The 57,334-nt window shown below is 49.8% G+C and carries 58 protein-coding genes, 1 tRNA gene, 1 pseudogene and 1 riboswitch (2 of these 61 cut by a window edge); of the genes and pseudogenes, 33 read left to right on the top strand and 27 right to left on the bottom strand.

All coding sequences use genetic code 11. From position 1 onward, the window contains the following. From LG200_RS14150 to LG200_RS08640, 12 genes and pseudogenes are all read left to right on the top strand, one after another. Positions 1-651, top strand: the 3' portion of a protein-coding gene (locus LG200_RS14150) for a glycosyltransferase family 4 protein (protein WP_226757166.1). Its footprint begins 567 nt before the window's first position; the window shows 651 of its 1,218 coding nt (coding positions 568-1,218); its start codon lies off the left edge, out of view; its stop codon occupies positions 649-651. Between the two features lie 2 nt (positions 652-653). Then, positions 654-2,177, top strand: a complete 1,524-nt coding sequence (locus LG200_RS08690) for a hypothetical protein (protein WP_226757165.1) — start codon at positions 654-656, stop codon at positions 2,175-2,177. Between the two features lie 10 nt (positions 2,178-2,187). Beyond that, entirely contained in the window at positions 2,188-3,405 is a 1,218-nt protein-coding gene (locus tag LG200_RS08685; protein ID WP_226757164.1) for a glycosyltransferase family 4 protein, read from the top strand. Further along, complete coding sequence (locus LG200_RS08680; RefSeq protein ID WP_226757163.1) at positions 3,406-4,911, top strand: lipopolysaccharide biosynthesis protein; 1,506 nt, start codon at positions 3,406-3,408, stop codon at positions 4,909-4,911. Continuing rightward, the gene (locus tag LG200_RS08675) at positions 4,908-6,041 is read left to right on the top strand and encodes a polysaccharide pyruvyl transferase family protein (RefSeq protein ID WP_226757162.1); all 1,134 of its coding nucleotides are present in this window, start codon (positions 4,908-4,910) and stop codon (positions 6,039-6,041) included. Before LG200_RS08680 ends, LG200_RS08675 begins: the two co-directional genes overlap by 4 nt. Continuing rightward, a complete protein-coding gene (locus tag LG200_RS08670) occupies positions 6,041-7,069 on the top strand; it encodes a nitroreductase family protein (RefSeq protein ID WP_226757161.1) in 1,029 nt (342 codons plus the stop codon). The genes LG200_RS08675 and LG200_RS08670 overlap by 1 nt, the downstream gene beginning before the upstream one ends. Before the next feature lies 1 nt (position 7,070). Further along, positions 7,071-7,583, top strand: a complete 513-nt coding sequence (locus LG200_RS08665; protein WP_226757160.1) for a serine O-acetyltransferase — start codon at positions 7,071-7,073, stop codon at positions 7,581-7,583. A 6-nt stretch (positions 7,584-7,589) separates the two neighbouring features. Further along, positions 7,590-8,816 (top strand): glycosyltransferase family 4 protein, encoded by a 1,227-nt coding sequence (locus LG200_RS08660; RefSeq protein ID WP_264193820.1) that lies wholly within the window; start codon positions 7,590-7,592, stop codon positions 8,814-8,816. Beyond that, positions 8,816-9,916 (top strand): DUF1972 domain-containing protein, encoded by a 1,101-nt coding sequence (locus LG200_RS08655; protein ID WP_226757158.1) that lies wholly within the window; start codon positions 8,816-8,818, stop codon positions 9,914-9,916. The genes LG200_RS08660 and LG200_RS08655 overlap by 1 nt, the downstream gene beginning before the upstream one ends. Before the next feature lie 54 nt (positions 9,917-9,970). Beyond that, positions 9,971-10,105 (top strand): annotated as a pseudogene (locus LG200_RS14205) (DUF4124 domain-containing protein); the annotation flags it as partial. A 220-nt stretch (positions 10,106-10,325) separates the two neighbouring features. Continuing rightward, the gene (locus tag LG200_RS14200) at positions 10,326-10,640 is read left to right on the top strand and encodes a pentapeptide repeat-containing protein (protein WP_404809799.1); all 315 of its coding nucleotides are present in this window, start codon (positions 10,326-10,328) and stop codon (positions 10,638-10,640) included. Further along, positions 10,625-11,377: a hypothetical protein gene (locus tag LG200_RS08640; RefSeq protein WP_226757340.1), complete on the top strand. Its 753-nt coding sequence runs from the start codon at positions 10,625-10,627 to the stop codon at positions 11,375-11,377. The genes LG200_RS14200 and LG200_RS08640 overlap by 16 nt, the downstream gene beginning before the upstream one ends. A gap of 3 nt (positions 11,378-11,380) precedes the next feature. Here LG200_RS08640 and rfbD read toward each other — a convergent pair whose 3' ends face one another. The 4 genes from rfbD to rfbB are packed head-to-tail and all read right to left on the bottom strand — an operon-like array spanning position 11,381 to position 14,794. Further along, positions 11,381-12,277: a dTDP-4-dehydrorhamnose reductase gene (gene rfbD / locus LG200_RS08635; protein ID WP_226757157.1), complete on the bottom strand. Its 897-nt coding sequence runs from the start codon at positions 12,275-12,277 to the stop codon at positions 11,381-11,383. Further along, a complete protein-coding gene (rfbC, locus tag LG200_RS08630) occupies positions 12,277-12,825 on the bottom strand; it encodes a dTDP-4-dehydrorhamnose 3,5-epimerase (RefSeq protein WP_226757156.1) in 549 nt (182 codons plus the stop codon). The genes rfbD and rfbC overlap by 1 nt, the downstream gene beginning before the upstream one ends. Further along, positions 12,825-13,703 (bottom strand): glucose-1-phosphate thymidylyltransferase RfbA, encoded by an 879-nt coding sequence (gene rfbA, locus LG200_RS08625; RefSeq protein ID WP_226757155.1) that lies wholly within the window; start codon positions 13,701-13,703, stop codon positions 12,825-12,827. The genes rfbC and rfbA overlap by 1 nt, the downstream gene beginning before the upstream one ends. Beyond that, positions 13,700-14,794, bottom strand: a complete 1,095-nt coding sequence (gene rfbB / locus LG200_RS08620) for a dTDP-glucose 4,6-dehydratase (protein ID WP_226757154.1) — start codon at positions 14,792-14,794, stop codon at positions 13,700-13,702. The genes rfbA and rfbB overlap by 4 nt, the downstream gene beginning before the upstream one ends. Before the next feature lie 193 nt (positions 14,795-14,987). On the opposite strand from rfbB, the gene galE reads away from it, so the two are divergent. The 14 genes from galE to LG200_RS08550 all read left to right on the top strand — a co-directional run bounded on the left by galE (position 14,988) and on the right by LG200_RS08550 (position 26,829). Further along, a complete protein-coding gene (galE, locus tag LG200_RS08615) occupies positions 14,988-15,992 on the top strand; it encodes a UDP-glucose 4-epimerase GalE (RefSeq protein ID WP_226757153.1) in 1,005 nt (334 codons plus the stop codon). Between the two features lie 192 nt (positions 15,993-16,184). Next, positions 16,185-16,661, top strand: coding sequence for a PEP-CTERM sorting domain-containing protein (locus LG200_RS08610; RefSeq protein ID WP_226757152.1), 477 nt, complete (start codon positions 16,185-16,187; stop codon positions 16,659-16,661). Between the two features lie 10 nt (positions 16,662-16,671). Beyond that, entirely contained in the window at positions 16,672-17,115 is a 444-nt protein-coding gene (locus LG200_RS08605; protein WP_226757151.1) for a PEP-CTERM sorting domain-containing protein, read from the top strand. 119 nt (positions 17,116-17,234) lie between these two features. After that, a complete protein-coding gene (locus tag LG200_RS08600; RefSeq protein WP_226757150.1) occupies positions 17,235-18,245 on the top strand; it encodes a TIGR03790 family protein in 1,011 nt (336 codons plus the stop codon). A gap of 128 nt (positions 18,246-18,373) precedes the next feature. Continuing rightward, positions 18,374-20,281, top strand: a complete 1,908-nt coding sequence (gene thrS / locus LG200_RS08595; RefSeq protein ID WP_226757149.1) for a threonine--tRNA ligase — start codon at positions 18,374-18,376, stop codon at positions 20,279-20,281. Positions 20,282-20,326: 45 nt separating this feature from the next. Further along, a complete protein-coding gene (infC, locus tag LG200_RS08590; RefSeq protein ID WP_449812130.1) occupies positions 20,327-20,872 on the top strand; it encodes a translation initiation factor IF-3 in 546 nt (181 codons plus the stop codon). A gap of 104 nt (positions 20,873-20,976) precedes the next feature. Beyond that, on the top strand, positions 20,977-21,174 hold the full coding sequence (rpmI, locus tag LG200_RS08585) for a 50S ribosomal protein L35 (protein WP_025872951.1): 198 nt from the start codon (positions 20,977-20,979) through the stop codon (positions 21,172-21,174). Between the two features lie 11 nt (positions 21,175-21,185). After that, on the top strand, positions 21,186-21,548 hold the full coding sequence (gene rplT / locus LG200_RS08580; protein ID WP_011480221.1) for a 50S ribosomal protein L20: 363 nt from the start codon (positions 21,186-21,188) through the stop codon (positions 21,546-21,548). A gap of 166 nt (positions 21,549-21,714) precedes the next feature. After that, positions 21,715-22,698 (top strand): phenylalanine--tRNA ligase subunit alpha, encoded by a 984-nt coding sequence (gene pheS / locus LG200_RS08575; RefSeq protein WP_226757148.1) that lies wholly within the window; start codon positions 21,715-21,717, stop codon positions 22,696-22,698. 25 nt (positions 22,699-22,723) lie between these two features. Next, complete coding sequence (gene pheT / locus LG200_RS08570; protein WP_226757147.1) at positions 22,724-25,078, top strand: phenylalanine--tRNA ligase subunit beta; 2,355 nt, start codon at positions 22,724-22,726, stop codon at positions 25,076-25,078. 25 nt (positions 25,079-25,103) lie between these two features. Then, on the top strand, positions 25,104-25,406 hold the full coding sequence (locus tag LG200_RS08565; RefSeq protein ID WP_226757146.1) for an integration host factor subunit alpha: 303 nt from the start codon (positions 25,104-25,106) through the stop codon (positions 25,404-25,406). Further along, positions 25,387-25,812, top strand: a complete 426-nt coding sequence (locus tag LG200_RS08560) for a MerR family transcriptional regulator (RefSeq protein WP_226757145.1) — start codon at positions 25,387-25,389, stop codon at positions 25,810-25,812. The genes LG200_RS08565 and LG200_RS08560 overlap by 20 nt, the downstream gene beginning before the upstream one ends. Positions 25,813-25,899: 87 nt before the next feature. Then, positions 25,900-25,976, top strand: a tRNA-Pro gene (locus LG200_RS08555). 148 nt (positions 25,977-26,124) lie between these two features. Then, positions 26,125-26,829, top strand: coding sequence for a class I SAM-dependent methyltransferase (locus LG200_RS08550; RefSeq protein WP_226757144.1), 705 nt, complete (start codon positions 26,125-26,127; stop codon positions 26,827-26,829). Positions 26,830-26,873: 44 nt separating this feature from the next. Here the strand turns inward: LG200_RS08550 and LG200_RS08545 are convergent, their stop codons facing one another. The 20 genes from LG200_RS08545 to LG200_RS08450 form a co-directional block, all read right to left on the bottom strand. After that, complete coding sequence (locus LG200_RS08545; protein WP_226757143.1) at positions 26,874-27,314, bottom strand: excinuclease ABC subunit A; 441 nt, start codon at positions 27,312-27,314, stop codon at positions 26,874-26,876. 51 nt (positions 27,315-27,365) lie between these two features. Then, on the bottom strand, positions 27,366-28,574 hold the full coding sequence (locus tag LG200_RS08540) for a beta-ketoacyl synthase N-terminal-like domain-containing protein (protein ID WP_226757142.1): 1,209 nt from the start codon (positions 28,572-28,574) through the stop codon (positions 27,366-27,368). Between the two features lie 23 nt (positions 28,575-28,597). After that, a complete protein-coding gene (locus tag LG200_RS08535) occupies positions 28,598-29,017 on the bottom strand; it encodes a hypothetical protein (RefSeq protein ID WP_226757141.1) in 420 nt (139 codons plus the stop codon). Between the two features lie 55 nt (positions 29,018-29,072). Next, complete coding sequence (locus LG200_RS08530; RefSeq protein WP_226757140.1) at positions 29,073-30,299, bottom strand: beta-ketoacyl-ACP synthase; 1,227 nt, start codon at positions 30,297-30,299, stop codon at positions 29,073-29,075. Further along, the gene (locus tag LG200_RS08525; protein WP_226757139.1) at positions 30,299-31,030 is read right to left on the bottom strand and encodes a 3-ketoacyl-ACP reductase FabG2; all 732 of its coding nucleotides are present in this window, start codon (positions 31,028-31,030) and stop codon (positions 30,299-30,301) included. The genes LG200_RS08530 and LG200_RS08525 overlap by 1 nt, the downstream gene beginning before the upstream one ends. Continuing rightward, positions 31,027-31,500 (bottom strand): hotdog family protein, encoded by a 474-nt coding sequence (locus tag LG200_RS08520; protein ID WP_226757138.1) that lies wholly within the window; start codon positions 31,498-31,500, stop codon positions 31,027-31,029. Before LG200_RS08520 ends, LG200_RS08525 begins: the two co-directional genes overlap by 4 nt. Before the next feature lie 7 nt (positions 31,501-31,507). Then, on the bottom strand, positions 31,508-32,686 hold the full coding sequence (locus LG200_RS08515; RefSeq protein WP_226757137.1) for a beta-ketoacyl-[acyl-carrier-protein] synthase family protein: 1,179 nt from the start codon (positions 32,684-32,686) through the stop codon (positions 31,508-31,510). Further along, the gene (locus tag LG200_RS08510; protein ID WP_226757136.1) at positions 32,683-33,144 is read right to left on the bottom strand and encodes a DUF3261 domain-containing protein; all 462 of its coding nucleotides are present in this window, start codon (positions 33,142-33,144) and stop codon (positions 32,683-32,685) included. The genes LG200_RS08515 and LG200_RS08510 overlap by 4 nt, the downstream gene beginning before the upstream one ends. 125 nt (positions 33,145-33,269) lie before the next feature. After that, positions 33,270-35,654, bottom strand: a complete 2,385-nt coding sequence (locus LG200_RS08505; RefSeq protein WP_226757135.1) for an MMPL family transporter — start codon at positions 35,652-35,654, stop codon at positions 33,270-33,272. Beyond that, on the bottom strand, positions 35,651-36,346 hold the full coding sequence (locus LG200_RS08500) for a LolA family protein (protein ID WP_226757134.1): 696 nt from the start codon (positions 36,344-36,346) through the stop codon (positions 35,651-35,653). Before LG200_RS08500 ends, LG200_RS08505 begins: the two co-directional genes overlap by 4 nt. Beyond that, positions 36,328-36,753 (bottom strand): acyl-CoA thioesterase, encoded by a 426-nt coding sequence (locus tag LG200_RS08495; RefSeq protein WP_226757133.1) that lies wholly within the window; start codon positions 36,751-36,753, stop codon positions 36,328-36,330. The genes LG200_RS08500 and LG200_RS08495 overlap by 19 nt, the downstream gene beginning before the upstream one ends. Beyond that, positions 36,746-38,314 carry an HAL/PAL/TAL family ammonia-lyase gene (locus tag LG200_RS08490; RefSeq protein ID WP_226757132.1) on the bottom strand — a complete coding sequence of 523 codons (1,569 nt, stop codon included), beginning with the start codon at positions 38,312-38,314 and terminating at the stop codon, positions 36,746-36,748. Before LG200_RS08490 ends, LG200_RS08495 begins: the two co-directional genes overlap by 8 nt. Positions 38,315-38,317: 3 nt before the next feature. Beyond that, positions 38,318-40,024: a glycosyltransferase family 2 protein gene (locus LG200_RS08485; RefSeq protein ID WP_226757131.1), complete on the bottom strand. Its 1,707-nt coding sequence runs from the start codon at positions 40,022-40,024 to the stop codon at positions 38,318-38,320. Then, positions 40,021-40,374 (bottom strand): ApeI family dehydratase, encoded by a 354-nt coding sequence (locus LG200_RS08480; RefSeq protein WP_226757130.1) that lies wholly within the window; start codon positions 40,372-40,374, stop codon positions 40,021-40,023. The genes LG200_RS08485 and LG200_RS08480 overlap by 4 nt, the downstream gene beginning before the upstream one ends. After that, positions 40,358-41,710 carry an AMP-binding protein gene (locus LG200_RS08475; RefSeq protein ID WP_226757129.1) on the bottom strand — a complete coding sequence of 451 codons (1,353 nt, stop codon included), beginning with the start codon at positions 41,708-41,710 and terminating at the stop codon, positions 40,358-40,360. The genes LG200_RS08480 and LG200_RS08475 overlap by 17 nt, the downstream gene beginning before the upstream one ends. Beyond that, positions 41,711-42,286: a COG4648 family protein gene (locus LG200_RS08470; RefSeq protein WP_226757128.1), complete on the bottom strand. Its 576-nt coding sequence runs from the start codon at positions 42,284-42,286 to the stop codon at positions 41,711-41,713. Between the two features lie 3 nt (positions 42,287-42,289). Further along, a complete protein-coding gene (locus LG200_RS08465; protein ID WP_226757127.1) occupies positions 42,290-42,535 on the bottom strand; it encodes an acyl carrier protein in 246 nt (81 codons plus the stop codon). A gap of 82 nt (positions 42,536-42,617) precedes the next feature. Further along, complete coding sequence (locus LG200_RS08460) at positions 42,618-42,878, bottom strand: phosphopantetheine-binding protein (RefSeq protein WP_226757126.1); 261 nt, start codon at positions 42,876-42,878, stop codon at positions 42,618-42,620. Further along, positions 42,829-43,638 carry a lysophospholipid acyltransferase family protein gene (locus tag LG200_RS08455; protein ID WP_226757125.1) on the bottom strand — a complete coding sequence of 270 codons (810 nt, stop codon included), beginning with the start codon at positions 43,636-43,638 and terminating at the stop codon, positions 42,829-42,831. Before LG200_RS08455 ends, LG200_RS08460 begins: the two co-directional genes overlap by 50 nt. Next, positions 43,631-44,341, bottom strand: a complete 711-nt coding sequence (locus LG200_RS08450) for a beta-ketoacyl synthase chain length factor (RefSeq protein WP_226757333.1) — start codon at positions 44,339-44,341, stop codon at positions 43,631-43,633. The genes LG200_RS08455 and LG200_RS08450 overlap by 8 nt, the downstream gene beginning before the upstream one ends. A gap of 510 nt (positions 44,342-44,851) precedes the next feature. Between LG200_RS08450 and LG200_RS08445 the strand changes: the two genes are divergently transcribed. From LG200_RS08445 to LG200_RS08415, 7 genes are all read left to right on the top strand, one after another. After that, complete coding sequence (locus LG200_RS08445; RefSeq protein WP_226757124.1) at positions 44,852-46,465, top strand: OmpA family protein; 1,614 nt, start codon at positions 44,852-44,854, stop codon at positions 46,463-46,465. Positions 46,466-46,514: 49 nt separating this feature from the next. Continuing rightward, positions 46,515-48,020, top strand: a complete 1,506-nt coding sequence (locus LG200_RS08440) for a hypothetical protein (RefSeq protein WP_226757123.1) — start codon at positions 46,515-46,517, stop codon at positions 48,018-48,020. Next, a complete protein-coding gene (locus LG200_RS08435; RefSeq protein WP_226757122.1) occupies positions 48,017-48,847 on the top strand; it encodes a hypothetical protein in 831 nt (276 codons plus the stop codon). The genes LG200_RS08440 and LG200_RS08435 overlap by 4 nt, the downstream gene beginning before the upstream one ends. Before the next feature lie 158 nt (positions 48,848-49,005). Beyond that, positions 49,006-50,526, top strand: coding sequence for an aldehyde dehydrogenase (gene adh, locus LG200_RS08430; protein ID WP_226757121.1), 1,521 nt, complete (start codon positions 49,006-49,008; stop codon positions 50,524-50,526). Positions 50,527-50,639: 113 nt separating this feature from the next. Next, entirely contained in the window at positions 50,640-51,011 is a 372-nt protein-coding gene (locus LG200_RS08425; protein WP_226757120.1) for a DUF779 domain-containing protein, read from the top strand. Between the two features lie 390 nt (positions 51,012-51,401). Then, complete coding sequence (gene pnuC, locus LG200_RS08420; protein ID WP_226757119.1) at positions 51,402-52,010, top strand: nicotinamide riboside transporter PnuC; 609 nt, start codon at positions 51,402-51,404, stop codon at positions 52,008-52,010. Then, on the top strand, positions 52,007-52,549 hold the full coding sequence (locus LG200_RS08415; RefSeq protein ID WP_226757118.1) for an AAA family ATPase: 543 nt from the start codon (positions 52,007-52,009) through the stop codon (positions 52,547-52,549). The genes pnuC and LG200_RS08415 overlap by 4 nt, the downstream gene beginning before the upstream one ends. A 40-nt stretch (positions 52,550-52,589) precedes the next feature. Here LG200_RS08415 and LG200_RS08410 read toward each other — a convergent pair whose 3' ends face one another. From LG200_RS08410 to LG200_RS08400, 3 genes are all read right to left on the bottom strand, one after another. Then, complete coding sequence (locus LG200_RS08410) at positions 52,590-54,758, bottom strand: TonB-dependent siderophore receptor (RefSeq protein WP_226757117.1); 2,169 nt, start codon at positions 54,756-54,758, stop codon at positions 52,590-52,592. 65 nt (positions 54,759-54,823) lie between these two features. Then, positions 54,824-54,922: riboswitch (TPP riboswitch) on the bottom strand. A gap of 122 nt (positions 54,923-55,044) precedes the next feature. After that, positions 55,045-56,691 carry a SulP family inorganic anion transporter gene (locus tag LG200_RS08405; RefSeq protein ID WP_226757116.1) on the bottom strand — a complete coding sequence of 549 codons (1,647 nt, stop codon included), beginning with the start codon at positions 56,689-56,691 and terminating at the stop codon, positions 55,045-55,047. A gap of 73 nt (positions 56,692-56,764) precedes the next feature. Further along, positions 56,765-57,334: the 3' end of a di-heme oxidoreductase family protein gene (locus LG200_RS08400; RefSeq protein ID WP_226757115.1), read on the bottom strand. 783 nt of this gene lie beyond the right edge of the window; 570 of the gene's 1,353 nt are visible here — the last part of the coding sequence; its start codon lies off the right edge, out of view — the gene reads right to left on this strand; the stop codon is at positions 56,765-56,767.

Below are 57,334 nucleotides of genomic sequence, written 5' to 3'. Positions count from 1 at the left end.
CACTTGAAGTCTGTTCCTGCATTTGTTATCCCCAAGGCCAGAGTCGAATTAGCCATAGGAAGCAGTGGTACAGATATTGCTGCACCTAGCACAGTAAGAAAACAACAAGCAGGCCCACGCCTACTTTATGCAGGGAGATGCCTTGGTTGGAAGGGCATGGATCTTGGATTAAGAGTATTTGCCGAAATTTATCAAGCTAGGCCAGATGTTACTCTGACGATTATTGGTGATGGTGTTGATCGTAAGCGTTGGGAAAAAACGGCGCATGAACTAGGAGTAGGCCACGCTGTAAATTGGATGGGGTGGCTATCCAAGGCTGACGTAATCAAAATGTATAGTGAATACGATATTTTATTCTATCCAAGCTTGCGAGATTCGGGTGGGTTTGTGGTGCTAGAAGCTTTGCAGCAGGGATTACCTGTTGCCTGCTTGAAACTTGGTGGTCCAGGTGTTGTAGTGGATGAGTCTTGTGGTGTTGCCGTGGAGGCAGCGTACGATATCGGTAAAACAATTATTGATTATCGAGATTCAGTGCTAACTCTTATGGATCGTATCAGCCAAGAACATAATTTATCTCAGCAATGTCAACGTCGAGTAAGAAACTTTACTTGGAGCGCATTGATTGAACGGATATATGGAAGTGAATATTAATTATGGTTAAGCCATTAACACGAGTAAAAAGTAATATAAATCTCACCAGTGTCTTATTGCTGTGGCTTGGAGCAATTGTCCTTTCAGGTATTTTTGGACTAACTTTAGCTTTTGGTATTTATCCATTAACTATAGGTTTTTTCGTGTTAATTGCTGGTGGAATTTTGGTTTTAAAGCCACTGGCTGGTACCTGGATAGTAATAATAGGATCCTTGGTTTTTGCTGGATTAATTGATTTGTATTTGCCAGCATTACAACCTATAAAATGGGCGCTTGCTGGGTTAGCTATGGGTGTTTCCTTTGTAGCATATGTTTTTAATGGAAATGTAAAAAGAAAAATATTAGCTAAATTTAAAATAAAATCTTCCTTATTAATAATATTATGGTTGTTTTTTGGATATGTTATTTTAATATCCATGTTTAGTTGGCATGGTGTTAGTGCATTTTTAACAAGTTTTAAAGCGTATTTCCAAGTGTGGGGAATATTAATCGCTGTTTATTATGTAATGGATAAAGAAATTGATGCGCAAAGATTAATTAAGTTTTTATTAGTTTTAGGTGTTATCCAGCTACCATTTGTATTCCATCAATTCTTTTTCTTGATTCCTCAGAGAAGTACCGAGGAATTTGCTATGAGAGGAATGGTAGCTGCAGATGTAGTGGCTGGTACCTTTGGTGGAACGATGATGGGCGGAGGTAGAAGTTCATCATTGGCTATTTTGTGTGTGCTAGGCATTACGATTGTCCTTGCTCAATTTAAAAGCGGCTTAATTAGCACTGTGCGAGCTTTGGTATTGCTTTGTGCATTTATGCTGCCGATGTTTTTAAGTGAAGCCAAGTTATTCATGGTTTTGTTACCGATTGCATTATTTATCTTGTACAAAGATAAATTAGTTAAAGACCCCCTAAAATTTATTGCTGGATCTATAGCAGTATTATTGTTGCTTGGAGCAATATTTTTTGCTTACTCTCTAATTCCTGGCGCTGAATCACAACATAATATGAGTCTGAAAGAGATGTGGGATAGCAACATCTCTTACAATTTCGGTGATCGTGGATATGGAAATGCATTGCTGAACAGAACGACGGTATATACATTTTGGCTACATGAACATTTGAGTTGGCCTGAAATGCTTCATATGTTTTTTGGCCATGGGCCTGGTGAAACCCAAGGTGGTGTTTTTGTAAGTCCAGATCTTACCTTGTTGAAAAAATACCCTGGATATGGAATTGGGTTAACTGGATTTTCCACATTGTTATGGGAATTAGGCCTAATCGGAACTATATTGGCTGTCTCAATATTTGTATCTGGATATAAGTTGGGTACGAATCTACTGCAAAAGTGGAGTGGTACTGTGCACGAACCATTAATTAGATCTGCGCAGATCGGAATCGTACTTTTTGCTACAAGCTTGCTTCATAATAATTATTTCTCTTTTGATATTAGCTATCAAGCACTATTTATCGTGATATTAGGTTATTTGGTTATTATGTTTAAACTTACCAAATTTTCTACTGGAAAATAAAGATTTAATAATGTTGAAAAAAATAAGTGTTTATTATTCTATTCCTGAATATTTTCCTCCTTTCAGAGTCGATCTATCAGAGTTAGTGGCTAAATCGTTAAGTCAAAGAGGCGTTGATACTGTTTGGTATATGGGAACAGATGAGGATGGTCTCAAGTTAAGAGATAAAACTTTTTTTGAGCAACATTGCAGTATTCCTCCTAAGCTTGCAGGTAATAATTTTTTCACTAAGTTATTAAATAAGCTTTTATACTGGGTAGTTGATGTGATATTAATTGCTAAATCAGTATTTTCTAAATATGACATTATTCAGGTAAGAGATAAATATATTGCAGCGTTTATAGGTTTGCTGGTAGCAAAAATAGTTAAAAAACCGTTTATTTACTGGTGTTCTTACCCTTATCCAGAACACAGTATTGAAATGGCAAAAAAATCCAAAGGCATCAAAAAGTTCGCATCAATCATGCAAGGGTATCTGGCAGTTTTTTTACTGTATAAATGTGTAATTAGATTTGCTGACCATACATTTGTTCAAAGTGAGCAAATGCTGCGTGACATTGTGGATTATGGAGTTGATAAAAACAAACTTACACCTGTACCCATGGGTGTACCAGAAAGACTATTAACATGGGTAGAGTCTAATGCTACAAGGAAAAGCCCTAAAACGGTTGTATATTTAGGAACGTTAGCCAGTATTCGTCAACTTGATACTATTATTGAGGCATTCTCGCTGGTCTTGTTAAAGCATAGTGATGCAAAATTAATTATGGTTGGAGATGGAAATAAGCCCGAGGAACGTTTTGCCTTAGAGAAGTTAGCTTCAAAACTAAATATCTTACACGCGATTGAATTTACTGGTTTTGTACCAATTGAGCGAGCATGGGGAATTGCTGCTGCCGCGGAAGTGTGCTTGTCACCATTTTTCCCCACAAAAACTTTAGCTTCAGCCTCTCCAACAAAATTAGTTGAGTACCTAGCATTAGGTAGGCCCGTCGTTTGTAATAACCATCCTGAACAGTCTGATGTAATTACCGCAAGTGGAGCTGGTATCTGTGTTGACTGGTCTGCTAAGGCATTTGCAGATGCTATTGTTAGTATGCTAGATGAGCCTGAGAAGACTGAAGAAATGGCTGCTAAAGGTCCTTTGTGGGTTAAGCAAAATAGAACCTATAATCGCATCGCTGATAAAGTGTTTATGCGTTATCAGATATTGTTAGAGATTGCATAAATGAGCGCACGTTATGGTAATGAAAGAGTTAAACGGGGAATACAGCATTTTTTCTTAGGCAAGGGAGTTTCAGCATTAGCCGGATTTGGGGCCATGCTGCTTGTTGTAAGAGGCCTTTCCATTGCAGATTTTGCTAAATATTCTGTATTGATCGCATTGGTGGAGGTGTTTACTGCAATTGCAGGATTTGGGTTAACTCATCTTATTCTAAGATATGTTCCTGAGTTATATTCTAAATATCAAACTAAGCTTCTCAAAAAACTAGTTGTTACTGCTACTAGCTTACGTACGTTTTTATTATCCTTATTATTGGGCGCCGGATGGTATTTTTCCGACATCATCAGTGGGTGGATTGGTTTAAGTGAGGCGGTACTAGCATTTGAGATTTTTTTGCTTGTTGTAGCGTTCAGGTCAACATCACATTTTCTATCCCAAATTTTAGAATCTACATTACACCAAGGGATTGCTCAGACAGCATTTTCGATTACAGCAATTGGGAGGTATCTAGGTCTTCTTTGGTTATCTCATCATCACACAATTAATCTAATTGACGTCATTATTCTTGAAGCAATCTGCGATGCATTTTCTTGCTTATTTTTGTTCATAGGAGTTGTTTCTACTTTAATGGAAAAGCGGACCGATGAAGAGCTTACTGGTGGTGAGTACGGTAAGAAGAAAAATGAACACATGGTTCGCTTTGCTATTACTGCATATCTGCAGCACGTGGCCACTCTACCATTCGGAGGTAATACGAATCGACTGATAGGTGGTGCAATGTTTGGTGAGAAAGTAATGGCCAACTTTGGTTTCGCACAATCTTTGTATGAATTTGCGAAAAGATATTTGCCAACTCAGCTATTGATTGGAGTGATACGACCCATTGTAGTAGCGAGGTACTCAAACACAAGGGATTTCTCAGTTGCTGCCAAACTTTGTGAACAATCTTTACAGTTTAATCTTGCATTGTTATCAGGAGTTTTATCTATACTTTTTGTTTGTGGGGCTGAGCTACTTTTCTTTATTTCAAAGGGTAAATATGCTGGAGAAAGCCTTATTATTTTAGCAGTTCTGATTTTATTTCTTGCTTTGGAGACTCAGCGACTTATCTTAGAAGTAATGGCGCAGACGGTAGAGCGGTACGACATTATGATTCCTAGTAATATTTTTCTTTCTGTATCAATTGTTTTTGGAATTTTAGGTTATAAATTTATCGGCGCAATTGCATTTCCTTTAGCTAATGCTGGCGCTTTGGTGCTATCCAATTTTTGGATAATAAAAAAACTTGCATCTTTGGGCTACCAATATGAGCATGATTGGGCAGGTACTATCAGTTCTTTAGTTATTCTCTTAATTTCAACTTCAATTGGCTGGATTCTGAAAATTGCAGGCTTACATTGGGTTCTCGTTATCGTTCTTACAGGCCTTGTATATAGCGCTCTTCTTTATAAATTTAAATTGAAGTTTTTGATAATTTTCGTTAAAGATCTAATAGGACGTAAAGTATGAAACCAATTCAAAATGTAGGAATACTGACAATGCATCGAGTGATCAATCATGGATCATTTATGCAAGCGTATGCTTTGAAAAGTATTATTGAGTCTTATGGATATGAAGTAAGTTTTCGGGATTTTAAAGCTGGCACAGCCAAACATAAAGGTGAAAAGGTCGTTTTGCCAAGTTTAATGCAAAAGATTAAAAAAATTCCTCGTACTATTTTGAATATTAATCATGCAATATTAAAGCGTTCTTTTTCAAAAAAAATGGAACATCAGTTTAAAAATCAATATTGGCCATTGCTGGGTGTTGGAATTGACCATAACTATGATTTAAGTGCTGATAAAATGTTTATTGGTAGCGACGAGGTTTTTAATTACACACAGAACCATGGATTTGCATATGTTCCTTGTTTGTTTGGTCATCAAATCGTTGCTAAGGATATTGTCAGTTATGCCGCATCAGCAGGCTATGCAAATTGGACCGATGTAGTTAATGATGATATGAAAGAGGAGATAGGGAGTGGTTTTAATAAAATTAATTTTTTGTCAGTAAGAGATCAGAATACATCTGATATCGTTACGAACTGTACTGGCAACGCTCCAACCTTGGTGATTGATCCAACCTTGTTATATGATTTTCATAAAGAAATGCCAAAACAAAGACTGATAGAAGGCAAGTATCTTTTGATATATGCATACGGTGGGCGAATGGATTCCCCGGAAGAAATTTCTGCCATCAAAAATTATGCGGCGAGCAAAAAATTAAAAATAGTCTCTGCAGGTTTTTATCATGATTGGTGTGATGAGAATATCCTGGTTTCACCTTTTGAACTTTTGAAAGTATTTAAGGATGCAGAGTTTGTGGTTACAGATACCTTCCACGGCAGTATATTTGCGATGAAAAATGCAAAGCAATTTGCAACTTTTGTTCGTAAGAAAAGTGTCTGGGGCAGTAATTCTAATAAGGTTGTATATTTGTTAAAGCAGTTTGGGATGGAATCTAGGATTGTGGATGATTTAGATATGATCCCTGGAGTTCTTGAAGCGCCTGCTCCATATGACATCTTTAATAAGCAACTAGAAGAGTGGCAAGAAAAATCAAAGAGTTTCTTGGCTAGTGTTTTGGAAAATAGAGTGTAATGATGAGTTTTAAACAATTGATACTGCGAATCACTCCCAATTTTGCACATGTGCTTTTGAGAGATATCTTTTTTGGATTGAAGATGGTTCCAAATTATATCTATGATTTTAATAGGTATCTTAAGTATTCTGGGTTAAATAAAAGTCGAAAGTATCCTTCTGAGCGTGCAGCAAGAATTGTACTTTTTTATCATCAAATTGAAAAAGGATTGAGTCTTGCGGAACCTAGGCCAGGTTTTGGTATGCGTGTAATTCCTAGACTGCTTAAAGATGTAGATTTATATATCGAAGAATTTGGCATTCGTGCTCCAGCTACTACTGCTCTTGCAGCATTAGATGCGTATGTGCGATATCACGATGCAATTGGAAAGCCGAATGAGTTTGTTAGTAATGCACGTGCAAAAATAATAAGTAAATACGGTATTGCTCCTGAAGTGGAAAATTCTTGGTTTGGCGGTAGCTTCAGTGTTACAAAATATGAGCTTGAATTACAGAAAAACAAAGATTTTAGAAGTTTCTTTGAGTCTCGGCATAGCATACGTAACTTTACTGGAGAAGTAGTTACGCTCGACTCATTGACTACGGCTGTTGAAATCGCTCAGAAAACACCATCAGTATGTAATAGACAATCATGGCGCGTTCACTTGTATAGAAGTAAAGATAAAATCAATGAGCTCCTAGAAATTCAAAGTGGTAGTCGCGGTTTCGGGGATAATTCTGCGGCAGTTTTAGTTGTTACTAGCGATCTTGGATTCTTCGTTGATGTAGGTGAGCGTTATCAGTCCTGGGTTGATGGGGGGATGTTTTCTATGTCTTTGTGCTTAGCTTTACATGATCAAGGTTTAGGTAGTTGTTGTCTAAATTGGTCTAAGGAAAAGAGTACAGATATTGAAATGAGAAGAGCTGCAAACATACCTCCAGAAGATCAAATTATTATGTTGATTGCTGTGGGTGTTATGCCTGATAAGTTTAATGTTGCTCGCTCTTTTAGACCTTCTGTGGAACATTGTTTGATTGAGCATAGTTAATATGAATTTTTTTCAACAATTTTTAGATGATAAAAAAGTCTATAGAGAAGGTTTTTTAGCTCAAGGTTTTTGGGCACTACAAATCTACCGCTTTGGACATTTACGGTATCAATATAAATCAAAGTTGATTCGAGTCTTGTTAGGCGTAATTCATCTTTTTCTACATAAAATGTGCGAAATTTTTTTTGGTATAAGCATTGGTGTAAATGCCGATATTGGACAGCGATTTAATATTGAGCATTTCGGTGCGATTATCATTCACGGAAATTGTATTATTGGTCACGATTGTATTGTTAGGCAGGGGGTTACTCTTGGTAATAGACATCACGAAAAACCCTATGATGCTCCTAAAATTGGTAACAATGTTTCCATTGGTGCGGGTGCTAAGTTATTAGGGGCAATAACAATTGGTGATAATGTTTCTATTGGTGCGAATGCTGTTGTTTTAATTGATGTTCCTGACAATGCTATTGCCGTAGGTATTCCTGCGAAAATTATTACTAAGAACTTTTAGTCATCTATGCCAAATTTGTTAAGTATCAATAATTATCACTATAGAAGAGGTGGTTCAGATGTCGTGTATTTAGATCACGCGGCATTGATGGAAAATCTTGGCTGGCATAATGCTTTCTTCTCTATGCACCATCCCCAAAATTTTTCTACCCCATGGGAAACCTATTTTGTTGATGAGCTAGAGTTTGGTAACTCCTATGGGGTTGTTGATAAGGCAATTATGGCTTCAAAAGTTATTTATTCATTTGAAGCTCAGAATAAACTCAAACGATTATTGCAGGATTATCCTGCCGATGTAGCCCACCTCCATTGTATTTATCATCACCTCTCTCCTGCAATTTTACCTACGCTACATGAGCACGGTGTCCCCATTATTATGACGGCTCATGATCTTAAGATTGCGTGCCCAGCCTATAAAATGCTTAATGAGACGGGGATATGTGAGAAGTGCAAGGATGGAAATTTTTTCAATGTGATTAAGCATAAATGTTTGCGTAACTCCTTAGGGCCTAGTGTGATTGTTGCTTTGGAAAGCACGCTGCATCATAAGCTGAATACTTACAAGAAGTACCTAACTAAAGTTGCTGTACCTAGCCGGTTTTTTATGAATAAGTTTGTGGAGTGGGGTTGGCCTGAAGATAAGTTTTCCTATATTCCCAATTACGTTGACTCATTATTATTCACTCCTGAGTATGCTCCCGGTGATTATTTTCTTTATTTTGGACGCTTGGCACCGGAAAAGGGCGTGACTACCTTGCTTAAAGCAGTGAAAAAATCAGGTGTGAAACTCAAGGTGGCAGGCACCGGCCCTGAGGAAGCGAAATTACACGCCCTGCAAAATGAGCTGCAAGCTGATGTTGAATTCTTAGGCTATCAGTCTGGCGATGCTTTACACACGCTTATCAAGCAATCTAAAGCCATAGTCTTACCTTCGGAGTGGTATGAAAATGCTCCTATGAGCTTGTTGGAGAGTATGGCTTTTGGTAAACCTCTTGTGGTGGCCAATATTGGCGGTATCCCGGAAATGATTGAGTCTGGTGAAACTGGTTGGATGTTTACCAGCTGTGATATTGATGAGTTGGCAGATTTGCTGACAAGCATAGAAGGTACTTCAGACGATAAGTTGCTGACCTATGGCAAAGCTAGCAGGGCATTGGTTGAAGAAAGATTCAACCGCGATAACTACGTCAGTGCAATTCAGAATTTATACGCAAGCGTGGGAGTCAGGGTGTAATGAAAAAAAATACGGTAAGAATTTTGGGCACCCGTGGAGTGCCAGCCGCCCATGGTGGCTTTGAAACATTTGCTGAGCACCTGGCTTTGTACTTGGTGAATAAGGGTTGGGAGGTAATTGTCTATTGTCAAGTTGATGGCGAAGGACCTATTTTTGAGGATAGCTGGCAAGGTGTTAAGCGGGTTAATATTCCGGTTAAGACTTCCGGTGCAGCAGGAACAATTATTTTTGATTTGAAGTCCACCTTACATACAGCAAGATCCAAAGATCTTGTGTTAACTTTAGGGTATAACACAGCTATTTTCTGCCTGATTTATCGCCTGCGTGGTATCACCAATCTAATTAATATGGATGGGATTGAGTGGCATAGGCAAAAATGGGGCAAAGTAGCCAAATTCTGGTTCTGGTTGAATGATTGGGCTGGTTCTTGGCTAGGCAATCACCTGATTGCTGATCATCCGGAAATTGCACGTCATTTAGAGTCTAGAGTGCGTGCGGAAAAAATCACTACTATTCCCTATGGGGCAGACAAAGTAACAGCAGCTAAGCTTGACTACCTAGAAAAGTATGATTTGCAAGCTGGAAAATATGCAATCTTGATTGCACGGGCTGAGCCAGAGAATTCTATTCTTGAAGTGGTGAAGGCGTGGTCCAGAACACGGCGTAATGCAAAGCTGGTAGTTCTAGGTAAATATGCAGCGGAGCATGCTTATCAGCAACGCGTCAAAGCAGCTGCCTCTGACGAGGTAATATTCCTTGGTGCAATTTATGAGAAGCCTGTGGTGGAGTCTTTACGCTATTTTTCCATGGCGTACATCCATGGGCATCAGGTGGGTGGCACTAACCCTTCATTGGTTGAAGCCTTGGCTGCAGGCAATCCTGTGCTTGCACATGACAACAAATTCAATCGTTGGGTTGCCGGTGATGGTGCGGCTTATTTTGCGAATGAAGATGAGTGTGCACAAAAAGTTACTGAGATTCTGCCAGTTAGCTCAACCTTGGAAACAATGGAGACTGCTAGTTATAAACGTCATGATGAAAGTTTTACTTGGACAGCTGTGCTTGGCGATTACGAAAAATTATTGCTAAAGTTCCTTTAAGTTTCTAAGGAACTTGCCGTTAAAGATTGATAGCAATAGTTCTTTGTCTTGGAGATGCCAGTTATGAAAAATTTATCATTGTTGTTTCCTATAGGATTATTCTTTTGCACTGCAATCACAGTTAATGCTGAAGTCTATAAAACAACAAATGCTGATGGATCGGTAAGCTATTCTGATAGCCCAAGTCAAAATTCGACTAAAATCAATGTGTTGCCTTCAGCGGTGGGCAATACAAGCAAGCAAGCATCTACAAGCAAATCTTCACCGGCAGCCAGCACTAATGCTGGTGAAGTTAACATGCCATCTGCAAATGACGTAAAGCCAGTGACATCTCCTCAGCCTGCCAAGGCTGCGGGAAGCAATCAGTCCAAGGCTACAAGTACTAGCGGCAGTAGTTCTTCCGGCGGAGGTGGTGCTAGTGCTAAGGGTGGCGGGGGTAGCGGTTCATCTTCAGGTTCTACAGCTAGGGCGAGTACAACAACTGTTGCACCTAAGGCCGCAGCCAGTGCTTCAGCCGCTAACACTACTACAGGGAACACTACTACAGGGAACACTACTACAGGGAACACTACTACAGGGAACACTACTACAGGGAACACTACTACAGGGAACACTACTACAGGGAACACTACTACAGGGAACACTACTACAGGGAACACTACTACAGGGAACACTACTACAGGGAACACTACAAACTCTCTGGCCAAATTGCTTTCTGCCCTGACCATATTGCAAAAAGATATGGTGGTTGAAAATGAAGGGATTCCAGAAGGAAGTGATAAGTTTGCTTGGGCTTACAAACCAACATTAATCATGGGGTATAACCCAACCGCATCTGGCATTCCATCCTGGTATCCAGGTAAGCGTTTCGCAGTTTGGGATCGCGCTTTAGGATGGGTGACTGCCTACAGGGAGAAAGGTGCTGCCAATCCTGTTAATACGAGATTGGCTTTGAAAGATTTTTATCTCTATTATTTCTCAAAATCCAAAAAGCAGTGGGTTCTTTTGGAGTATTTGCCAAATATCAAAGAGGATTATCGCGGTGAAGCCAATATGGAGGTAACTAATGCTCCAAGTACTTTTGATGTCCGCACAGAAAGCGATGGAATTAAGTCATATAAGATGGCACCTGGCTCTTGGTTCCATACATATGGATATTTGAAGAACTTTGAGCTAAGTGATTTTGGCGGGCTATATTATAGATTTGACTTTAAGCTGGTGCTGGATAATCCCAAGGGGCCTAACACATTGAATTCCGATAAGTGGCTCGTGCAATCAGGTGCTGACTACTATCCCGTGGAATATCCCAAGGAATCACTAGGTGCTCCATACAATCCTGGCGTGGGAACCGGTAGATTCTTGCGTGCAGGTCCGCAGTGGCGTACCAGCACCTTCCTAGTTATGACGCCACCTTATACTCTAAGTCAATATCCTCCAAATCTGGATAATTTTTATGAGTAGCATTTATAGCGTTGTAATAACTTGGCTCAGTGCTTGATTCCATGCATTGCTGGTGTGATTGAAAGTTTTTTCGAGCTTATGGGCACTCATCATTGAATTGGCTGGACGATGTGCTTGGGTTGGATATTCCGCAGTCGTGATGCTTCTAACATCAGCAGATTTAATCTTCAATGGGGGCCATTTCCTTACTTCTTGCAAACTTTCATACTGGCTGAGAATTTCCTTGGCGAAACCCAGCCAGCTAGTTTTGCCAGAATTGATGAGATGATATATACCATCTTTGCCAGTCTCCCATTGCTGTAAGGCTGAGATTGTGGCGTCTGCAATTGACTCGCTGGATGTGGGCGCACCAAACTGATCTGCCACTATGCTCAAAGTGTCGCGTTCTGCGGCCAATCTTAATATGGTACGCAGGAAATTCTTACCATACGCACCATAAACCCAGCTAGTCCTGAAAATCAAATGAGCTGCACCCACGGCTTGGATAGCTTTTTCCCCCGCCAATTTGCTAGCCCCATACACGCTGAGCGGATTGGTCTCATCAGATTCTATATAAGCGGTGGTTTTTTTGCCATCGAATACATAATCTGTAGAGTAATGCACCAACAAGGCACCTAGCTTGGCGGCTTCTTCTGCAAATACTCCAGGCGCTATGCCATTGATGGCATGTGCCAATTCAGGCTCTGATTCTGCCTTGTCAACAGCGGTATATGCGGCTGGATTGGTGATCAAGTCTGGCTTAATCCGCTGTACTACCTCACGGATGGCATCTGGATTAGCAAGGTCGAGCTGCCCACGGTCTAAAGCAAACACTTCTCCTAATGTTTGTAGTTTGGGATAAAGGGCATGCCCGACTTGACCGTTGATGCCTGTGAGCAGGATTTTGTTGAATTTTGCCATTATGCGAACAGTTCTGCCTGGTTGATGCTGAGCCCTTGCTGATCCTTGGCCGAAAGTAGTGGTTCATTGCCTATATCAGGCCATTGAATGCCAATGTCTGGATCATTCCAGGCGATGCAACGTTCATGAACTGGTGCGTAGAAGTCAGTAGTTTTATAAAGAAATTCTGCTGTTTCAGAAAGCACTAAAAATCCATGTGCGAATCCTGGTGGTACCCACATTTGCTTATTGTTTTCACTAGATAGATGTTCACCTACCCATTGGCCGAAAGTGGGGGAGGAGCGCCGGACATCAACGGCGACATCAAATACCTCACCAGCGACAACGCGCACTAATTTGCCCTGCGTTTGCTGGATCTGGTAATGCAAACCGCGTAACACACCTTGGGCAGACTTGGAGTGGTTGTCTTGTACAAACTCCACTTTGCTTCCTGTAGCTTCTTCGAATATCTTCTGGTTAAAGCTCTCAAAGAAAAATCCGCGAGCATCACCAAATACCTTGGGTTCAAATACGATGACATCGGGGAGAGAGGTTGTTATTACATTCATCAAAATACCTTTTCTTTCAGCATGCGTAACAGATATTGTCCATATCCATTCTTGAGGTATGGCTGTGCGATTTTTTCAACCTGTTCGGCGCTGATATAGCCTTTGCGATAAGCGATTTCTTCTGGGCATGCTATTTTCAGGCCTTGACGCTTTTCTATAGTTTCAATAAAGAGTGATGCCTCTAGCAAAGATTCATGTGTACCTGTGTCTAACCAGGCATGTCCACGCCCCATGAGTTCAACATTCAGTTCACCTGCTTCTAGATAGGCTTTATTGACATCGGTAATTTCCAATTCACCACGTGCTGAGGGTTTTAGATTGGTAGCGATATCAACTACCTGGTTATCGTAGAAGTACAGCCCTGTGACAGCGTAACGTGACTTTGGCTCTTTAGGTTTTTCTTCCAGGCTGATTGCTTGCCCAGCGTCGTTGAACTCCACTACGCCATAGCGCTCGGGGTCGTGCACGGGGTAGGCAAATACGGTGGCACCTTTTTCCTGCTTGTCGGCATGAGCTAGGTCATGAGCCAGGTCATGACCATAGAAAATATTGTCTCCCAATACCAAGGCGCTGGACGAATTGCCAATGAATTCCTTGCCAATAATGAAGGCCTGGGCAAGACCATCTGGGGATGGTTGCACAGCGTAAGTGATGTTGAGGCCCCATTGATGACCATTGCCGAGTAGTTGCTCAAATCGTGGAGTATCTTGTGGGGTGGAAATCAGAAGGATATCTGTGATGCCAGCCAACATTAAGGTGGATAGTGGGTAATAGATCATGGGTTTGTCATAAACCGGCAGCAGTTGTTTGGACACTGCTTGTGTTACTGGGTAGAGCCTAGTGCCAGACCCGCCAGCAAGAATGATGCCTTTTCTCATGCTGTTCTCCCGGCATAATTTTGGTTGACCCAATTGCGATATTCACCAGTGGTGACATTGTGTACCCATGCTTGGTTGTTCAAATACCACTCCACGGTTTTGCGAATGCCGGTTTCAAAGGTTTCAGCTGGTTTCCAGCTAAGCTCACGTTCAAGCTTGGTTGCATCAATGGCATAGCGGCGATCATGTCCTGGTCTGTCTTTGACGAATGTGATCTGCTCTTCATAGCGCTTGCCATCTGATCTGGGCTGTAGCTCATTGAGGATTTGACAAAGGATGTTGATTACATCCAGATTAGCTTTTTCATTCCAGCCACCTACATTATAGGTTTCACCCAGTTTGCCAGCTTCCAGCACACGGCGGATGGCGCTGCAGTGATCTTTGACAAACAGCCAATCACGGATTTGCTGACCATCACCATAAATTGGTAGTGGCTTGCCCGCTAGTGCATTCAGTAAGCACAAAGGAATCAGTTTTTCTGGGAAGTGGTAAGGGCCGTAGTTGTTTGAGCAGTTGGTCGTCAGCACTGGCAAGCCATAAGTGTGGTGATAAGCTCTTACCAAATGATCTGACGCTGCTTTAGTAGCAGAATAGGGGCTGTTGGGAGCATACGAGGTAGTTTCTGTGAATGCTGGATCGGTAGCGCTTAATGTGCCATAGACTTCGTCAGTGGAGACATGTAAAAATCGGAACTGAGGATTTTCTTTTTCTGCAGGATTTGCAGCAACTAGACTATTCCAGTATGACCGTACCTCTTCCAGTAGATGGAAAGTGCCTACGACATTGGTTTGGATAAAGTCTTCTGGACCATGAATAGATCGGTCTACATGGCTTTCAGCGGCAAAGTTGATCACGGCTCTAGGTTTGTATTCGGCTAGCAGTTTTGCTAGCAGTGCACGGTTGCCGATGTCACCGCGTATAAAAATATGGTGTGGATTATCTTGAATATCGACTAGGTTTTCCAAGTTGCCTGCATAAGTCAGTTTGTCCAAATTTACTACGGTGCCTAGGTCGGCGTTGACCCAGTCCAGTACAAAGTTGGCGCCAATGAAGCCTGCACCACCAGTCACGATTATGGTGTTATTTAACATCGTCAATTGAGTAACTCACTTTTGATTTTTTTGCTGAGAGTGCAATTTCTACTATTATGCACTGGGGACATCGCATAAACGTATCATAAAAATAGCACATAAAATATTCTAAATTATTGTATTACCCTCAATTCAATCACTGAATGAATAATAATCAAATAGGATTTTCGGACTAACAAGGACAGTTTTGCAAATGATATTAGTCACAGGCGGCACAGGTTATATAGGTTCACATGCATGTGTAGAGCTGATTCAGGCGGGGTATGATGTGTTGGTGCTGGATAATTTCAGCAATAGCCAATCTCGGGTGGCAGACAGGATTAAGCAGATCACTGGCACATCACCGCTGCTGGTTGAGGGAGATGTGCGAGATGAGTCCTTGCTCGACTCGCTGTTTACCAAGCATCAGTTTCAGGCAGTGATGCATTTTGCCGGACTCAAGGCGGTGGGGGAGTCGGTCGCTCAGCCGTTGCGTTATTACGATAACAATGTGGCGGGCAGTGTGACATTGCTGCGCGTGATGAAGAAGTTCAACGTGCGGAAGTTTGTCTTCAGCTCATCTGCCACGGTGTATGGCGATCCTACTAGTGTGCCTATCCGTGAGAGTTTCCCTTTGTCGGCTACTAATCCCTATGGCGCCAGTAAGTTGATGGTGGAGGATATCCTGCGCGATCTGGCCGCATCAGATTCAGAGTGGCGAATTGCCATCTTGCGTTATTTCAATCCTGTGGGTGCCCATGAAAGTGGCTTGATCGGCGAAAATCCTAACGGCATTCCCAACAACCTGATGCCCTTTATTACGCAAGTGGCGCAAGGGCAGCGGGAATACCTGTCGATATTCGGCAGTGACTATCCTACGCTGGATGGTACAGGCGTACGCGACTACATTCATGTGGTTGACCTCGTGGTAGGTCATTTGCGTGCACTGGAAAAGCTGGAGAGAGACGTTGGTGTCTTTACCTGCAATCTTGGTACTGGGCAGGGTTATAGCGTGCTGGAGATGGTCAAGGCTTTTGAACAGGCCAGTGGTCGCAATGTGCCTTACAAACTGGTGGACAGACGTCCTGGAGATGTGGCTGCGAGCTACACCGATCCAGCATATGCAGAGCATTCGCTTAACTGGAAGGCAACTCGCGGCATAGAGCAGATGTGCATTGATAGCTGGAGATGGCAAAGCTCGCTCGCGGCGGATGCTTGAACATTGTACCGCTTTGGTGCCGGGACAATGCAAAGCTGCTGATTTCGGTGCACGGAAAGCGGTATGGTTGGTTGCGTAGATGTAATTTTATTTTATAACTTATTGATTTTTAATTTAATTTATTAACTTCCTATAACTGGCCCAAATGTTGCTAATCCTTCAAGTGTCTTAACCTTGATGGGAGATGTAGCAATGAAAAACCTTCTGATGAAGTGGGTAGTGGGTGTGTTGATGCTGATTGCTACAACGGCATCTAATGCAGCCACGGGGTTTGATGAGGTTGGCTATATTTATGCCGACGACAGTTTGCCTAGTGATTCTGTCTTTTCTCACAGCCTTGATGCAGGTGTTTATGAGTTGGCATTGCTTGATTATCAATTTCCTGCGGCATTTTTGCCGGGGACATTTGGAATTGAGGTATTCAAGGGTGCCACGCTGATCAGCACTTTCTATGGTTCCGGCACGTTCGTCTTGCCACAGTTGACTGCCGGTTCTTATCTTTTTAGCGTTTTTGGCAATGCCGATAATGGAGTGGGTGTAGGGTCTTTCGGCTTTACCGTCTCCCTGGTGCCTGAAGCTGATACCTGGGCGTTATTGATAGTTGGTATTGGTTTGTTGGTGGCATATACCTCGCGCAGAAAATCCCCTTTGATTGCTGATAACGTTTAAGGATCAGATCATGAAAAAAATGCTGATGATGACCAAACTCTTTCTGGTTGCTTTGATGTTTTCGGGCAGTTTGACAGCCCAGGCTGCAACAGTGTTCGAGGTGGATGCTGCTACTGTCATTCCCGGGATATACAAATATAACTTTGCGTTGTTGGCTGGTGATTATTCGCTGACACTGGAAGATGTTGACAGTTCTTTCAGTTGGCTTGGCGTGACTGTGGGCAAGGGAGCAACAAACTATGGGCAGTTAAGCCTGTTGGGGCCAATTGATGAAGGTGTGCTTAACTTCTCGGTAGGGGCGACGGGTATCTATACTGCACTGGTGTATGCACAAGGGGGAATTGGGCCAATCAACCTGATTATTTCCAGTGTGCCTGAGCCTGAAGCTGCTGCCATGTTGATGGTGGGGCTGGGCTTGCTGGCCTTCAGGGCGCGTCGCAGACGTCTTGGCTGATGACGAGTTTATAAAGACATTGTAATATCTATGGGAGCTTAGGCTCCCATTTTTATGGCTGACGAATCCTATAAAAAAATACGAAAGCATTTGTGCGATATCTGATTATTTTGGTTGTAATGTTGGTAAGCTTGGGAGTGCAGGCTGGCGAGGCAATTTCCCTCCGAGTGCCAACCAAAGGAGGGTACAGCCTGCAGCCGGAAAATGTCGCGGTGATCGTCAATACTGATAATGAGGAAAGTGTTAAGGCTGGAGAGTATTATTTGCAGGTGCGCCGTATTCCTGCTGCCAATCTTATACGCGTAAGCATTCCTGGGAGCCCTAAAAAACTGTCAGCCCAGTATTTCAGTCAGTTAAAGCAAGAGGTGGATGCCCAGCTTGAGGCCAGGCATCAGGTGATTGTCATGATGTGGACTGCTCCGTATGCTGTAGAGTGCAACTCCATTACTTCTGCCATGACCATGGGGTTTGATCCCGAGCAATGTGCCAATAGTTGTGCACCAGCAAAGCATCCTAACCGCTATTTCAATTCCAGTTCGCTCAGGCCATATGCGGATTTGGGGTATCGCTTGTCCATGCTGTTGCCTGTTCAGAGTTTTGAGGAGGCAAAAACCTTGATCGACAGGGGGCTGGCCAGTGATTACAGTGCGCCAGCTGCTACTGCCTATTTCCTGACGACATCAGACAAGAACCGTAGCAGCCGTGCCATGTTCTTTCCTCCATCTGGCAGGGTTGCGCAACGGTTCCTGGAAATAAAAAACCTCAAGGCCGATAGTATTCGGGATGTGCAGGATGTCATGATCTATCAAACGGGGCTGGTGACTGTGCCGTATCTTGATACGATTAAATTCTTTCCCGGAGCATTGGCTGACCATTTGACTTCAGCGGGCGGGGATTTGCTGGGCAGTGGGCAAATGAGCAGTTTGCGCTGGCTAGAAGCTGGCGCAACAGCCAGCTATGGAGCTGTATCCGAGCCTTGTAACTATTGGCAGAAATTCCCTAATTCCGCAGTGTTGCTCAAGCATTACCTGATGGGCGCTAGCGCAGTCGAGGCCTACTGGAAAAGTGTGGCATGGCCGGTGCAGGGAGTGTTTGTCGGCGAGCCATTGGCATCGCCATACAAACGTTGACCAGACTTTGTTGTGGTGAAACTTGGCTCTATGCGATAATCATATGATTAATTAGTTCGCGCATTGCGCGAATATCGTCTTGATAAAAGCCGTCATGCGGCTTTTGCTGTTTTATTGGATAGGGATATATGCCAGTCATTCGTTTGCCAGATGGTTCCGAACGTACATTTGAGGGGCCGGTTACCGTTGCAGAGGTTGCCATGAATATAGGAGCAGGCCTAGCGCGTGCTGCTTTAGGTGGCAAGGTGAACGGCAAGGCTGTGGATACCTCCTATCAGATCAACGATGACGCTGAGCTTGCGATTATCACCGACAGGGATGCTGATGGGCTGGAGATCATCCGTCACTCCACGGCCCATCTGCTGGCGCAGGCAGTGAAGCAGCTATTCCCTGAAGCTCAGGTAACAATAGGGCCTGTCATAGAAAATGGGTTTTTCTATGATTTTTCCTACAAGCGTCCATTTACCCCTGAAGACCTGCAAAAAATTGAAGCGCGCATGCAAGAACTTGCAAAGCGCGATATTCCCATAGTGCGTAGCGTGATGGAACGCGACCAGGCGGTTGAATACTTCAAGTCCATAGGCGAGGCGTACAAGGCCGAGATTATCGCTTCCATTCCGCCTGAGCAGGAAATCTCGCTTTATACTCAGGACGATTTCACTGATCTTTGCCGTGGTACCCATGTGCCGTCCACCGGAAAACTCAAGGCATTTAAGCTCATGAAGGTAGCGGGCGCGTACTGGCGCGGCGATTCCAACAACGAAATGCTGCAGCGTATCTACGGCACTGCCTGGGCAAAGAAGGATGACCTGGATGCCTACCTGCATATGCTGGAAGAGGCGGAAAAACGCGATCACCGCAAGCTTGGCCGTCAACTGGACTTCTTCCATATGCAGGATGAGGCGCCTGGCATGGTGTTCTGGCACCCGCGCGGCTGGAGTATTTGGCAGGAGATTGAGCAGTATATGCGCAACATGTTCCGTGAGTTTGGTTATCAGGAAGTGCGCACGCCGACCATTATGGATAGAACCCTGTGGGAAAAGTCGGGCCACTGGCAGAACTACCACGACAATATGTTCACCACTGCTTCTGAAAACCGGGATTATGCGGTAAAGCCCATGAATTGCCCTGGGCATGTGCAGATTTTCAACAATAGTTTGCATAGCTATCGCGACCTGCCGCTACGTCTGGCTGAATTCGGTTCCTGTCATCGTAACGAACCCTCTGGGGCATTGCACGGCCTGATGCGTGTACGCGGTTTTACCCAGGATGATGCGCATATCTTCTGTACCGAGGATCAGGTCAAGGATGAGGTTGCCGATTTTATTGTGATGCTTTACAAGGCTTATCAGGATTTTGGCTTCACCGATGTACTGGTCAAGCTCTCGACCCGCCCTGAAAAGCGTGTCGGCTCTGATGAGGCTTGGGACAAGGCGGAGGAGTCGCTGGCGGCTGCCTTGCGCCAGAATGACCTGGAATATGAAATCCAGCCGGGCGAAGGAGCTTTCTACGGCCCCAAAATTGAGTTTACGCTGAAAGACAGTCTGGGCCGTCTCTGGCAATGTGGAACCATTCAGCTCGATCCAAATTTGCCGGAACGGCTGGGGGCCGAGTATGTTGACGAAGACAATACCCGCAAGCATCCCGTAATGCTGCATCGTGCAATTGTTGGCTCCATGGAGCGCTTCATTGGTATTCTCATTGAAAATTTTGCCGGGGCCATGCCAGCATGGCTCGCTCCAGTGCAGGTTATGGTGTTGAATATCAGTGACGGACAAGCAGCTTATGTCAGTCAAGTAGTGGAAGAATTGCGGAAAAATGGCTTCAGAGTCGATTCGGACTTGAGAAATGAGAAGATAACCTATAAAATCCGCGAGCATAGCTTGCAGAAGCTCCCCTATCTTTTGGTTGCGGGTGAGCGAGAAATGCAAGCTGGTCAAGTGGCCGTGCGTACCCGCAAGGGCGAAGACCTAGGTTCTATGCCTGTCAGCGCGTTTATTGAACGCCTGAAATCCGACATAGCCAACAAGGTCTGATTACCTAGCGAGTAGCGCGGTCTATTATTTTGGCCATTTAAATTAATAACGGGAGATTTTGCGATAGCTCAAGATAAGGAAGTACGAATCAACGGTGACATTACTGCACAACAGATTCGTTTGGTTGGGGTGGATGGCGAGCCATTAGGCATTGTCAGTCTGAATGAGGCATTTGCCAAGGCAGAGGAGGCTGATATCGACCTAGTCGAAATCGCGCCTCAGGCAGTCCCGCCGGTGTGTCGGTTGATGGACTACGGCAAATTCAAATATGCTGAAAGCAAGCGCCAACACGAAGCCCGCCTCAAACAAAAGCAGGTCCAGGTTAAGGAAGTAAAATTCCGCCCTGGTACTGATGATGGCGATTACCAAGTCAAGCTGCGCAATCTTATCCGGTTCTTGCAGGAAGGCGACAAGGCCAAAGTGACCTTACGCTTCCGTGGCCGTGAAATCACGCATCAGGAGCTGGGCCTTGCCTTGCTGAAACGTGTAGAGGCCGATCTCGTAGAACATGCAGTGGTGGAGCAGTTTCCCAAGATGGAAGGCCGCCAGATGGTGATGGTATTATCACCGCAAAAGAAAGCAAAGCCTTAAGATCCACGGGTTTTTTGGTTTGTGAGTAGTAGCAGTAAAGAGGTAGCGACGTGGCCTAAAGGCATGCCCGATCGCTCTTTTCAATGTTCCTTTAGGAGAAAAAAATGCCAAAGATGAAGACCAAGAGCAGCGCCAAAAAGCGCTTCAAATTCTTGGGTAATGGCAAGGTGAAGCGTACTCACTCTCACCTGCGTCATATCCTGACCAAGAAGACCACCAAGCAGAAGCGTAACCTGCGTGGTACAGCGATTATTTCCCCAACTGACGTCAAGCGCGTACGCGCCATGATGCCAACACAATAAGGAGATAAGAGATGCCTAGAGTAAAACGTGGTGTTATCGCTCGTGCCCGCCATAAAAAGGTTCTGAACGCTGCCAAGGGTTATCGTGGCCGTCGCAAGAATGTCTACCGCATTGCCAAACAGGCGGTGATGAAGGCTGGTCAATATGCTTACCGTGACCGCCGTCAGAGAAAGCGTCAATTCCGTGCTTTGTGGATTGCGCGTATCAATGCTGGCGCACGCGAGTATGGTTTGACATACAGCCGTTTCATCAACGGTCTGAAGAAGTCTGCGGTTGAAGTTGACCGCAAGGTGCTGGCCGATCTGGCTGTATTCGACAAGCAGGCTTTTGCCAAGTTTGCCGAACTGGCTAAATCAGGTCTCGCCGCTGCCTAAGCAACAGCAATAGAAAAAGGAGGCCTCGTGCCTCCTTTTTTTTCCGGGTTTTTCCACAAAATGCCGGTGATAAATCTCAGTTTTCTTATATGTTTGATATATAAGGATTTATTGGGTAGTGTGACAGGCCGTTTGTGAAAGTATCCTGAGAGTCCAACTGAATAACATGCAAAATCTCGATCACATCATTTCCGAAGCCCGGTGCGATTTTTCCGCCTGCGGCAATATTGCCGACCTCGAGCAGGCCAAGGCTCGCTATTTGGGAAAAAGTGGCAGCCTCACCGAAGCGCTTAAAGGCCTGGGCAAGCTCTCGGCGGAGGAACGCCCTGCAGCGGGGGCAGCTATTAATGTCGTCAAGCAGCAGGTGGAAGCTGCACTCAAGGAAAAGCGTGATGCGATTCTGCTGGCAGAGCAGGAGCGCCAGCTTGCCAGCGAATCCCTGGATGTCACGCTGCCAGCTCGTCAAGCAGGGGAGGGTGGCCTGCATCCGGTTTCACTGACATTGAGGCGGATTGAAGAGTTGTTCCGTTCCATAGGCTTTGAAGTGGCTGAAGGGCCAGAAATAGAATCCGATTTCTATAACTTCACTGCGCTGAATATTCCTGAAGATCATCCTGCACGCGCGATGCATGACACGTTCTATGTGGATGAGCAGCATGTGTTGCGCACGCATACCTCTCCTGTGCAGGTTCACTATATGCAGGACAAGGAGCCACCACTCAAGATCATCGCACCTGGCCGTGTTTACCGTGTGGATTCAGATGCCACCCACTCCCCGATGTTCCATCAGGTTGAGGGTTTGTGGGTTGATGAAAACATCAGTTTTGCCAATCTCAAGGGAGTCGTGCAGGATTTCCTGCAGCGTTTCTTTGAGCGTGATGATCTTCAGGTGCGATTCCGTCCTTCTTTTTTCCCTTTTACGGAACCATCGGCTGAAATGGATATGAGCTGGGGCGATGGCTGGCTCGAGATCGGCGGTTGCGGCATGGTGCACCCTGAAGTGTTCGGGCATGTCGGCATAGACAGTGAAAAATACCGTGGCTTTGCATTTGGACTGGGTGTCGAACGCCTGACCATGTTGCGTTACGGCGTGAATGACTTGCGCTTGTTCTTTGAGAACGACCTGCGCTTTCTTAAGCAATTTGCCTAGCCCTTATTCTGGATAGACTAACAATATGCAATTTTCTGAACAATGGCTACGCCAATACGTTAATCCAGCACTAGATAGCGAAGGTCTGGGCCATGCCTTGACCATGGCCGGACTTGAAGTCGAAGCGATGGAGCCGGTGGCTGCAGGTTTCAGCAAAGTGGTAGTGGCTGAGATTGTCAGCGTTGAAAAACATCCCGATGCCGACCGTCTGCAAATCTGCAAGGTCAATGTGGGAACCGGTGAGCTACTGCAGATTGTCTGTGGAGCTCCTAATGCGCGTGCAGGCCTCAAGGCTCCATGTGCGTTGGTTGGCGCTGAGCTTCCTGGCTTCAAGATCAAGCAGGCCAAGGTGCGCGGCGTGGAGTCCTTTGGCATGATGTGTTCCGCCAAGGAGCTGGGATTGGCAGAGGAAAGCAATGGTTTGCTGGAGCTGGCGGCAGAGGCAGAAATCGGCCAGGACATTCGGGCCTTATTCGAGCTGGACGACAAGCTGTTCACGCTCAAGCTGACGCCCAACCGTACTGATTGCCTCAGTATTGTCGGTATTGCTCGGGATGTGACGGCACTGACTGGCGCTACACTTTCCCTGCCAACCATATCGCCAGTAGCCGCAGGGATTGATGCAAAGCAGACCGTCACGGTTTCAGAGCCTGCTGCCTGCCCCCGTTACACAGGTCGCGTTATTCAGGGCGTAAATGCGGCGGCGGCGACTCCTGACTGGATGGTACGCAGGCTTGAGCGTAGTGGTGTCCGTAGTATCAGTGCGATCGTGGACATCACCAATTACGTATTATTGGAGCAGGGCCAGCCCTTGCATGCATTTGATGCAGACAAGCTGCAAGGCGGTATAGAAATCCGCTATGCGCGTGCGGGCGAGACACTGGTGTTGCTGAACGAGCAAACAATAGAATTGCAGCCTGATATGCTGGTGATCGCTGACAATGCTGGTGCGCTTGCACTTGCTGGCATCATGGGCGGTGATAGCAGTGCTGTCAGTAATGATACAAGCAATATCTTCCTTGAGAGTGCCTTCTTTGCTCCTGGTGTGATTGTAGGCAAGGCTAGGCGCCTGAATTTCTCCACTGATTCTTCCTATCGCTTTGAGCGTGGCGTGGATTTTGCCAATACTTTGCCCGCTTTGGAGCGCGCTACCAGCCTGGTGCTGGAAATCTGCGGTGGTGAACCGGGCCCTGTCATCGAGATCTTGGGCAGTTTGCCTGCAAGGCCGCCTGTACGCTTGCGCATCGCACGTCTGACATCGGTGTTAGGAATTTCATTGACAGCAGAGGATGTCATTGATGTCCTGAAAAAACTGGATTTCAGTTATCAGCGCAATGACGATGAGTTCGAAGTGACGCCGCCCAGCTATCGTTTTGATATCGAAATTGAAGAAGACTTGATAGAAGAAGTGGCCCGTCTTTATGGATACGACAATATTCCCGCTACACCGCCACAAGCTGAATTGCGTATGTTGCCTTCTGCCGAGGCGAATTTGAATCGCAACTGGTTGCGCGATAGCTTGGCAGCAAGCGGCTATCAGGAAATTGTCAGTTACAGCTTTGTGGATGAAAGTTGGGAGCGGGAGCTGCTCGGCAACGCCGCTCCAATCGCCTTGAAGAATCCGATTGCCAGTAATTTGAGCGTTATGCGCACTGGTTTATGGGGAGGGCTGCTGGAGACCTTGATGTATAACCTCAACCGCAAGCAAGAGCGTGTACGCTTGTTTGAAATAGGCGCCACTTATTTCTCCCATGCTGACGGATATAGCGAGGTTACCCGAATTTCCGGGCTTGCTTATGGAGATGCAGCACCTGAGCAATGGGCCCAGCCAGCGCGGGAAGTTGACTTCTTTGACGTCAAGGCCGAGGTTGAACGCCTTGCTGGCGGTGATGCGCTATATGTGGCTGCGCAGCATCCAGCCTTGCATCCAGGCCAGACTGCCCAGGTTGTGTTGAATGGCAAGGCCATCGGGTGGATAGGCAAGCTGCATCCAAAATGGCAACAGCAATACCAATTGCCACGCAGCGCCATATTGTTTGAGCTGGAAGTTGAGCCCTTATTGAAGCGTAAGGTTGCCCAATATACCCAGGTACCAAAATTCCCGCCTGTGCGTCGCGATATGGCGGTGGTGGTTGATGAAAATATCACTATCCAGGCATTAATGGATACTATGCGGTCTGCTAAAAATCCGCTGATAAACGATATTGCATTGTTCGATGTTTACCGTGGCAAGGGCATTGCCGAAGGCAAGAAAAGCCTTGCATTTCTTGTGCTTATACAAGATACTCAAAAAACTCTGACCGATATAGAAGCCGATGCAGTGATGGCATCGTTGCTGGATTTATTAGTCCAGCAACATGGTGCCACGTTAAGAAATTAGAAAAAGTAGTAGGGAAAGGTTTTGCATGACATTAACAAAAGCTGATTTGGCTGATTTGTTGTTTGAGCAAGTAGGTTTGAACAAACGTGAGGCCAAAGACATGGTTGAAGCATTCTTTGAAGAAATCCGTACTGCACTGGAAGCGGGAGACAGCGTTAAGCTTTCGGGTTTTGGTAATTTCGAGTTGCGTCAAAAATCAGAGCGTCCTGGCCGTAATCCTAAAACTGGTGAAGAAATTCCCATCACCGCACGTCGCGTTGTGACATTCCATGCCAGCCAGAAGCTCAAGAGCAAGGTAGAGGAGGCATATGCCGGAGCAAGCGCCTAAGGTTCAGCTCCCTCCAATTCCCGCCAAGCGCTATTTTACGATTGGTGAAGTCAGCGAATTGTGCGGCGTGAAGCCTCATGTCTTGCGGTATTGGGAGCAGGAGTTTACCCAGCTCAAGCCGGTCAAGCGCAGGGGAAACCGCCGCTATTACCAACACCATGAAGTATTGCTGATTCGGCGTATCCGTGAATTGTTGTATGAACAGGGTTTTACCATTAGCGGTGCGCGTAATCGCCTTGATGATCATGCTGCAAGTGGGATGGTTGCCTCTAATGTGATTGAAAAACTGCCAGTGGATTCTCAGCGAGATGAAGCCGCAGTCATTCCCAAAGTGGAAGTGGGGTACGACTTCATCACTTTGCGTGCCGAATTGCGTGAAGTGCTCGATTTACTGCGCGCTCATTGAAGTAAATCCTCATTTACGGCTGTCCGAAATCCGGCTTTTTCGATATAATCTCTTTCTTGCTGTTTGGCATGCCGAGCAGCATCGGTTCGGGGCGTAGCGCAGCCTGGTAGCGTACTTGCATGGGGTGCAAGGGGTCGTGTGTTCGAATCACACCGTCCCGACCAAATCAACTCAGTAATCCGGCTTTCCCGGTTGCTGTAGTTGCAGGAATATTAGCAGTGGCTAATTTCTTGTGGATATCAAAAGCCAGAGACTCTGGCTTTTTTCATTTGTGGACAGGCTTCAAAAAATAAATAAAGGGCTGCCTAGGTCATGAGCTTGAATCTGCCTTTCGTGAAGGAAACACGCTTCGGCAATTGGTTCCTGAAAACCAATATGTGGAAAATCAGGGTGTTGGATAGAGCCCTGGATGATCTTCAGCGGTTAATGCCGGCAAGGGTGACGCAATATTCCAGAATTCTTGATGTAGGTTGTGGTTTCGGCCATTCATTTTTTGCCCTTTCCAAGCGCTTCAATCCCCAACAGATTACCGGGCTGGATGCTGATCCTGATCTGCAGGCTCGTGCCAGTGAGAGCTCCAGGAATTGTCCTGCCGAGGTCAGGCTGTTTGCTGGTAATGCTTCGCTTATGCAGGGCATTCCTGATAATGAGTTTGACATGGTGTTCTGCCACCAGACTTTCCATCATATCGTGGACCAGGAAGAGGCGATGGCGGAGTTCTTCCGTGTGTTGAAACCCGGAGGTGTCCTGTTGTTTGCCGAATCGACCAAACGATATATCCATTCATTGCAGATACGCGTGTTGTTTCGCCATCCCATGCATGTCCAGAAAACTGCGGAGGAATATATCGCGATTATTCGCAACGCAGGTTTCAGTTTGCCGGATTCACAAATCTCACTGCCATTTCTCTGGTGGAGCAGGCCGGATGCAGGGTTCTGGGAATGGATAGGCTTTCCAGTGCCTAAGAAGCGTGAGGAAACGCTGGTCAATGCAGTGGCTGTTAAACCATTGCATTGACGCATGAGGCAACAAGCCTTGCTTGCTGCCCACAGATTTTATGATTATTTCAGTTTGACTACGTCGCCTTTGAGTGCCACGCCTGACATCAGCGCACCGCTACCACACATGTATTCTGTCTCGCTGCTGGCTTCCTTATTCTTGTAATTGCTTTTGATGTTGATGATAGCGTTGCCGCCTTCCTTGCTGGCTCGCTCCTGCAACTCAAGCAGTGCGCTCAGCAATGTCCACTCACAGGCTTCCTTGTCTGATTTATTGAAGCCATTGGTTTTTTTATTGGTTTTCCATTCGCCCAAGGTTTTCTCTACGGCAGGATGCGGCTGGTTTCCAAAAAAAAGCTTGATTTGAGGATCCAGTTTTTCCTTGGCGGCCGCTGTGTTCAGGGCATCCTCCAGTGGATGCATTTTCTGGTCATCACGTGCCATGACCTGGCTGCTGGCGAGCAGGATGGAGATTAACGCGGCAGTGTTCAGGATGTTTTTCATTATTGCAGGCTCCCTTGGTTTTGATATGGTTGGATAATATTATCAAGTTTGCTACATGCGCTGGAATACCAGGCTGACATTGGTGCCGCCAAAGCCGAAGCTGTTGGACATGGCACTATTTAATTGATGCTTTAAGTTGGCCCTTAATATGGGCATATCGCCAATTTGCCGATCTGGTTTGTCAAGGTTGGCACAGCCTGCCACGAAGCCGTCCCTCATCATCAGCAGGCTATAGATGGCTTCATGCGCTGCGGCTGCACCTATAGGGTGGCCACTGAGCCCCTTGGTGGAGGAAATGAGCGGTAGCTTTTCACCAAATACCTCACGTATGGCATTCAGCTCACAGATATCTCCTAGTGGGGTAGAAGTGGCATGGGTGTTGATATAGTCTATGGAGGAGGTATTTTCTATGGCACCAAGTGCCAGCCGCATGGCCCTGGCAGCACCTTCTGCGGAAGGGGTGACCATATCCTGGCCATCCGAACATGCGCCATAGCCAGTCACTTCTGCGTAAATACGGGCTCCACGTTGGCGGGCATGTTCAAGCTCTTCCAATATGAGAATACCTGCACCACCGGCGATCACAAACCCATCCCGGTCTTCATTATAGGGCCGGGATGCAGTGGCATCATTGTAATGCGTGGATAAAGCACCCATCGCGTCAAATGGGGCAGTGGTGGCCCAACTGGTTTCCTCGCTGCCACCGACAATCATGATGTCCTGCTTACCAAACTGGATCAGTTCAGTACCATAGCCTATGCAATGTCCTGAGCTGGCGCAGGCGGAACTGATGGAGCAGCTAATGCCCTGGATGGAAAAGGCCGTGGCCAGGGTGGCAGATGCAGTGCTGCCCATGATGCGCGGTACCGCATAGGGCAGTACTTTGCTCAGGCCTTGATTGCGCAAGGTATCCATGGCCTGGACGTGCTCCCAGGGAGAGCCTACCCCTGAGCCTATGACCATGCCGGTCCTTGGCGAGCTGAGCAGTGATTCTGACAACAAGCTGTCAGTAATGGCCTGCTGTGCGGCATGATAGGCATATAGCGCTGTATCAGCCATGAAGCGCCTGTGCTTGCGGTTAACAGGTGGCAGGCTGCTAATGTCAGGCACGCCCGCAACCTGGCTACGTAGGCCCATGGCAGCATATTCCGGCATATGCCGTAAACCTGAGCGACCCGTTTGCAGGGATGCAGACACCGCCTCTATATCGTTTCCCAGGCAAGAGATGATCCCCATACCCGTGACCACTACTCTGCGCATCTTCAGGAAGGCTTCCTCATGATTCAGCGCCTCAGTAATTCTCGGTCTATGGACGTTTTGAGCGCGCCAACCCATTTGTTGTAGAACGGGTGGATACAGGGCACGCCATCCTTGACCTCGTACTTCATGTTGTCGCTGCTACGGTAGAGGATAGAATATTTTTCAGCGGTGTAGGGGATGTTGACTGTAATGGTGTGTTTGTTCCTTACGACCAGAGTGCCCACGAGCTCATTACCATTGTCATTGCGGCTAACCGTCCATTGATTGATGCCAGCGGCAGTGATAATGGCCTGTTCTACGTCACTGGCCTGCAGTGATTTTCCGCTGGCAGATACGATCGGTACGTCCTCATGATTGATAATCGCGTTGACAGAGCGTGCAAATGCAGGAGCTGTCAGCAAAGTGGCGAATATAAAGAAAAGTACGCTAAGCCTGGACTTCATTGTTATCCCCTTTAAGTCGTTAATTGTGGTGCTAATTTTCAATGAGTGATTGTGTTTATGAGCAGGATTTTAGAATAATTGAAGTATTAATCCCACCAAAGGCAAAGTTGTTGCTCATCTGGTATTCCACCTGCATTTGCCTTCCTGCTCCCATGATGTAATCGAGTTCTGCACAGGCTGGGTCAGGATTATTCAGGTTGAGGGTGGGGGCAAACCAGCCTTGGCGCTGCATGGCAATTCCCCACCAGGCTTCTATTGCGCCACAGGCACCAAGCGTGTGACCCAGGTAGCTTTTCATTGAGCTGATAGCTACCCCGGCACCGAATACTTGATGGGTTGCGTGGCTTTCCGCCACATCGCCACGGTCAGTGGCGGTGCCATGAGCACTCACATATCCGATGGCGGATGGTGGGATGCCTGCATCATCCAAGGCCTGTTGTATGGCAATTGCCATGGTGTCGGATTCAGGCTGCGTGATATGGCGCCCATCAGAATTGGTGCCAAAGCCCACGATTTCGGCATAAATGTTAGCGCCGCGTGCCTTGGCGTGCTCATATTCCTCCAGGATCAGGGTCGCTGCCCCTTCACCTACCACCAGGCCGTCCCGGTCCCGGTCAAAGGGGCGAGGCGTGGCATGCGGCGCATCATTGCGGCTGCTGGTGGCAAACAAGGTATCGAAAACCGCAGAGCTGGGAGCAGACATTTCCTCTGCGCCACCGGCGATCATCATGGTCTGGCGACCGAAGCGGATAGCCTCATAGGCATAGCCTATGGCCTGGCTCCCTGATGTGCAGGCGCTTGATGTGGGAATGACACGGCCCTTGAGGCCAAAAAATAGCCCGATATTGACGGCAGTGGTATGCGGCATCATCTCGATATAGCAAGTCGAGGTGACATTTTGCATGGAGCCGGTTTCCAGCATATGGGCAAATACGCGGACTGGATCAACGCTGCCTGAAGATGAGCCGTAGGCTATGCCCATGCGGCCATCGCTGATGCTGGGGTCGTCGAGCAGGCCTGCATCAGCCAGCGCCATTTCGCTGGCACGCACCGAGAGCATGGCGACGCGGCCCATGGACCGTGTCATCTTGCGTGAGTAATGTGAAGGCGTAGTGAAGCTGTCCACAGGGGCTGCAATGCGGGTGTTGAGGGACTCTATGTAGTCCCATTCCGGCATCGGGCGTACGCCATTCTGGCCAAGGCGCAGCCGCGTTTCTATATCCTGCCATTTATCGCCCAGGGCAGTGATCCCTGCCATGCCTGTGACAACAACGCGCCTCATCAGATAATCCCGCCATTGACGCCCAGTACCTGGCGCGTGATATAGGATGCATCATCCGACATGAGAAAAGCCACTGCCGCTGCTACTTCGTCTGCCTCGCCTACACGGTTCATGGGAATGATCCTGAGGGCTTCATCCACCATTTCCAGTTCATCTATCATGTCGGTGGCAATCAAGCCGGGAGCCACGCAATTGACAGTAATCCTGCGGCTTGCCAGTTCCACTGCCAATGCCTTGGTTGCTCCTATCAGGCCTGCCTTGGCTGCGCTGTAGTTGACTTGGCCACGATTACCCATGACGCCTGAAACCGAGGCCAGGGTGACAATCCGCCCACCTTTTTTCATGCGTACCATGGGCATGGTCAGTGGGTGCACCACATTGAAAAAGCCATTGAGGCTGGTATCCAGCACCTGGTCCCAGTCCTCATCGGACAAGGCGGGAAAGGCCCCGTCGCGGGAAATCCCAGCATTGCATACAATCCCATAGTAAGGGCCGTATTGTTCAATTGCTTGATCCAGTGCTGCACGGCTGGCGGTCCTGTCCGCCACGTCAAATTGCAGCATGTCTGCCTTGCCTCCTGCTACCAGGATTTCATTCACCACGGTTTCCGCTTCAATCCTGCTGCTTCGGCAGTGCACAGTGACGGCAAAATTCTCACGGGCGAGACGTAGCGCAATAGCGCGGCCTATACCGCGGCTTGAGCCCGTGACCAATACGCGCCTGGGGTTCATGCAGGATTTCCTTGTAAAAATGATTGAAAGTCATCGGGTTCAAAAACCTTGAGAGTGGCGTTGACCAGCTCTCCAGTATTGTTGCTGATACTGCAGTCATAGGCACCAAGCCCGCTGTCGTCGCGGTAGGCGAGGGCAACCTTGATATGCAACACCTGATTGGCGGCGAATGCAGCAACCTGGGCCTTGTAGCTGCGCGTGCCTAGTAACACACCCTGCTTGGGTGGCAGGTTCTGCCTGCGCTTGAGCAAGCCTACATGCGCAGCAATGGCCTGGGCCATGAGTTCTATGCCTATCCAGGCGGGCATGTTGCCTGCATGGTCCGCATACCAAGCGCCCGCCTGGGGAATGCACTCGGCCAGCGTCTGCTCGTCGTCAACACTGAGTATGCGCTCCAGCATGACCATATCGCCGCTATGCAGCAGCAGGTCTTGTATGGGAGGTAATAATTCCTGGTTTTTCTTATTCATTTTTATTTTATTGAGCATCACCAATAATCAAGCTGGCATTGCTGCCACCAAACGCAAATGAATTACTCATGCACCTGCGACTAGAGCCACTGAAAGACTGCGCTTGAGTGGCTAGCATCAATGGAGACAGGTTGCTATCTACTATGCCATCCCAGATGTGTGGCGGCAATTGTCGTTGTTGCAGTGCCAGCCAGCAAAATGCCAGTTCCGTGGCACCTGCTGCTCCCAGGGTATGTCCGGTTAATGGCTTGGTGCCGCTGCAAGGAACACCTGCAGGGAAGACGCGGGCGACTGCGTGACTTTCCATTTCATCATTCTTGCGGGTGGCAGTGGCATGCAGGTTAAGGTAGCCGATCGCTTCAGGTACAAGCCCAGCATCCAGCAATGCTGCACGCATGGAGGCTTCAGCTCCCTTGCCTTCAGGTTCAGGGGCAGACATGTGGTAAGCATCGCTGCTTTCACCTATACCTAGCAATTCTATGGGTGCAGGCTCCTTGGCCAATAGGAAAAGGGCGGCGCCTTCACCTATGTTGATGCCTTGGCGGTTAAGGCTCATTGGTTGACACACTTCTGCCGAAGTGGATTCCAGTGAGGTAAAACCATTGATGGTGAGTTTGCACAATGTATCTACCCCTCCTACCAGTACAGCATCGCAAATATTATGCCGGAGCAGGTTACGGGCGGACTGGAAAGCCTTGGCGCTAGAAGTACAGGCCGTTGAAACCGTATAAGCTGGCCCATTTAGTTCAAGATAGCGATTCAGGAATAGCGCGGGCGTACCGAGTTCCTGCTGCAGGTATTGATAGCCGGCAGGCAATTGGCCATGCACCTGTTGCTGACTCACAGCCGCCTCACCCTCGGCCATGCCTGACGTGCTGGAGCCAAGTACTATGCCTATACGCGCAGGCCCGTACCGTTTTTTGGCGTTCGCTATATCTTGTTGAATCTGCAGCGCGGCAGCGAGCAGCAATTGATTGTTTCTGCCAGCAAACGCGGATAGATGGGCAGGGATTGGCGGGAGCTCACCACAGGCTCGGCCTACGCGGGCGACAGTATTTGTTAGCCATCCTTCTTCCAATACCATGCCGCTTGTATCTCCCTGAAAAAGGCCTTGTGCAACCTCCTGCTGACCGCAGCCCAGGGCATTGATGATGCCTAGGGCTGACAGGTAGTGGCGTTGGCTCATGGATCGACTCCCGGGACTTGAGAGGTGTCTTCTGGCAGGCTATTGATACTCAGGGTCATACTGGCGGCTGGCACGGCAATATCAAGCTGATGATAGGGCGTTGCCGGATCTGCATAACGAATATCCATCAATAACTTGTTGCCACTACTGATACGGCGGTACGTGCCACTATCTTCCAGTTCCATGGATGTACCTAGTCCTGTCCTGACCGAGTCGGCTGGCCATAATGCCAATTGCAACAAGGCCAGCATCAGCGCCGGGTCTAGCCGTTTGTCAGGTGAGAGCAGGGCACTTGCCTGCTGGTTGTCATAACGCAGGTGCATGATTTTTTGCCCGAATAACGTCAAACCGACAAAATCCAGCCCAGCAGCATCATTTTCGATAGAAGCAATCATGGATTCATGCTTGTCTTTGAAGCTGATGTCCACTTGTTGCTGGGTTTCGAATACCGGAGCCATTGCAGTGTTTTGCAAGCAATATTTCCCTCCACCCGGGATCGAGGCACATCTAGCATCATGTTGACCGCAAGCTGTCAGCCAACTGCAGGCCAATACATAGACAAAAATGACTGGGAATTTCATGCTCAGGTTCTTTTATCCAAATGATGGTCAAAACTCAATAGCATGGGAGCCAGAAATGCTGAGACAGCAATGCCGATGAGCAATGTCATGCCGAAACTGGAAAGTGCAGGCATGCTGCTGAAGGCAAGCATGCCGAACGAAAGCAGGGTGGTGCCCGCTGAAAGTAATACTCCGGCCAGGGTGGCAGAAGCATGCGCGCCACCTTCGCGCAAAAATATAGCGTAATTCACGCCCACGCCCAGTACCAGCATCAGGCCCATCATGTTGAAAAGAGTGAGTGCAATGTGCAGGTAACCAAACAGGCTCAAAGTAAGCACCATGGCCAGGACGGTAGGCAGGAGTATGATCATGGATTGCTGCCAGCGATAGCGGAGGCATAGCACCAAAAATATCAGCCCGATTGCGCCCAGTAGCCAGAGCGAGCTCCATTGCCGATATTGATGGAACAGTGCGGTGACGCTGCCTGCCTTATCGACAAATGTAACATGAGGCAGGCTTGCTGCGACTGCGCGCAATTGCTCCAGGTTCCTGATGCCTTGCGGCAATACGATGGCGGCATAACCTTGTCTAGTCTGTCCCAGCCATAGATGGTGGAAGGGAGTGGACAGCGGTTGCTGCAGCCATGGTTCGATTTCCAGCATGCTGCTGGCGCTTGCCTTGAAGCCCGCAACCTGGGCTACCGCCACTTCATCGCGCAGCCCGGCTTCTTCAAGCACCTGCGTTAACCGGTTTTCATCGGCAAACACGGTTTTGGACCATAGTGCGCGGTTTTCTGCCTGGCGCCGCTTGGATGGCACAAAGGCGGCAATGCCTTGATAGCCTGTCAGCACGTTTTTTTCGACCAGCTGGCTGAGCTGTTTATGCAAGGCTTCTTCGTGCTGCAGCAATTGCTCAATGTCTTCGCCTTCCACCAAGAAGAACTGGCTGCTGTTATCAAAACCAATGATGCGGCGTATGGCTTCCTCCTGGCCTACCAATTCGGGTGAGCGGGCAATCAGCAAATGCACGTCGTCGTTGGCCTTGAGCTGCAGCCAGCCTGGAATTGCAAGCAATAGCAGCAGCCCAGCCGCCAGCAGGCACGCGCGGGCGCTGATCCTGTGCTGCCATTCCAGCAGGATTTTCTGCGGCAACGCTACTGCGGTTTCAGGGTTGCGCCGATTAGGCTTGCGCAAGAGGGCGGGCAGCAGCAGGAATACCGACAACCAGGCTGAAGTGAGGCCAACCAGTGCAAACAGGGCGATCTGCGATAAAGCAGGAAAAGGCGCCAGCGCCAGCGTGCCATATCCCATAAGGCTGGTGATTAGCGCCACGGTAAGCCCGGCGCCTATGCGGCGCAGACCTTTCATGGGATCCCAGTCCGACCCCGCACCAAGGTGGGCGGCAAAATACTGGATGGCGTAATCGATTGCCTCGCCTATCAGGCTGGCGCCGAATACCAGCGTGATGAGGTGGATCTCACCATAAACCGCCAGGGTCACCGCAACGGCGGCGCTGATGCCAAAACCTACAGAGAGCAGGCCCAGTGCCAGTGGACGTATGGAGCGGAATACCAAGTATAACAATAAGAGCATACCAGCCAATGAGACCATGCTGATGTTGTGCACCTCCCGCTCCGCGCTGGCGCGCGCCGCATCGGCGTAAAACACGGTGCCTGTGCGCAAGAGGATAATGCCGGGATGGCTAGCCTTGAGGGCGGTTTCGGCCATGCTGACGGCAGTGGCGACTTGGTGCTGAATATCGCCGTTATAAGCGGAGTCAGGCAGGTCTGCGCTGACAAAGGCCCAGGTCTTGCCGTCGCTGCGGCTTACCAGTAGGCCGTTGTCCGGCTCCAGTTGCAGGTTTTTCAAGGGCAGGCTTGCCAGCCAGTTGTCGCTCAAGCCAAATGGATCATCAGCTACAGACAGGGTCAGGCCAAAGCGGAATGGAGCATAGAGCTTGTTTTGCAAACGTTCTGCCAGTGAGTTCCGGTTTTGACTCAGGTCGCTTGCGAGCTGGATACGGTCTGCATCATTCAGCAGGTTGTAGCGGTAAGGCTGGAAAAAACCGCTGATCTGCTTGGGATCCATCGCCGGGATATCTGAAAGCACATGGCTGAAAATGCCTGAAGCACGCAGTTGCTTTGCAAATGCGCGGGCAGCGGCAAATGCGGCTTGCTCGTTTTCGTGGCCCAGCAGGAATACGGCACGGTTGCCTGCTGCCTCCGCCAACTTGTTGACAGCCTGTTCGGCTACCGGATTGCGTTCCGTGGCTGGCAGCAGAGCCAGCAGGTTGGTCTGCAGCGGAAAATGTCCCATCATCTGGCTGGCGCACGACCACACTGCCACCAGTGCGAGTATCAGCCAGAGCAGGGCGCGTTGTTGCAGGGCGTCGGGCTTGCGCAATGTCATTTGGCCTGCAGGCTATCCAGCAATTGCTGCTCGCTGGCACTGGGAGCTGCTGCTGCAATGGAGTTGGAAAATGTGATGTTGGTCAGGTCGCCGCTGGTTTCGGCAATGTCTATCTGCTCCACGAATTGACCGCCGCTCAGCTGCAGTTGTTTGAGGAATTGCTGCACTTGGGCCTGTTTGGGCTGCAGCACTATGTTCCATTGCTGGGCGGAGCCGGTGACTGTGGCATCAAAATGTGCTTGCAATGCGTTTGTGTCCGCACCAAGCATGGCGCGGAACACTCGGCCAACTTGCGCCAGTCCGGGGATATCACGCACGCCGCGTTCCTTGCGGCTGCCATCGGCACTGATCTCTATGATCTTGGTTTCACCCAGCAGGTAGCTAACGCGGTAAGGCCGCTCTATCTGCCATAACACGCCATGGCGGCTGGAATAGACCAGCTTGCCATGAGTCAGCAACGGACGCTTGAGAGCCGCCATTTGCTTGGCCTGGCTGAAATCGGCACGTACCACCTGGTGCTGTTCGATCTGTTTGCCTATGATGCTGAGCAGTTCAGGATCGGCTGCATGGCCGCTGGTGGCCGCCAGGAAGCCCAGGCTTGCGAATAGCACGCGGTGAGAAGAACGTAGTGCGCTTGGCAGGTGCTTTAATACTGCATGCAGGGCATTATGTACTAGGTGGATGATTTGCATGCGGCCTCCAGATTGCGGAATACGACGGGTGGCGAGACGAATTGCAGTTCCATGCTGGCTGCCTCTATTGCGAGCTGTACGGTGTGGCCCTTGGTCAGGCGCTCGCCTGTCTGGTTGTCCGTGATCTCATAGCCGATCTTGAGGCGGTTTTCATGTTCCAGCAGGCTGGCAGTGACATTGAGCTGATGGCCATAGAGCGCGGGCTTGATATATTTGAGATGGCATTCGACCACCGGCCATAGGTAACCAGATGCCTGCATTTGCGGGTAATCATAGTTGAACTTGCGCAAAAGCTCACAACGGGCAATTTCAAAATACTTCACATAGTGTCCATGCCAGGCGACATTCATGGCATCCACGTCGTGAAACGGGATTTCCACGGCAACAGTGGCGCTCAGTCTAGGCATGGGGATACAGCTCCCAGTGTTGATGACGGATGAGGCCTGTCAATGTGCGCAGCTCGGCTTCCAATGGACGGTCCTCATCAAGGAATGCGCTGTGGCGGCTGGCGGCCGCGATAAATTCGCTGACAGGGCTGGTAAGCGCGGAGGGTTTGTCCGGGCTTGCCTGCTGACGCAGGGTAACGCCTTGTGCCGAGGCCATGATTAATGCCGCGGCTACTTGTTCGGTCAGTTCCAGTACCCGCAGGCAATCGCGTGCCGCAATGGTGCCCATGCTGACCTTGTCCTGGTTGTGGCATTCTGTAGAACGAGAGAATACGCTGGCTGGCATGGTGAGCTTGAGTGCTTCTGCCGTCCAGGCCGAGGTGCCGATCTGTACAGCCTTGAAGCCATGGTTGATGGCTGAACGGCGCCCCTGGCTGCCGGAGAGGTTCTGAGGCAACCCATGGTTGTACTTGCTGTCCACCAGTAGTGCCAGCTGCCGGTCCATCAGGTCCGCCAGGTTGGCCACGGCGTTTTTCAGGCTATCCATGGCAAACGCGATATGGCCGCCATAGAAGTGGCCGCCATGCAGCACTACTTCGGCTTCCGGGTCTATCAATGGGTTGTCGTTGGCGCTGTTGAGCTCATTTTCTATATCGCGGCGCATCCAGTCCAGGGCATCCCGCGCTACACCTATGACATGCGGGGCACAACGTATGGAATAGCGGTCCTGCAGGCGGATCACTTCCCCGGAGTCTTCCAGCAGGTCAGAGAAAATCCAGGCTGCAGCCTCGTTCTGGCCTGCATGCGGTTTGGCGGCAAACAACCTGGGGTCAAAATGCCCCCGGTTGCCCAGCAAAGCGATCTGCGCCATGGCGGTGATACGGCAACAGAGGCGGGTGAGGTAGTCTGCGCGCTGCCAGGCCAGGCAAGCGAGGCCAGTCATGACAGCGGTGCCGTTCATGATGGCAAGGCCTTCCTTGGGAGCCAGTATCAATAACGGGATATTCAACGATTGCAGAACTTCAGCTGCCGGCAGCAGCTTGCCTTGATAACGTACCTCACGTTCGCCAATCAGCGCTGCTGCTACATACGACAGAGGCGTCAGGTCACCGCTGGCGCCTACCGAACCTTCTTCCGGGATATTGGGCAGTATGCGGTGGTTGATCAGGCTGGAAAGTTGTTCCAGCAATTGCCAGCGCACGCCCGAATAACCCTGCGCCAGCGAGTTGAGGCGACACACCAGCACCGCCAGTGTGGCTTCATCATCCAGGTAAGCGCCGAGGCCACAGCCGTGATAGCGGGTCAGGTGGAGCGGCAGCTCGTTGACGAGGTCATCAGGCACTGTGACCGTGCATGAATCGCCATAGCCGGTGTTGACGCCGTAAACCGTGCCATTGTCGGCGAGCAGGCTTTCAAGGAAAGCAGCGCCCTTGTCTATGCGGGCCTTGAACGCAGGGTTACTTGAAAGGGCTATACCATGATGGTGGCGGGCCACTTGCAATACATCCTCTATGGTAATGCGCTGGCTCCCTATGGTGATGGACCGGGAGGCTCGCGGAGATTCAATATCTGGCATATTCATGCGTCAGGGCTGTTCCTGCGGGTATGAGTGGGTTGAAGTTTGCTCCTGGGCTGGTGTTGCCCAGAAATCATAGAAATTGAACCATTGCAGCGGGGCTTGCAGGCAGTAGATTTCCAGTCTTTGTGCATATTGCTGGATATAGGTACGCAAGGCCTGCTGGCGATCGCGACGAGGTAATTTTATCTCGTCCGAGAAATGTTCGAAATGAATACGGTAGCCATTGCCCTGCTGCAGGCAGAAAAACAGGTAAACCGGACATTCAAGCAGGCTCGCCAGAATGAACGGCCCTTGTGCAAAGGGGGCAGGCATGCCAAGAAAGTTGGCTTCAGAGACACGGCCGTTTTCTGCTGGCGGCGTGCGGTCGCCAACTATCACAAGCAGCTCTCCCTGGTCTATTTTTTCCTTGAGCATGATGGCGGTATCTGCGCCAAAGTTGGATACCTGCAGCAAGTTGACACTGAAACTGTCATTGGTGTTTTCCAGTATTCGGTTGAAGCGTTGCGCGTGTTCTGTGTACACCACGGCATTAATCGTGGTTTTCCCGTGGATCGAGGCTATTGCCCGCATCATTTCCAGATTTCCCAGGTGCGCGCCTATCAGCATTGCGCCCTTGCCTGAGGCCAGCAGTGCATCCATTTGCCCTTGCTGGGGGAAATCCAAGGGCTGTACTTCCCCGGCCCACGCGCCAAGCTTGTCCAGCCCTGAGCGGGCAAATGCCAGCATATGGCGGAAGCTCCTGCACCAGCCTGGTTTGGAGTCATTATTCCCCTGGAATTGCTGAACCCTTTGCAGATAGTTGAGGGATGCCCTGCGTGCGCTATGGTTGCTGAAGAAAAAATAGGCCACTATCGGATACAGCGTCAGCCTGGCTACCGGTTTTCCCAGCCAGCGGTAGCAGCTGGCGACGAACCCCAAACCGCTGGCTGTGCCGCGTTCAGCTTGTTGCGACCAATGTCGTTCAGTTTTCTTGCCAGGGGGTATTTTGCGCCAAAGCAGGCATGGCAAGCGTTGCAGCATGCCGAAAAACAACCGGGTGTGGGTTTTGCTGATATTCAGGTTGTCCTGCCACATGCGGAAATGCGAGAGTCCGCCTTCAGGATAAATCACGCGAGTAGGAATGTTGACAAAGTCCAGGCCGCGCCATGCCAGGTGCACCACGATGGCAATATCGAAATCCATGCGGCGTGGAATATCAGTGCTGTTGATCAGCTCGCGGGTGGCGGCCAGCGGGTAAAGCCGGAAGCCGCACATGGAATCTGCAATTTTGAATGACAAGGTTTCCACCCATACCCAGAAATGAGTGATATAGCGGCCGTAGAGGCGGCCTTTGGGTACCGATTTATCATAGATGGGTTTGCCGCATACCACGGCTTCAGGCTGCAAGCGGCCTTGCTGCAGAAAGCGTGGCACATCTGCCGCGTCGTGCTGACCATCGGCGTCTATTTGCAAGGCATGGCTATACCCCCGTGCATAGGCGCGCTCTATGCCGTGCATCACGGCGCCGCCTTTACCGCCATTGACCGGCAGTCGATACAAATGCACCAAGGGTTGGCTGGCTGCCAGCCGTGCCAATACCTGCTGGGTGGCGTGATCACTACCATCGTCCACGATGAAAATGGCAATGCCGTAGCCCGCCAGTTTTTCTACGGTGCTGCTGATCGTGTTTTTATGGTTATAGATCGGGATTAGCAGGCAGGGCTGGAAACTCATGTCGCACCGTCAAATATGATGCGGCCGGAAGAAAAGTTTTGTTCGCCCTGGGCAAACAGAAACTCCAGCCGGCGCTTCCCGGCATGCCATTCCAGGAGCAGTTCCAGCTTTTGTCCTGGCAGGACAATGGACTGGAACTTGACGTTCTCCAGTGCTGAAAACTCGCCTTCTATTGCCAGCTGTTCGCGGCTGAAATGCACAGCCCAGTTCAACTGTACAACTCCTGGCAGGATGGGAAATTCAGGGAAGTGATGAGGGAAATAGTGCAGCTCCGGCTGTACACGTAATTCCAGTACGACAGCATGCGGCGTGGTGCGCAGTATGGACTTGATCTCAGGCAGTAGCTGCATGCTGCACATCCTGTTCCTGAAATAATTGGATAAGCCCGGCCTGAGTAAGCTTGCCGCGTTCGTCCAATGGCAATGCTGCCGGGAAGCGCCAATAGCGGGGCAGCAATACAGTATCAAAATGCTGGGCGAGATAACTGCGCAATTCCCGGCTTACGGCATGTTTGCCATCGTGCCGTAATACCTGCACACCTTCTGGATTCAGGACTACCGCTACCGCAACGGCCTGGCGCTTGCGTTGCAGTGCTGTTGCGGCTGCATTGCAGACCCACGGGTGGCTGCTTAGTTTCTGCTCCAGTTCGGGCAGGGACAGGCGCTTTTCTTCAATCTTGGCGATGCGGTCCAAGCGCCCGAGCAGTTCAAAACGCTGGTCTGGCAAAAGTTGTACGGCATCTTCCATCCGCAATGGCTCGTCATTGCCGAGAATGCTGGATTTCAGGAGCAAGGCCTGATCATGAGCTGGCGCGATGGAGATGCCCGGCAGGGTTGTCCACATGCTATCGGCTTCTTGCCTGCGCCAGGCAATGCCGCCACTTTCCGTACTGCCGAAAATCTCAATAGGCGCATAGCCCATGCCTTGTTTGAATTTTGCCGCCACGTCGAACGGTAACGCCCCGCCTGATGAGAATATCAGGCCAAGCTCCGGCTTTAATTGCACAATTGGAGCCAATCCGGGTAGCCGCGTTAGCTGGGCCGGGCTGGAAACCAATACCGTTTTGCCGAACTGCATGTTTTTTTGCAGGAGGGCATCCGGCATGGGGCTGGTGGTAGTATCAAATACGCGGCCAGCCGCTAGCGGCCATAGAAGGCGGAACAACAATCCATATATATGGTGATGGGGAACGCTGGCAATGATGGTGGCATTTTCTATCTGCGAGCCCCACATTTGCTCCAATACTGCGATTTCGCGTTCCAGTTGCCCCAGGGTTTTGCTTACCTGCTTGGGCATGCCGGTACTGCCGGAAGTGTATAAATGTATCAGGCAGGATTCGGGACATAACGTCGGATGCAATGTTGCTGCATTATCGTTGTTCGGCGACATTTCTCCCGCATCCGCATCGTAGGCATCCACCAGCTGGTGCAGAGTGCCGGGCTGGAAATTGGGCGGAATGACCACTTCTTTGCCCGCATGCAGTAAAGCAAACAGCCGCACGACAAAATCGAGAGCGTTTTCACTGGCCAGCAGCCAGCGTTGTTGTGGATGCTGGGCATAAGTAGCAGCCAGGGAGGCGACTTCCCCGGAAAACCGTGGCCAGTCTATATATTGATTGCCATCGTGGCAGACGATATGGCTGGGAGGCCGCCCACGGCTGAAAAGCTGGCTCAAGGCAATCAGCATTTATGCCTCCCTTGCAATGGCGCGTTTACGTATCAGCAATTCCCCGATGAACATGATGCCCATGATGAGGTATGCAATCATGCCATTGTATAGCGCCCAGTTTGCGCGGCTGGCATATACGGCGGTATAGAGGGCGATAGCCCCGTTAAGCAAGAAAAACAGGCACCAGGCCATGGTGACTTTACGCGTATAGGCAATGGCTGCATGAGGCAAGGCCGGCGTTTGCATGCGGGCGAATATTTCTATGGTGGATGGCGGGTATTTCAGCGACAGGCCGAAGATCAACAGCATGCCAAGGCTCAGGATTGCCGGGTAGGTGCGCAACAGCAGCTCGTTGTCGGCGATAGCCGTGGCCAGCACCCAGATCAGGAGCGTGGTGGCAATTCCCTTTTGAATATAGGAAAAACGCTGCAACATGCTGGGCAACATTTTCTTCCAGCGTAGCAGCAGGGTGATACCCAGCAAAGCGGCAAGATAGCGGGGGGCCAGCAGTTGCAAACCAAAAAAGACGATGACAGGATAAACCAGCCACAGCAAAAGGATATACAGCCTATCTAACGGGGCTTTTACATGCATTGCCTAGGCTGCAAGCAAGGTTCGCACAGTGGCAACCACGTCACCCACAGTGCGGACAGACTTGAAATCCTCTGGTTTGATGCGCTTGCCGGTCATGGTTTGCAGCTTGATAGCCAAGTCAACGGCATCAATGCTGTCCAGGTCCAGGTCCTGGAATAAATGGGTTTCCATGGTGATGCTTTGTGTATCGACTTCAAAGGTGTCTTCAAATATGGTTTTGAGCCGATCAAGAATTTCTGTGTCAGACATTTGTGATTCCGTACTGTCTTTATAATTAGGATTCCCCTGCGCGGTTGTATTGCCTTTTCCCTGCAACCACGCCAAGGGTACGTCAGTTTTTCTGCTGATCTACAAATGCTGCGAGACTGCTGACCGATTGAAAGTGCTGGCGGTTATTGGCGTTATTTGCTTCTATGGTCAGGCTGTATTGTTTACGTAAAGCGACCCCAAGTTCCAGTGCATCAATCGAATCAAGTCCAAGGCCGCTGGATTCAAACAGCGGCGTATCGTCTTCAATATCATCCGCAGTGATGTCCTCAAGGTCAAGCGACTTGATGATGAGTTGCTTGATCTCTAGACGTAGTGCTTCCATGGGTACTCAATGCCTCGGTAAAATAATGTTCCAGTTTTTTGGTGACTTGCCGTGCCGCAATTGCAGGCGAGTCATCAGGCTTAGCCCACTGGTTTATTAATATTGGGTCAAGAACGCGTATTTGTAGAAAAGCTTTCTCGGACGGAATTTTATACCACTTTTCCCCTTTGGTTAAAGTTGGCGGCGTACATTTGATCAATACCGGAATCACCGGCATCTTTCCGTGCATGGCAATGTAGGCAGTACCGCGCCTGAATTTCAGGGGTTTGCCAGGTATGCTGCGCGTTCCCTCGGGGAAAATCATTAAAGGGTTGCCGTGTTGCATATCTTCCGCACATTCCTGAATCAATAGTTCGGGCTCGTCATTGCTGATGTAGTTTGCAGCCCGAACAACGCCTCCCATAAAAAAGTTATCCCATAATGCTTTCTTGACCACGCAGTTTGCATTGGGCATCAGGGAGATCAGTGCGACTACATCTATCAGTGTGGGGTGGTTGGCGAGCACCAGGGCACCTGGATGGGCTTTGAGCGTGTCGCCCCCAATGATCTCCAGCTTGAGTACACCGACTAACTGCATGAGGCGCAGGAACATGCCGAAAGTGATACAGATGATTTTGCGCGCACGCCTGGCACGAGTGTTTGCGGGGGTCAGGTAAAGCGCTGGAAATACAAGAGTCCCAAGTATTAGCGCTCCCAGACTGAACACCATGAAGCAGATGCCGGTAGCAACCAGGCGCCAAATATAATTCAATTTATTCATCTTCATTTTCGACTGAGCGCGCATGACAGCTCCAATGCCATTGCCTACCTTCACCCTCCCAGGAACTTGTGCCATTGGCCAGACACTGGATAAATGCCAGCGATTGTGATGAAGCGCTTTCCTTTGCATCTGGCTGCGCCTGCATTATGCAGTTGATTTCATGCGAGGCATTATTGCTCAGCAGCAATGCAATTGCATGTGATGCTTCGCTTGGATGGCCTGCCTGATAAATTGGCGGCGGAGGTTCATCAGCATAAACAAACAGCAGAGCTTGTTCTGGATTGCTGCTGAATTGCATCCAGGCTTCCAGCAACCCGAAACCAATGCTGGAACCGGTGGCAGCGATCGCTGTATTGGGCGAACGGTCAGCGGTTGCAATGGAATAGGCACCTGCAGCTGCATTAAGTACCGACATGCTGAATGCAGTTGGAGACGGGATATCGCCAATAGCCAACCCCATCAGCATGTCGGTAGTACGTGCAATATCTCCATTGCGTGAGGCATAGACCAACCGTAAGTTGCTATGTCCATTCGCACATTGGTGGGCTAGGGAAAGTGCTTGTTTGACCAAGGGGCTGAGTTTGCGCCGCAAGCCAGCATCCATGAATTGCAAGTCAATGGAAGGAGGATCTTGCATGTCTTCATGCCAATAGGCCCAGCGCAATATTGGCAATATCCATTGGATTGATGGGGGTCGGTGCATTGTCATATTAAAAAGTTTGTTTAATCAGTGCAGGGCTGATTGACTCTGGTTGAATGTGCCATGGCATGCGCCAGGATTATACAGTTTTGTCCATGCTTTAAAGCCTTCCATGCAATACAGATAATAGCTTCATTCCTGGATTGCATATCATGGATATGCCAATCCAGGAGCTGTTCCATACCATGAGGTAGTATTGGAGTTTTCCATAGCGGATTGAACCATCGTTTTACTTGCGACCACCATGATCTGCAGTTGAAAGCATGTCCCTGTTGTTCAGGCAAAGAGTGATCATCAAATAAGCGTGTTAAACGTTTTTATTAGCAGGGGGCAGTGTTGCCAGTATCTTCTTGAGAAGCGGTCTCGTTGACATGTCTATGTCAATTACTCACACTAGCTAGCATAACAATGTCAGGCCGTATCATTTATTAGGGGATTGTCTTGCCGCAGATGCCTTTTCACAAACGTTGGGTCGTGGTTCTCTTGTCCCTTTCTCTTGGATTACAGAGTTGCGTGACTACTGATCCCAAAACAGGCCAGCCTTCAATCCGCGAAACCTTCAAGCAGACTTTTGCCAGCGATGATCCCTGCGCTAATAATGCCCGCAATATTGGTATCGTCACTGGTGCGCTGATTGGCGGCCTGGTTGGAAACAGGGCAGGTGGCGATAACAAGGCGCTTGGCACCCTGATAGGCTTGGGGATAGGCGGTGCGCTGGGCGGCTTGATTGGTTCGGAGGTAGATAAGCGGGAGTGTGCGCTGGCCATGATTCAGAAAAAATATGACCTGGATATGCAGGTGACACCAATAGAGGTGCAGGCAAGCGTAACTAGTGCCTCGGCTGAGGCTGAGCCGCAGAAGGTTGGGCTTTCAGTTTCAGTCGTGGATGCTGAAAACAAGCCGCAGTTCCGCAGTGGGTCTGCTACGCTGGAAGCTGAAGCAAATACACATTTTTCGGAAATTGCCCGTCAATATTCAATCAAATCTCAGATAGAGGCGTTGGGGGCCAATGTCAGTCAGCAGGAAAGAGACAAGATTGCACAAGAGTTGAGCAAGAAACGGGTTCTATTGATTGGCCATACTGACGATAGCGGCAACACGAAGTTGAATGCCGAGTTATCGGAGCAGCGCGCACGGTCTGTGGCCCAGCTATTCAAGGCTAATGGCGTGGCTGAGGATCAGTTGTATTACCAGGGTGCTGGTGAAACGCTGCCTATTGCAGATAACCGTACAGAGCAGGGCCGCGCAAAGAATCGGCGTGTTGAAATTGTTGATCTCAGTAATGAAGACGTTTTTAAACTTTATCTGCAAACCCGTCGCGCCAACACTGCCTATTATCGCCCTGCTGAAAAAGCTGAGCCCAAGCCTAACACGATTGAAACTGCGGGAAATTCGAACAAGCCAGTGGCTGGGAAGGATAACAGCAAAAAAATAGCCAAGCCTATAGAAAAGCCTGCTGCTGGCAAGATCAAGCCAACAGTGGAAGATGACAAAAAGTTAAGGCCGAAAACTGCATCAGCCAGGGCATTGGCCGAGAATGCGATTGATTTTGGCGGCGTGCCATTCAACCTCAAGCTGGCCAGCCTGGATATCGGTGAAGTGAAGCAGCCCAAGAAGCCTTTGAGGTTGATCGCTGAAGCGGAAGCCAGTGATATGAGCGCAATCAGCAGTTGCAATCTGGACCGTCCACGTCATGCTGGTGCTGTGAAATCTTTCAAGGATAATCGTGTTTATGCCACTAACGACTTTTTGCCAGGGCTGTATGGCAGAACTTGGCATGACACCGTGGGAGGACATCTGGTTGTGCTGAACAAGCTTGCAGTATTGAGCGATGGCGCTGCTCCAGCCAACTTGCCTGAACTCAAGGTCTATGCCAGCTATGATGCGGTTAAAAATCACAATGCGAAGCCAGATATTGAGCTGACGCCTGCAGTGAATACCTATCAGGGCAGTAACGGGTTGTTGTACCGCGTGTTTGCAGGAGGCCAGGGTGGCCTTGAATGCATGGATATTTTATTGCCCAGGGCAAATAATGGCATTGCCCAAGGCGGCAAGATTCTCTACAACCGGACGGATGGGGAGTATGTGGTGGATTTCAAGCCTAGAATGAATGCAAGCCAGAAGTAATTAATAGTTATCAAGCTGTATATATAAGCGAGAAAAAGGGGGGAGTAACATGCGGGAATTTTTTGCGGCTTATCCACTGCTGGCCTGGAGTGTGGTCAGCACCATGGTGGCGTTGGTGATAGTGGTAGCACTTTGGGAAAAGGTGAAATGGTGGTGGCTCAACACGTGGATGAGTTTTCCGCTTATTGGACGCATCAGCCGGTTATCCAAGGATTTGAATCGCGACATGACAAATCCGGAATGGTTTAAGGCTGAAAAGGCAGTGTGCCGCGATTACAAGAAATTTATTCGCATCCAGAACGAACAGGATTTCAATGAGAAAATTGAATACCTGACCAAGGCGGGTGATAACGGGCGCCACGCAATTCCCATCTGGATATGGATACTCACCATAGCGATGGTATTTGTCGAGGCCATGGGTTTTAGTTATGTGCTGGCTGGATATACCTTGCCGGGAGCCAGTGAAAATCTCCAGCAGACCGGCGCTTACGGTATTGCCTTCCTCATTTCGATTATCCTCGTGGCGCTGACGCATTTTGCAGGGCATGAACTATACAAGTCGGGCAAGATCGCACATGCTCGTCGTGAATGGGCTGAAGATGGCCGTAAGCATAAGCTCACGACCAGCACGGTGCCTTTGGCCAAGCCACAGTCCATTGATGACGGCGAGTCGCGTTACACCCAGTTATGCAATCGTGTTGGTACTCATCCCAGTTACAAGATTACGGTTCTGACGGCAGTATTTGTCCTGTTTGTCGCTATCTTCGCTACTTATGTCCGTGGACAGGTACTTGAAAAGTCATTGCATCAAGAAGTCGTCGGCTCCAACCATATCGCCGCAATCAATAATGCGGATGGCCTGGACTTTTCCAACGATGTGCAGTTACCTGATGCCGATATGGCACAGGATCGTTCCACCGTTGACAAGGCCTTGCAGGATGAAACCTCCATAGATCGCCATGGCGGCTGGGCAACCTTTATTGTGCTGGCCTTCGTGTTTGTATTCTTGCAGATACTGGGCGTGATTTTCGGGCACCGCTGGGGCTTTGCCGGACAAAACAGCGCTGCGGCCTTTGTGGATATAGGCAGTGGCCGGTATAACACTTATTCCGATGTACGGGAGCACTACCAGGAGATTGCCGATACTGCGCAGTCCAAACTGGAAGCATTGCAGCAGAAGCTGATGGACAGAAATGCCCAGCATGGTACAGATGGCATGCATACCAGCAAAAACTTTTATGACTTCATGGAATTGAGTCGCCAGGAAGAATCCAAAGACCGCGAAAGCCAGCGCCAGCATACCAATAGGCATGCTGAAGAAAGGAAGCCGCGGATAGTGCCAGATGCAAATAACCTTAGTGCGGCGCTTTCATTGCAGGATGCATTGCGTACCCTGGATGGACTACAGGATAAAAATGCCAAAAAGGAATATATCCATAGCTTGCCAGAGGCATTGCAGCAAGAAGTGTTAGAGGCGATCAAAAAAAGCCGGCTTGCAGAGCAGGAAAAAGAGAGCCGTTCCAAACTGGATGCTGAATTGGATGACCTGCTATGAAGCGTTTGCAGTTCGCAACATTGTTGTTTCTGACAAGCCTGGCCGGTGTTGCTGAGGCTGGTGGCGCCTTGCCTGCGTGCTACCATGCAAAGCTGCCGGCACCGGATGCCAGGCCTGAGACCGAAATATTCGTCGTCATAGACCAGACAACAGTATTCGATAACAGCCTGAAGCAATCGATTGCCAATAATCTGCGTCCATTCCTGAGTGCAAATAATGCATTCTCAGTCATCCGGTTTTCTGCCTATACGCAAGGGCAATATACCGAGGTGCTGGTATCAGGCGCCCTGGATCCGCTGATTGCCCAGTCTGCGCGGAACGATATATCCAAGCCAGTACTTGCCAAGTTTGATCAGTGTATTGCCAATCAGCCCAAACAGGCTGCCCAGCTGGCTGGAGCAGCCTTGAAGTCGGTGTTTGATGGAAGTCGCAGCTCAATCAGCAAATCAGATGTGATAGCCAGCTTCAAGGATATTTCAACCCGTGTCAGGCAATCTGTTGCCAATCAAAAGGTTGTATTGATCGCGTCTGATATGTTGGAAAACTCTTCCGTGACCAGTTTTTATACAAATCAGGCTGTACGTACCATACAGCCTGAAAAAGAGCTGGCGTTGGTCGAGAAAAATCAGCTGTTTGGTGATTTTGCCGGTGCCAGGGTTTATGTGATAGGCGCCGGGTTGCTGGCAGAGGATGCCAAAACGAAATCAGTGTATCGCTCCCCACAGACCATGCAGGCATTGGGTGGTTTCTGGAAACAGTATTTCCAGAGATCGAACGCGCAGCTGCTTGAGTTTGGCCAGCCAGCCCTGCTCAATCCCGTCAGATAGTTTTTACAGGCCCGCCAGTCGGGCCTGTTTTACATCATGGGACAAAAAATAGACTAAGGAGTATATTTATAAGAAATGTGCGTTGCTTCAAATCCGCGTGCATCAGAATTTGTGGCAGTTTTTACCCCAATCATCAATAACTCTTGGAGGAGTGCAGCATGAGTCTGGATAGTTTAAAGAGCCTGGGTATTAAGGTTCCGTACAAAAATAAATACGATAACTACATTGGCGGTGAGTGGGTTGCGCCAGTAGATGGCGAATATTTCGATAATATCAGCCCGGTCACCGGCAAGGTGTTTTGCCAGGTGGCCCGCTCCAATGAGAAGGATATTAATCTTGCACTGGATGCAGCTCATGCAGCCAAGGATGCCTGGGGCAAGACCTCGGGAGCTGAGCGGGCTAATATTCTGCTCAAGATCGCAGATGCGATGGAAGCCAATCTTGAGACCATCGCAACTGCTGAAACCATAGACAACGGTAAGCCGATTCGTGAAACCATGGCGGCTGATATCCCGCTGGCGATTGATCATTTCCGTTATTTCGCCGGCTGTATCCGTGCGCAGGAAGGAGGCATCAGCGAGATCGATCACGATACTGTCGCTTATCACTTCCACGAGCCGCTAGGTGTCGTTGGTCAGATTATCCCGTGGAATTTCCCAATTCTGATGGCTGCCTGGAAACTTGCTCCAGCGCTTGCTGCTGGTAACTGCATTGTGATGAAGCCTGCTGAACAAACGCCTGTTTCCATCCTGATGGTCATGGAGATTGTTGGTCATTTGCTGCCTCCAGGGGTGCTCAATGTGGTGAACGGGCATGGCGTGGAAGCAGGCAAGGCCCTGGCGACCAGCCCGCGTATCGCCAAGATTGCCTTTACTGGCTCTACCTCGGTTGGACGCCTGATCATGCAATATGCCAGCCAAAGCCTGATCCCAGTGACCTTGGAGCTGGGTGGCAAGTCTCCCAACGTATTCTTCGAAGATGTCATGGACAAGGACGATGCCTATTTTGACAAAGCTTTGGAAGGCTTTGCCTTGTTTGCCCTGAACCAGGGCGAGGTATGTACCTGCCCAAGCCGCGCGCTGATCCAGGAATCTATCTATGAACAGTTCATCGAGCGTGCGATCAAGCGCGTGAAAGCGATCAAGCAGGGCAGCCCGCTAGACAAGTCCACCATGATTGGCGCGCAGGCTTCCAGTGAACAGGTTGAGATCATCATGTCCTATATCAAGCTGGGCCTGGAAGAGGGGGCTGAGCTCCTGACCGGCGGCAAGGCTACCAAACTGGTTGGGGATTTGAGCGAAGGCTATTACATAGAGCCAACCGTGTTCAAGGGCCACAACAAGATGCGTATCTTCCAGGAAGAGATCTTTGGCCCGGTGCTGTCCGTGACTACCTTCAAGGATGAGGAAGAGGCACTGGCCATCGCCAATGACACTATGTATGGCTTGGGAGCCGGGGTCTGGACCCGTGATGGCAGCCGTGCTTTCCGTATCGGCCGGGGCATTCAGGCTGGCCGCGTTTGGACTAATTGCTACCATCTCTATCCTGCCCATGCCGCATTCGGTGGTTACAAGCAGTCTGGTATCGGCCGTGAAAACCACAAGATGATGCTGGACCATTACCAGCAAACCAAGAACCTGTTGGTGAGCTACAGCCCGAACGCCTTGGGTTTCTTCTAAGTTAGTCATCAAGCTGTAGTCTGGTGTGCGCAGTTGCCGATCATTTTCATATTGCAGAGTCGGTGCTGCGCACTTTTAGTTTCTCTACGCGTGCATGATGTTGAGGAGAAAGTATGAGTACACGGTTATCAGCGACTGAAGCTGCAAAAACCTTGATTGATGAACTAAAGGCTAGACATGGCAACTTGATGTTCCATCAGTCTGGTGGATGTTGTGAAGGCAGTGCGCCCATGTGTTTGCAGGAGGGTGAGTTCTTGCTTGGTACCTCGGATGTCAAGGTCGGCGAAGTGCACGGTGTGCCTTTCTACATGAATAAAACCCAGTTTGAATATTGGCAGCATACGCATTTAACCCTGGATGCCATCGTCGGCCATGGCGGGATGTTTTCCCTAGAGCAGGCGACTGGCAAACATTTCCTGATCAGGTCGCGATTGTTTACCGATGAGGAGTTGCAGAATCTGGAGCCTGTAGAACAGTGTGGGTGATTAAAGGGTGTTGATGAAAGCTCGTTGAAAACCAGTATTGCGTCATTATTTGCTGGTAACATGGCGTGTACGTAGGCACTTGGCTATCAGGGGCTGACAGCCAACGATGTCGAAAGAGCATTCAGCATTCTCAATAATGGTGTCATTTTGCTCTGTTGTTTAGCGAGGATACTACGTGTAGCCTCCAATTGGCCCGCCAGACCAAGTTACTGCTGCTGGAACCGCCATTCCGTTCACTTCGGGCTACACGCAACATGCTATCGTGCATGTCGGATGTCTTAACCCTGGCGTGTACTTGCCCTATCGCTGCAAACAACTGGCGAAAAAAATCCGCGGCATCTAGAAGACAGAGATGCTGTGATCAATCAACATCTCACATCACGGCATTGCATGAACGATCCACTGCTACTATTTAGCTTCCTGCATACTTCACTGCTGGAAATTGTTTCCTTCTCGCTCGCCATCACAATGGTACTGCTTAACATCCGGCAATCGCCGTGGGCATGGCTGTTTGCGATCGCTTCTGCAGGGTTGTATGCCGTCGTCTTTTACGACGCAAGAATCTATGGCGACATGGCGCTGCAGTTCGTCTTCATTGCCGTGTCGTTTTGGGGGCTCTATCAATGGCTGTTCGGCGGGCATGATCACCAAGGTGTCAGCGTCACGCGACTGTCTGGCAACGGCTGGCGCATCGTTACCGTAGCCTGGCTGGTCGCCTATGCCATCATCGCCATGCTCCTGCACAGCTTCACGGATAGCGATGTCGTGCATATTGATGCCTTCCTCACCGCCGGTAGCCTGGTTGCCCAGTTCCTGCTCACGCGCAAGACGCTGGAAAACTGGCATATGTGGATTCTCATCGATGGTCTCTACATAGGCCTTTACCTGCACAAGCATCTTTACCTGACTGCAGTGCTCTACGGCTTGTTTGCGCTGCTTGCGGTGCTGGGCTTGCGTGCCTGGAAACGATCGCTGCCGACAACAGTGGTTTTATCATGAGCGTGCCCATTCTGCGCATCGCCATTCTCGGTGCGGAATCCACTGGAAAATCAATGCTGGCCGCCGCTCTCGCCGCGCATTACCACACGATTTGGGTGCCTGAATACTTGCGCGAATTCGTCGAAACACGCCAGCGCACGCCGCATGCAGAGGAGCAATTCCTGATCGCCGCCACACAGCGCGAACGTGAGGCAGAAAGCGAACCGCGCGCCAACCGCCTGCTATTCTGCGACACTTCACCGCTAATCACAGCGCTTTACAGCGAATACTACTTTGGACAGGCCGATGCCGAACTTGCTGCGCTGGCAGCACAGCATGACTATGCTGCTACCATCGTTACTGCACCGACCACGCCATGGATAGCGGATGGACTGCAACGCGAATCCGATGCAGTGCGCCAGCATGTGCATGACCAGTTGATTCGCAAACTGTACGATACTGGCATCGCGTATCGGCTCGTCGATGGCAGTACGCGACAGCGCGTGATGCAAACTGCCGATTATCTATCCTTGCGCCTGTCATTGGACGAAGCGCAATAAAAAGCCGCCAGCAGGCGGCTTTTCTTTATTTCAATATCGATCAGAAATCGATTTGGGCCGACAGCCGGAATACGCGTGGCGCCCCCGGGATCAGGTAGCCTCCGAATGCGCTTGATGCGTCACCCCAATAGAACTTGTTGAACACATTGTCTACGCCAAAACGGAAGGTGGTTGCCGTATTGCCGAGCTTGGCCATATAGCGTGCGCCCAGATTTACAACGTGATAGCCGTCTACTTTCCTGTTCAATTCCGCGATCTCGTTGCTCGGAGCGAAGACTTTGCTGCTTGAGTAAATCCAGGTTGCATTCAGCTTGAGGGCAGGCAGGCCTGGTAATGCATATTCGCTATACACCGCAGACTTGAATCTCGGTACGTTACCAACCCGCTTGCCCTCGATACGCGCATCGTCTGTGCCTTCAGCCTTTGCCTGCAATGCGGTGAAGCTGGTACCCAGCATCCAGTCACGCGTGACGCGCCCTTGTGCAGCGAATTCCAGGCCACGGTTGATTTGTGTGCCAGCGACGACATAGGTTGGCGTGGCATCCACATATTCATTCTTGCGCTTGATCTGGAATACGGCGGCAGATACGCTGACATCTGGTGTCATGTCTGTTTTTACACCGAACTCGACCTGCCTGGACTTGCTGGGGTCCATGATGACTTCGGCATTCGTGGTACCGGTCGGTGCTTCGCCGCCTGGTTCAAGACCTTGCGAATACGAACCATAAACTGCCAGTGACGGCTGTACATTGTAGACCAATGCGACGTTCGGCAAGATAAAGTCGTCATCCGTACGGCGCGCCACAACACCTGAAGAATTGAACTGGTCGCGCTTGAGCTGTACATAGCGCACACCGGCATGCAGTTTGAGCTGGTCGCTCAAGGCCATGACATCCTGCACAAATACCGCACGTTCTTCATCCTTGCGACGCAAGCGGACCGGATTGACGTCGGTGAGCGCAAAGTTGTCGTAATAGACCGGGTTATAGATATTGCTTTCGCCAACATAATTGAACACGTAGTCGGCAAAGCTGTCGCGACGGTTCAGCGTGGAAACGCCTGTTGTCAGGTCATGGTGCACATCACCTGTCGTGAAGTTACCCTGCAGCAGTGCCTGAGTCGTCGTGATCGAGCGCTTGTCGTTTTTCCGGCGCAAGTCGTACATGGAATAGCCACCATCACTGCAATAACCGGTGATCAGCCCCTGTGCCTGACAGCCGGAAGGCAAGGTCACCGCATCATCACGATGCAAGGTCGATTGGTTGGCTTGCAAGATGGTGCGCCAATTGTCATTCAGCTCGTAGTTGAATTTCAGGCCAATGTTGTGACTGTCATCGACAACAGGGCGGCTCCAGGACTGGTCATTGAGCATCTGCTTGGCGCGGATGCCAGTCGGAATGCGTTGCTCCGGCCCGAGCAACTGGAAACCTGGCACAGTCAGTTGCGATTTGTGCTGATAGTCTAAGTCAAGCTGCAACAGCGCGCGCGGACTCAGGCGAAAGTCAAACGCACCCGAAATGAAATTGCGATTGCCAGTCGAACCATCAATATATGACTTAATGTCTTCCGCTGCTGCATTGATGCGATAACCGAAAACACCATCTTCGGAGCGACCGCCCAGATCCACGGCGCTATATACCGTGCCGCGTTCACGGACTTCGAACGTTGCCGAGCGTAGCGGGGTATCGGTAGGGCGCTTAACCACGTAGTTGAGAATACCGCCCGACGCGGCAATCCCTGCCTGCAGGCCAGCCAGGCCTTTCAGAATCTCGATACGCTCCTTGTTTTCCATTGGCACCATGGCCTGTGCAAGAATCACCATGCCATCCTTGCGATAGTTGGCACCTTGGTCAAGCACGAAACCCCGGATCGAGAACCAGTCCGCCAGGCCAACAGCGTTGTATGAGTTTTGCACGCTGGCATCCCACTTCACTGCATCGCTCGCTGAGCGGACGCTGCGGTCTTGCATCTGCTCTTGCGTGATTACATTGATCGAAGCCGGCGTTGACAGCAGTACTGCTTCGGAAAAACCACCGACGCTGGCGCGACGTGCCGCGCCATCAGTAGGTGCGGAGCTGACGACGACCTCAGGCAGTGCGCTTGGCAATTTGCTATCACTGGTATCGTCGGCCTGGGCCAGCGCAGCAGGTGCAAATGCGCTGGCGATAGCCAACACACTGAGTTTTTGACGGAAAGATAAAGCAGGCATTAGTTGGTTCACTCGCGTTGAGGACAAGCGCGCAGGAACGAACAAAGAATCTCTGGGAATGGACCTTGAGTGGCTTTGCGCTTTCCTACGCTGGCATTATCCAGGTCAGGTTCAAGGGTATGTCTCACCCGAAGATCGGCTCTTCAGGACCCCTAGCGTGGGTCGTATACTAACAAAGAATGTGGAGGAAATGCCAATTTTCCGTCGCGAACGGGCTTGGATGCTGCGCATGGCAGCCAGTGGCTGCGTGCTCAAGCGAGCCGTGCGGAAAGGTTTGCAACGGCATTCAACGGCGAAGGGCCGGGGAGGGAGCTTCCTGCCATAGCAATTGCAGGTGCGGCAGCACGTTATGTTCGCCGATCTGGTTGGTGAGCCCGGCGCGGCGCAGCTTTTCGATAATATTGGGCCTGGCCTCGGCGATCACCAGCCGGATCTGGTGCTGTCTGCAAGTGTCCAGCAGGTTCCATAATGCCTGCATGCCGGTGGCGTCCATGATCGGCACGCGCGATATCCTCAGCACGATGGTATCGGTATCCTCGCGTATGGTCTGCAGGCGGTGCTGCAGGTGCTCTGCCGCGCCGAAGAAGAACGGCCCTTCCAGGCGATAGACCAGCGTGCTGGATGGCAGATGCCATTCGCGCTGGCCGTATTCCTGCTGCAAGTCCTCGTCGCTGAGTTGTGTCACGTTCACCGTGTCTGCCATGCGCTTCATGAACAACAATGCGGCAAGCATGACGCCGATATTGACGGCAATCACCAGGTCGCTGAACACGGTGAGCAGGAAGGTGATCAGCAGCACCGCCACGTCCGCGCGCGGCGCAGTCCTGGCCATGTGCAGGAAGCGATGGGCCTCGCTCATGTTGTAGGCCACCACGAACAGGATGGCCGCGAGCGCCGCCAGCGGGATATTCACCGCCAACGGCGCCAGCAAGACCACGATCAGCACCAGGGTGATGGCATGCACAATGCCGGAAAGCGGGCTGTTGGCCCCGTTGCGGATATTGGTGGCGGTGCGGGCCAATGCGCCGGTGGCGGCGAATCCACCGAACAATGGCGAGGCGATGTTGGCAATGCCCTGCCCGATCAGCTCCTGGTTGGACTGGTGGCGCGTGCCCGCCATGTTGTCGGCAACAACGGCCGAGAGCAATGATTCGATGGCGCCCAGCAACGCAATGGTGAAGGCCGGGCCGATCAGCTCTATCATGACGGCGGGGCTGATGCCCTCGGGCAGGGCAAAATGCGGCAATGCCTGCGGGATGCCGCCAAAGGCGCTGCCTATGGTGGCGACCTGCTCAAATTGAAAGGCAGATTGCACGATGGTGGCTGCCACGATTGCGACCAGCGGGCCGGGGATTTTTTTCAGGTAGCGGTTGGACAGGATCAGCACTGCCAGCGTGAACGCGCCAAGCAATGCGGTCTGCCATTGCAGCTGCGGCAGAGCCTCCAACAGGTGCAGCAGTTTTTCGTGAAAATGATGCGAGGCCTGGGGCGTGAGGCCGAAGAAGTCCTGCCATTGCCCGACGAAGATAATGACGGCGATCCCGCTGGTAAAGCCGATGATTACCGGTTCCGGGATATAGCGGATCACGCTGCCCATGCGCGTCAGCCCCATGACGAGCAGTATGATGCCTGCCATCAAGGTGGCGATCTGCAAGCCTGCGATGCCGTATTTCGCCGTAATGCCGGCAAGAATGACGATGAACGCTCCTGTCGGCCCGGTAATCTGCAGGCGGCTGCCGCCGAACAGGGAGGCGAGCGTGCCTGCGACAATCGCCGTGTACAAGCCGTGCTCAGGCTTGGCGCCGGAGGCAATCGCGAATGCCATGGCAAGCGGAAGGGCGACGACCCCGACGATCAGCCCCGACATGATGTTGCGGGACCAATACCGGCGCGAGAGCAGGCCGGCGCGCTTGGCTTCAAGAATGGCGATCATGGTGTAAAGGCATGGCGAGGAATGTAATGGACAGGCATATCATAGCGCTTTCGCCGCAAGATGATATCGAGGCTTACAGCGATTCGATAAAGTCCAGCAGCCATTGCCGGTCCTGCGGCGACATTTTTTGTACCATGGTGCGCGACTCCTGTGCTTCTCCACCATGCCACAGAATGGCTTCCAGGATAGTCCTGGCGCGGCCATCATGCAGGAAGCCCGCATTCGGTTCCACCTGTTTTGCGAGGCCGATCCCCCAGAGCGGCGGGGTGCGCCATTCGCTGCCGATGGCGGAAAAGTCCGGGCGGCGGTCCGCGAGTTCCGGCCCCATGTCGTGCAACAGCAAGTCCGTATAAGGGGCGATGGTCTGGTTGCCCAGGGCGGCCAGCCTGGGGAATTCACTTGTCCTGATTTCAGGCAGGTGGCAGGCCGCACATTGCGCCTGGCGGAACAGCAGGGCGCCCCGTTGCACCCTCGGGTCGTCCTGATGGCGTGGCGAGGGCACGGCAAGCGCCAATTGGTATAACTCCATTTGCGCGAGCTGGGTTGCCGGGATTTCCGGCGTGCCCGAGACCGGGGCTTGCCGGCATGCGGCTTGACGCTCGGCGCAATTGCCATGCGGGAACAAGTGGGAGCTCAGCCCCAT

Source organism: Methylobacillus caricis, from assembly GCF_020532705.1.
GTDB lineage: Bacteria > Pseudomonadota > Gammaproteobacteria > Burkholderiales > Methylophilaceae > Methylobacillus > Methylobacillus caricis.
Note: the sequence above shows the minus strand (reverse complement) of the source record. Positions and strands in the feature narration are given on the sequence as shown.

Bases quoted from the DNA above. Each gene is read 5' to 3' on its own strand.
- LG200_RS08450 (WP_226757333.1), bottom strand. From the start codon at position 44,341: ATGCACCGACCCCCATCAATCCAATGGATATTGCCAATATTGCGCTGG.
- LG200_RS08405 (WP_226757116.1), bottom strand. From the start codon at position 56,691: ATGATCGCCATTCTTGAAGCCAAGCGCGCCGGCCTGCTCTCGCGCCGG.
- LG200_RS08435 (WP_226757122.1), top strand. From the start codon at position 48,017: ATGAAGCGTTTGCAGTTCGCAACATTGTTGTTTCTGACAAGCCTGGCC.
- LG200_RS08505 (WP_226757135.1), bottom strand. From the start codon at position 35,654: ATGACATTGCGCAAGCCCGACGCCCTGCAACAACGCGCCCTGCTCTGG.
- LG200_RS08540 (WP_226757142.1), bottom strand. From the start codon at position 28,574: ATGCGCAGAGTAGTGGTCACGGGTATGGGGATCATCTCTTGCCTGGGA.
- LG200_RS08500 (WP_226757134.1), bottom strand. From the start codon at position 36,346: ATGCAAATCATCCACCTAGTACATAATGCCCTGCATGCAGTATTAAAG.
- LG200_RS08690 (WP_226757165.1), top strand. From the start codon at position 654: ATGGTTAAGCCATTAACACGAGTAAAAAGTAATATAAATCTCACCAGT.
- LG200_RS08665 (WP_226757160.1), top strand. From the start codon at position 7,071: ATGAATTTTTTTCAACAATTTTTAGATGATAAAAAAGTCTATAGAGAA.
- LG200_RS08565 (WP_226757146.1), top strand. From the start codon at position 25,104: ATGACATTAACAAAAGCTGATTTGGCTGATTTGTTGTTTGAGCAAGTA.
- pheS (WP_226757148.1), top strand. From the start codon at position 21,715: ATGCAAAATCTCGATCACATCATTTCCGAAGCCCGGTGCGATTTTTCC.
- rplT (WP_011480221.1), top strand. From the start codon at position 21,186: ATGCCTAGAGTAAAACGTGGTGTTATCGCTCGTGCCCGCCATAAAAAG.
- LG200_RS08560 (WP_226757145.1), top strand. From the start codon at position 25,387: ATGCCGGAGCAAGCGCCTAAGGTTCAGCTCCCTCCAATTCCCGCCAAG.
- LG200_RS08470 (WP_226757128.1), bottom strand. From the start codon at position 42,286: ATGCATGTAAAAGCCCCGTTAGATAGGCTGTATATCCTTTTGCTGTGG.
- rpmI (WP_025872951.1), top strand. From the start codon at position 20,977: ATGCCAAAGATGAAGACCAAGAGCAGCGCCAAAAAGCGCTTCAAATTC.
- LG200_RS08685 (WP_226757164.1), top strand. From the start codon at position 2,188: ATGTTGAAAAAAATAAGTGTTTATTATTCTATTCCTGAATATTTTCCT.
- rfbA (WP_226757155.1), bottom strand. From the start codon at position 13,703: ATGAGAAAAGGCATCATTCTTGCTGGCGGGTCTGGCACTAGGCTCTAC.
- LG200_RS08425 (WP_226757120.1), top strand. From the start codon at position 50,640: ATGAGTACACGGTTATCAGCGACTGAAGCTGCAAAAACCTTGATTGAT.
- pheT (WP_226757147.1), top strand. From the start codon at position 22,724: ATGCAATTTTCTGAACAATGGCTACGCCAATACGTTAATCCAGCACTA.
- LG200_RS08460 (WP_226757126.1), bottom strand. From the start codon at position 42,878: ATGGAAGCACTACGTCTAGAGATCAAGCAACTCATCATCAAGTCGCTT.
- LG200_RS08535 (WP_226757141.1), bottom strand. From the start codon at position 29,017: ATGAAGTCCAGGCTTAGCGTACTTTTCTTTATATTCGCCACTTTGCTG.
- LG200_RS08455 (WP_226757125.1), bottom strand. From the start codon at position 43,638: ATGAATAAATTGAATTATATTTGGCGCCTGGTTGCTACCGGCATCTGC.
- LG200_RS08605 (WP_226757151.1), top strand. From the start codon at position 16,672: ATGAAAAAAATGCTGATGATGACCAAACTCTTTCTGGTTGCTTTGATG.
- LG200_RS08440 (WP_226757123.1), top strand. From the start codon at position 46,515: ATGCGGGAATTTTTTGCGGCTTATCCACTGCTGGCCTGGAGTGTGGTC.
- LG200_RS08525 (WP_226757139.1), bottom strand. From the start codon at position 31,030: ATGAACCCCAGGCGCGTATTGGTCACGGGCTCAAGCCGCGGTATAGGC.
- LG200_RS08655 (WP_226757158.1), top strand. From the start codon at position 8,816: ATGAAAAAAAATACGGTAAGAATTTTGGGCACCCGTGGAGTGCCAGCC.
- LG200_RS08480 (WP_226757130.1), bottom strand. From the start codon at position 40,374: ATGCAGCTACTGCCTGAGATCAAGTCCATACTGCGCACCACGCCGCAT.
- LG200_RS08550 (WP_226757144.1), top strand. From the start codon at position 26,125: ATGAGCTTGAATCTGCCTTTCGTGAAGGAAACACGCTTCGGCAATTGG.
- LG200_RS08680 (WP_226757163.1), top strand. From the start codon at position 3,406: ATGAGCGCACGTTATGGTAATGAAAGAGTTAAACGGGGAATACAGCAT.
- adh (WP_226757121.1), top strand. From the start codon at position 49,006: ATGAGTCTGGATAGTTTAAAGAGCCTGGGTATTAAGGTTCCGTACAAA.
- LG200_RS08600 (WP_226757150.1), top strand. From the start codon at position 17,235: ATGTTGGTAAGCTTGGGAGTGCAGGCTGGCGAGGCAATTTCCCTCCGA.
- rfbD (WP_226757157.1), bottom strand. From the start codon at position 12,277: ATGGCAAAATTCAACAAAATCCTGCTCACAGGCATCAACGGTCAAGTC.
- LG200_RS08510 (WP_226757136.1), bottom strand. From the start codon at position 33,144: ATGGCTCCGGTATTCGAAACCCAGCAACAAGTGGACATCAGCTTCAAA.
- LG200_RS08415 (WP_226757118.1), top strand. From the start codon at position 52,007: ATGAGCGTGCCCATTCTGCGCATCGCCATTCTCGGTGCGGAATCCACT.
- LG200_RS08660 (WP_264193820.1), top strand. From the start codon at position 7,590: ATGCCAAATTTGTTAAGTATCAATAATTATCACTATAGAAGAGGTGGT.
- LG200_RS08485 (WP_226757131.1), bottom strand. From the start codon at position 40,024: ATGAGTTTCCAGCCCTGCCTGCTAATCCCGATCTATAACCATAAAAAC.
- rfbB (WP_226757154.1), bottom strand. From the start codon at position 14,794: ATGTTAAATAACACCATAATCGTGACTGGTGGTGCAGGCTTCATTGGC.
- rfbC (WP_226757156.1), bottom strand. From the start codon at position 12,825: ATGAATGTAATAACAACCTCTCTCCCCGATGTCATCGTATTTGAACCC.
- LG200_RS08670 (WP_226757161.1), top strand. From the start codon at position 6,041: ATGATGAGTTTTAAACAATTGATACTGCGAATCACTCCCAATTTTGCA.
- thrS (WP_226757149.1), top strand. From the start codon at position 18,374: ATGCCAGTCATTCGTTTGCCAGATGGTTCCGAACGTACATTTGAGGGG.
- LG200_RS08530 (WP_226757140.1), bottom strand. From the start codon at position 30,299: ATGAGGCGCGTTGTTGTCACAGGCATGGCAGGGATCACTGCCCTGGGC.
- LG200_RS08495 (WP_226757133.1), bottom strand. From the start codon at position 36,753: ATGCCTAGACTGAGCGCCACTGTTGCCGTGGAAATCCCGTTTCACGAC.
- galE (WP_226757153.1), top strand. From the start codon at position 14,988: ATGATATTAGTCACAGGCGGCACAGGTTATATAGGTTCACATGCATGT.
- LG200_RS08475 (WP_226757129.1), bottom strand. From the start codon at position 41,710: ATGCTGATTGCCTTGAGCCAGCTTTTCAGCCGTGGGCGGCCTCCCAGC.
- LG200_RS08515 (WP_226757137.1), bottom strand. From the start codon at position 32,686: ATGAGCCAACGCCACTACCTGTCAGCCCTAGGCATCATCAATGCCCTG.
- LG200_RS08410 (WP_226757117.1), bottom strand. From the start codon at position 54,758: ATGCCTGCTTTATCTTTCCGTCAAAAACTCAGTGTGTTGGCTATCGCC.
- LG200_RS08465 (WP_226757127.1), bottom strand. From the start codon at position 42,535: ATGTCTGACACAGAAATTCTTGATCGGCTCAAAACCATATTTGAAGAC.
- LG200_RS08545 (WP_226757143.1), bottom strand. From the start codon at position 27,314: ATGAAAAACATCCTGAACACTGCCGCGTTAATCTCCATCCTGCTCGCC.
- LG200_RS08490 (WP_226757132.1), bottom strand. From the start codon at position 38,314: ATGAATATGCCAGATATTGAATCTCCGCGAGCCTCCCGGTCCATCACC.
- LG200_RS08675 (WP_226757162.1), top strand. From the start codon at position 4,908: ATGAAACCAATTCAAAATGTAGGAATACTGACAATGCATCGAGTGATC.
- pnuC (WP_226757119.1), top strand. From the start codon at position 51,402: ATGAACGATCCACTGCTACTATTTAGCTTCCTGCATACTTCACTGCTG.
- LG200_RS08520 (WP_226757138.1), bottom strand. From the start codon at position 31,500: ATGAATAAGAAAAACCAGGAATTATTACCTCCCATACAAGACCTGCTG.
- LG200_RS08610 (WP_226757152.1), top strand. From the start codon at position 16,185: ATGAAAAACCTTCTGATGAAGTGGGTAGTGGGTGTGTTGATGCTGATT.